The sequence below is a fragment of the Bradyrhizobium sp. ORS 278 genome, assembly GCF_000026145.1.
In the GTDB taxonomy this organism is placed as follows: domain Bacteria; phylum Pseudomonadota; class Alphaproteobacteria; order Rhizobiales; family Xanthobacteraceae; genus Bradyrhizobium.
This window is the reverse complement of sequence record NC_009445.1, coordinates 6,132,889-6,190,559: the sequence shown is the minus strand read 5'-3', so window position 1 is coordinate 6,190,559 and position 57,671 is coordinate 6,132,889. Positions and strand designations below refer to the sequence as shown.

49 protein-coding genes (2 of these 49 only partly in view) are annotated in these 57,671 nt (G+C 65.9%); 29 read left to right on the top strand and 20 right to left on the bottom strand.

Translation table 11 applies throughout. From position 1 onward, the window contains the following. The 7 genes from BRADO_RS27750 to BRADO_RS27720 all read left to right on the top strand — a co-directional run. Nucleotides 1-2,579, top strand: partial view of an autotransporter-associated beta strand repeat-containing protein gene (locus BRADO_RS27750; RefSeq protein WP_050781049.1) — the 3' end only. The gene continues 3,355 nt to the left of window position 1, outside the view; 2,579 of the gene's 5,934 nt are visible here — the last part of the coding sequence; the start codon falls outside the window, past its left edge; the stop codon is at nt 2,577-2,579. Nucleotides 2,580-2,845: 266 nt separating this feature from the next. Then, nucleotides 2,846-3,871, top strand: a complete 1,026-nt coding sequence (locus BRADO_RS27745; RefSeq protein WP_041757029.1) for a histidine kinase dimerization/phosphoacceptor domain -containing protein — start codon at nt 2,846-2,848, stop codon at nt 3,869-3,871. A gap of 134 nt (nt 3,872-4,005) precedes the next feature. Beyond that, entirely contained in the window at nt 4,006-4,308 is a 303-nt protein-coding gene (locus BRADO_RS27740; protein WP_041757770.1) for a helix-turn-helix domain-containing protein, read from the top strand. A 92-nt stretch (nt 4,309-4,400) separates the two neighbouring features. Further along, nucleotides 4,401-6,164, top strand: coding sequence for a SulP family inorganic anion transporter (locus tag BRADO_RS27735; protein WP_012029517.1), 1,764 nt, complete (start codon nt 4,401-4,403; stop codon nt 6,162-6,164). 64 nt (nt 6,165-6,228) lie between these two features. Further along, nucleotides 6,229-6,870 (top strand): YoaK family protein, encoded by a 642-nt coding sequence (locus BRADO_RS27730; RefSeq protein WP_012029516.1) that lies wholly within the window; start codon nt 6,229-6,231, stop codon nt 6,868-6,870. Nucleotides 6,871-6,901: 31 nt separating this feature from the next. Then, a complete protein-coding gene (locus BRADO_RS27725; protein WP_041757768.1) occupies nt 6,902-7,744 on the top strand; it encodes a shikimate dehydrogenase in 843 nt (280 codons plus the stop codon). Between the two features lie 142 nt (nt 7,745-7,886). Next, entirely contained in the window at nt 7,887-8,465 is a 579-nt protein-coding gene (locus BRADO_RS27720; protein ID WP_050781112.1) for a hypothetical protein, read from the top strand. Nucleotides 8,466-8,729: 264 nt separating this feature from the next. Here BRADO_RS27720 and BRADO_RS27715 read toward each other — a convergent pair whose 3' ends face one another. Beyond that, complete coding sequence (locus tag BRADO_RS27715) at nt 8,730-9,866, bottom strand: alpha-hydroxy acid oxidase (protein WP_012029513.1); 1,137 nt, start codon at nt 9,864-9,866, stop codon at nt 8,730-8,732. A 420-nt stretch (nt 9,867-10,286) separates the two neighbouring features. On the opposite strand from BRADO_RS27715, the gene glmM reads away from it, so the two are divergent. The 4 genes from glmM to BRADO_RS27695 all read left to right on the top strand — a co-directional run bounded on the left by glmM (nt 10,287) and on the right by BRADO_RS27695 (nt 14,510). After that, on the top strand, nt 10,287-11,636 hold the full coding sequence (gene glmM, locus BRADO_RS27710; RefSeq protein WP_012029512.1) for a phosphoglucosamine mutase: 1,350 nt from the start codon (nt 10,287-10,289) through the stop codon (nt 11,634-11,636). A 525-nt stretch (nt 11,637-12,161) separates the two neighbouring features. Then, nucleotides 12,162-13,004: an outer membrane protein gene (locus tag BRADO_RS27705; protein WP_244422902.1), complete on the top strand. Its 843-nt coding sequence runs from the start codon at nt 12,162-12,164 to the stop codon at nt 13,002-13,004. A 193-nt stretch (nt 13,005-13,197) separates the two neighbouring features. Continuing rightward, the gene (locus BRADO_RS27700) at nt 13,198-14,025 is read left to right on the top strand and encodes an outer membrane protein (protein ID WP_041757025.1); all 828 of its coding nucleotides are present in this window, start codon (nt 13,198-13,200) and stop codon (nt 14,023-14,025) included. 29 nt (nt 14,026-14,054) lie between these two features. Beyond that, nucleotides 14,055-14,510 carry a GNAT family N-acetyltransferase gene (locus tag BRADO_RS27695; protein WP_012029509.1) on the top strand — a complete coding sequence of 152 codons (456 nt, stop codon included), beginning with the start codon at nt 14,055-14,057 and terminating at the stop codon, nt 14,508-14,510. A gap of 6 nt (nt 14,511-14,516) precedes the next feature. Here the strand turns inward: BRADO_RS27695 and BRADO_RS27690 are convergent, their stop codons facing one another. Further along, a complete protein-coding gene (locus BRADO_RS27690; protein WP_012029508.1) occupies nt 14,517-15,368 on the bottom strand; it encodes an amidohydrolase in 852 nt (283 codons plus the stop codon). Then, nucleotides 15,365-16,348: an aldo/keto reductase gene (locus BRADO_RS27685; RefSeq protein WP_012029507.1), complete on the bottom strand. Its 984-nt coding sequence runs from the start codon at nt 16,346-16,348 to the stop codon at nt 15,365-15,367. The genes BRADO_RS27690 and BRADO_RS27685 overlap by 4 nt, the downstream gene beginning before the upstream one ends. A gap of 111 nt (nt 16,349-16,459) precedes the next feature. Here BRADO_RS27685 and BRADO_RS27680 point away from each other — a divergent pair, with 111 nt between their 5' ends. From BRADO_RS27680 to BRADO_RS27650, 7 genes are all read left to right on the top strand, one after another. Next, nucleotides 16,460-16,750, top strand: coding sequence for a hypothetical protein (locus tag BRADO_RS27680; RefSeq protein WP_012029506.1), 291 nt, complete (start codon nt 16,460-16,462; stop codon nt 16,748-16,750). A 143-nt stretch (nt 16,751-16,893) separates the two neighbouring features. Then, nucleotides 16,894-18,066, top strand: coding sequence for a phosphoserine transaminase (locus BRADO_RS27675; RefSeq protein WP_012029505.1), 1,173 nt, complete (start codon nt 16,894-16,896; stop codon nt 18,064-18,066). Between the two features lie 169 nt (nt 18,067-18,235). Continuing rightward, a complete protein-coding gene (gene serA, locus BRADO_RS27670) occupies nt 18,236-19,825 on the top strand; it encodes a phosphoglycerate dehydrogenase (RefSeq protein ID WP_012029504.1) in 1,590 nt (529 codons plus the stop codon). Nucleotides 19,826-20,024: 199 nt separating this feature from the next. Continuing rightward, nucleotides 20,025-21,689 carry a mucoidy inhibitor MuiA family protein gene (locus BRADO_RS27665; protein ID WP_012029503.1) on the top strand — a complete coding sequence of 555 codons (1,665 nt, stop codon included), beginning with the start codon at nt 20,025-20,027 and terminating at the stop codon, nt 21,687-21,689. A 587-nt stretch (nt 21,690-22,276) separates the two neighbouring features. Beyond that, the gene (locus BRADO_RS27660; RefSeq protein ID WP_012029502.1) at nt 22,277-23,866 is read left to right on the top strand and encodes an ABC transporter substrate-binding protein; all 1,590 of its coding nucleotides are present in this window, start codon (nt 22,277-22,279) and stop codon (nt 23,864-23,866) included. Nucleotides 23,867-24,026: 160 nt separating this feature from the next. Then, nucleotides 24,027-25,883 carry an ATP-dependent zinc metalloprotease FtsH gene (gene ftsH, locus BRADO_RS27655; protein ID WP_012029501.1) on the top strand — a complete coding sequence of 619 codons (1,857 nt, stop codon included), beginning with the start codon at nt 24,027-24,029 and terminating at the stop codon, nt 25,881-25,883. A gap of 116 nt (nt 25,884-25,999) precedes the next feature. Further along, complete coding sequence (locus tag BRADO_RS27650; protein ID WP_012029500.1) at nt 26,000-27,685, top strand: methyl-accepting chemotaxis protein; 1,686 nt, start codon at nt 26,000-26,002, stop codon at nt 27,683-27,685. 82 nt (nt 27,686-27,767) lie between these two features. Here the strand turns inward: BRADO_RS27650 and BRADO_RS27645 are convergent, their stop codons facing one another. The 4 genes from BRADO_RS27645 to mgtA form a co-directional block, all read right to left on the bottom strand. Then, complete coding sequence (locus BRADO_RS27645; RefSeq protein ID WP_012029499.1) at nt 27,768-29,123, bottom strand: esterase-like activity of phytase family protein; 1,356 nt, start codon at nt 29,121-29,123, stop codon at nt 27,768-27,770. A gap of 118 nt (nt 29,124-29,241) precedes the next feature. Beyond that, nucleotides 29,242-30,186, bottom strand: a complete 945-nt coding sequence (locus BRADO_RS27640) for a DMT family transporter (protein ID WP_012029498.1) — start codon at nt 30,184-30,186, stop codon at nt 29,242-29,244. A gap of 106 nt (nt 30,187-30,292) precedes the next feature. Beyond that, on the bottom strand, nt 30,293-31,222 hold the full coding sequence (locus BRADO_RS27635; RefSeq protein ID WP_012029497.1) for a DMT family transporter: 930 nt from the start codon (nt 31,220-31,222) through the stop codon (nt 30,293-30,295). 143 nt (nt 31,223-31,365) lie between these two features. Continuing rightward, nucleotides 31,366-33,921 (bottom strand): magnesium-translocating P-type ATPase, encoded by a 2,556-nt coding sequence (gene mgtA, locus BRADO_RS27630; protein WP_012029496.1) that lies wholly within the window; start codon nt 33,919-33,921, stop codon nt 31,366-31,368. Nucleotides 33,922-34,124: 203 nt separating this feature from the next. On the opposite strand from mgtA, the gene BRADO_RS27625 reads away from it, so the two are divergent. From BRADO_RS27625 to BRADO_RS27600, 6 genes are all read left to right on the top strand, one after another. Further along, entirely contained in the window at nt 34,125-35,390 is a 1,266-nt protein-coding gene (locus tag BRADO_RS27625) for an efflux RND transporter periplasmic adaptor subunit (protein WP_244422901.1), read from the top strand. Next, nucleotides 35,387-36,613, top strand: a complete 1,227-nt coding sequence (locus tag BRADO_RS27620; RefSeq protein WP_012029494.1) for an FtsX-like permease family protein — start codon at nt 35,387-35,389, stop codon at nt 36,611-36,613. The genes BRADO_RS27625 and BRADO_RS27620 overlap by 4 nt, the downstream gene beginning before the upstream one ends. Beyond that, entirely contained in the window at nt 36,606-37,289 is a 684-nt protein-coding gene (locus tag BRADO_RS27615; protein ID WP_041757023.1) for an ABC transporter ATP-binding protein, read from the top strand. Before BRADO_RS27620 ends, BRADO_RS27615 begins: the two co-directional genes overlap by 8 nt. Nucleotides 37,290-37,663: 374 nt before the next feature. After that, the gene (locus BRADO_RS27610) at nt 37,664-38,956 is read left to right on the top strand and encodes an adenylosuccinate synthase (RefSeq protein WP_012029492.1); all 1,293 of its coding nucleotides are present in this window, start codon (nt 37,664-37,666) and stop codon (nt 38,954-38,956) included. A gap of 36 nt (nt 38,957-38,992) precedes the next feature. Beyond that, nucleotides 38,993-40,633 (top strand): hypothetical protein, encoded by a 1,641-nt coding sequence (locus BRADO_RS27605; protein ID WP_012029491.1) that lies wholly within the window; start codon nt 38,993-38,995, stop codon nt 40,631-40,633. Between the two features lie 54 nt (nt 40,634-40,687). After that, entirely contained in the window at nt 40,688-41,125 is a 438-nt protein-coding gene (locus BRADO_RS27600) for a DUF5413 family protein (protein WP_012029490.1), read from the top strand. A gap of 23 nt (nt 41,126-41,148) precedes the next feature. On the opposite strand, the gene BRADO_RS36035 is transcribed toward BRADO_RS27600, so the two are convergent. Next, a complete protein-coding gene (locus BRADO_RS36035) occupies nt 41,149-41,337 on the bottom strand; it encodes a GCG_CRPN prefix-to-repeats domain-containing protein (RefSeq protein ID WP_371259372.1) in 189 nt (62 codons plus the stop codon). Between BRADO_RS36035 and BRADO_RS35920 the strand changes: the two genes are divergently transcribed. Continuing rightward, nucleotides 41,315-41,446: a hypothetical protein gene (locus BRADO_RS35920; protein WP_256374570.1), complete on the top strand. Its 132-nt coding sequence runs from the start codon at nt 41,315-41,317 to the stop codon at nt 41,444-41,446. The genes BRADO_RS36035 and BRADO_RS35920 overlap by 23 nt on opposite strands. Here BRADO_RS35920 and BRADO_RS27595 read toward each other — a convergent pair. Further along, nucleotides 41,443-41,688 (bottom strand): hypothetical protein, encoded by a 246-nt coding sequence (locus tag BRADO_RS27595; protein WP_244422900.1) that lies wholly within the window; start codon nt 41,686-41,688, stop codon nt 41,443-41,445. The two genes, BRADO_RS35920 and BRADO_RS27595, sit on opposite strands and share 4 nt — an antisense overlap. A 259-nt stretch (nt 41,689-41,947) precedes the next feature. Here BRADO_RS27595 and BRADO_RS27590 point away from each other — a divergent pair, with 259 nt between their 5' ends. Further along, the gene (locus BRADO_RS27590; RefSeq protein ID WP_012029487.1) at nt 41,948-42,907 is read left to right on the top strand and encodes an AraC family transcriptional regulator; all 960 of its coding nucleotides are present in this window, start codon (nt 41,948-41,950) and stop codon (nt 42,905-42,907) included. A gap of 60 nt (nt 42,908-42,967) precedes the next feature. Next, the gene (locus tag BRADO_RS27585) at nt 42,968-43,519 is read left to right on the top strand and encodes a DUF4112 domain-containing protein (protein WP_012029486.1); all 552 of its coding nucleotides are present in this window, start codon (nt 42,968-42,970) and stop codon (nt 43,517-43,519) included. Between the two features lie 88 nt (nt 43,520-43,607). Here BRADO_RS27585 and BRADO_RS27580 read toward each other — a convergent pair whose 3' ends face one another. The 3 genes from BRADO_RS27580 to msrA form a co-directional block, all read right to left on the bottom strand. Continuing rightward, nucleotides 43,608-43,892, bottom strand: coding sequence for a hypothetical protein (locus BRADO_RS27580; protein WP_170323255.1), 285 nt, complete (start codon nt 43,890-43,892; stop codon nt 43,608-43,610). A gap of 404 nt (nt 43,893-44,296) precedes the next feature. Further along, nucleotides 44,297-44,707, bottom strand: coding sequence for a peptide-methionine (R)-S-oxide reductase MsrB (gene msrB, locus BRADO_RS27575; RefSeq protein WP_012029485.1), 411 nt, complete (start codon nt 44,705-44,707; stop codon nt 44,297-44,299). Nucleotides 44,708-44,777: 70 nt separating this feature from the next. Then, entirely contained in the window at nt 44,778-45,494 is a 717-nt protein-coding gene (gene msrA / locus BRADO_RS27570) for a peptide-methionine (S)-S-oxide reductase MsrA (protein WP_012029484.1), read from the bottom strand. A 241-nt stretch (nt 45,495-45,735) separates the two neighbouring features. Between msrA and BRADO_RS27565 the strand changes: the two genes are divergently transcribed. After that, complete coding sequence (locus BRADO_RS27565; RefSeq protein WP_012029483.1) at nt 45,736-47,427, top strand: caspase family protein; 1,692 nt, start codon at nt 45,736-45,738, stop codon at nt 47,425-47,427. A 1,296-nt stretch (nt 47,428-48,723) separates the two neighbouring features. Here the strand turns inward: BRADO_RS27565 and BRADO_RS27560 are convergent. The 8 genes from BRADO_RS27560 to napE form a co-directional block, all read right to left on the bottom strand. Continuing rightward, nucleotides 48,724-50,070, bottom strand: coding sequence for an IS1182-like element ISBrsp2 family transposase (locus BRADO_RS27560; RefSeq protein WP_012029481.1), 1,347 nt, complete (start codon nt 50,068-50,070; stop codon nt 48,724-48,726). Between the two features lie 217 nt (nt 50,071-50,287). Continuing rightward, the gene (gene ppk2 / locus BRADO_RS27555; protein WP_012029480.1) at nt 50,288-51,445 is read right to left on the bottom strand and encodes a polyphosphate kinase 2; all 1,158 of its coding nucleotides are present in this window, start codon (nt 51,443-51,445) and stop codon (nt 50,288-50,290) included. Between the two features lie 102 nt (nt 51,446-51,547). Further along, nucleotides 51,548-52,657, bottom strand: coding sequence for an ATP-dependent RecD-like DNA helicase (locus BRADO_RS27550; protein WP_012029479.1), 1,110 nt, complete (start codon nt 52,655-52,657; stop codon nt 51,548-51,550). A 277-nt stretch (nt 52,658-52,934) separates the two neighbouring features. Beyond that, entirely contained in the window at nt 52,935-53,597 is a 663-nt protein-coding gene (locus BRADO_RS27545; RefSeq protein ID WP_012029478.1) for a NapC/NirT family cytochrome c, read from the bottom strand. Next, the gene (locus tag BRADO_RS27540; protein ID WP_041757763.1) at nt 53,594-54,064 is read right to left on the bottom strand and encodes a nitrate reductase cytochrome c-type subunit; all 471 of its coding nucleotides are present in this window, start codon (nt 54,062-54,064) and stop codon (nt 53,594-53,596) included. Before BRADO_RS27540 ends, BRADO_RS27545 begins: the two co-directional genes overlap by 4 nt. 5 nt (nt 54,065-54,069) lie before the next feature. Next, entirely contained in the window at nt 54,070-56,574 is a 2,505-nt protein-coding gene (gene napA, locus BRADO_RS27535) for a nitrate reductase catalytic subunit NapA (RefSeq protein ID WP_012029476.1), read from the bottom strand. 15 nt (nt 56,575-56,589) lie between these two features. Further along, nucleotides 56,590-56,910, bottom strand: a complete 321-nt coding sequence (locus BRADO_RS27530; protein ID WP_012029475.1) for a chaperone NapD — start codon at nt 56,908-56,910, stop codon at nt 56,590-56,592. Nucleotides 56,911-56,927: 17 nt separating this feature from the next. Further along, complete coding sequence (gene napE, locus BRADO_RS27525; RefSeq protein ID WP_012029474.1) at nt 56,928-57,113, bottom strand: periplasmic nitrate reductase, NapE protein; 186 nt, start codon at nt 57,111-57,113, stop codon at nt 56,928-56,930. Between the two features lie 389 nt (nt 57,114-57,502). On the opposite strand from napE, the gene BRADO_RS27520 reads away from it, so the two are divergent. Then, on the top strand, nt 57,503-57,671 hold the 5' end (the start) of the coding sequence (locus BRADO_RS27520; RefSeq protein WP_041757019.1) for an aliphatic sulfonate ABC transporter substrate-binding protein. 788 nt of this gene lie beyond the right edge of the window; only the first 169 of its 957 coding nucleotides appear in the window; the start codon lies at nt 57,503-57,505; its stop codon lies beyond the right edge, outside the window.

Below are 57,671 nucleotides of genomic sequence, written 5' to 3'. Positions count from 1 at the left end.
TCGCAGGCACCTCGTCGAGCGCCACCTTCACCTGGGGCCTGTCGAGCGCCGGGTTGATTGACGTTCAAGCTGGCAAGCTGGTCGGGGGCCACTACCAACACGACGTGTGGACGGGTAATCTTTCCAGCCTCAACGTCGCCGCGGGTGCGACCTTCGACGGTGTCGAAGCCAACGTGATCGTTGACCGGATCTCGGGGGCCGGCACGATCAAGTCCGGTTGGTCGGGATCCGGCTACAACGCGATCACCATCGGAGCGGCGAATGGCTCCAGCACCTTCAGTGGCGTCATTGCCGACAGTTGGTCAAGCGCCAGCATCACGAAAGCGGGGACCGGCACCATCACGCTCTCCGGTGCCAATGCGCTGACAGGCACCACCACTGTCAATGCCGGCACGCTCGCGCTCAGCCCGTCCGGCTCCTCGGCGATGGGATCCATCCTGGTCGGCGGCGGTGCTTCGGGCGCGACGCTGGTGGTGAATTCCGGATCGACCGCGCTCACAGGCGATCTCGTGGTCGGCGCCGCGTCGGCGGACAAGGCAAGCCTGGCCCAGATCAGTGCCAACCTGACTGCCAACAACGTCTACATCGGCAATGCCAATGGTGCGATCGGCACGGTCAACCAGTCGGCCGGGACGCTCACCACAACGGCCCTCAACGACCCCAACTTCGGCATCGGCTCGGCCGTTGGCGGCATGGGCACCTACAACCTGTCCGGCGGGACGGCTGTGGTGACAAACGGCATTTTCAACGTCGGTGGCTATGGCGCGGGAACGCTCAACCAGAGCGGCGGCACGATCAATGCCGGGTGGTGGGCCATCGTCGGCCGTCGCGTCGGCAGCAGCGGCGTCTACAATCTCAGCGGCGGCCAGTTCAATCAAACGGGCACGGGCTCTCAACTGATCGTCGGTGAGCAGGGGACCGGAACGCTCAATGTCTCCGGCAGCGGCATCGCCAGTCTGGCGGGCGGCCTCGGCATCAGCGGCGGCGCCGGGCCTGAAGGAATCGGCACGGTCAATCTGAATGGCGGCACCATCCTGACGCCGTCGGTCGTGAAGAACTCGGGTGCGAGCGCGTCCTTCAACTTCAATGGCGGGTGGCTGCAGGCCACGGCGAGCAGCCCATCGTTCATGACGGGATTGACGTCGACCGTGGTGCAGGCCGGCGGTGCATTCATCAACGATGGCGGCTATGCGATCACGATCGGCTCCAGTCTTGGCGGCAGCGGCGCGCTGGCCAAGTCTGGCTCGGGCACGTTGACCCTATCTGGTGCCAACACCTATACGGGTCCGACCACGGTGAACGGCGGCACCCTCGACCTGTCAGGCTCCTGGAACGTGGGCGCGGGAATTGCGACGACCAGCGTGGCCTCCGGCGCGACGCTCTCCGGCGCCGGCGTCGTGACCGCCGCGACGCTGTCGGACAGCGGCGCCGGCACCGTCAATCTCTCCGGCAACAATGCCGTGGGCACGCTGACCGCGTCGGGCACAATCGGCGCGTTGACGTTCAACGATGCGCATGCGTTGTCGCTCGGTCCGTTGTCCTCCTCCGGTCCGGTCGTGGTGACGACAGCAAGCGGGTTCGATCTCAATGTCGGCAGCGCAGCCGTCTCCAGCTCTCATCCCTCGGGCAATGCAATGCTGCTGATCAGCGGCCACGATCTCACCCTGGCCAGCGGAGCCTCGCTGAGTGGCGCCAGCCCGGTGCTGGCGGCGGCCAATGCGTTCATCAACAACGCTGGCGCGGGCGCCGTTGCCGCGACCTCGGGCCGATGGCTGATCTATTCCAGTGCGCCGGGCTCCGACAGTTTCGGCGGTCTCGACAGCGGCAATACCGCGCTTTGGAACGCGACCTATGCCAGCCGCCCGCCGGGCAGCATCGCCGCCGCCGGCAACCGCTATCTGTTCGCGACGCAGCCGGCGCTGACATTCACGCCAACCAGCCTCGCCAAGACATACGGCACCGATGCGACGTCGACGCTTGCGACGAGCTATGCCGTGTCCGGATATCAGCCCGGCGTCGCCCATGCGTTCCTCGCAGACACCGCCGCAACGGTGTTCGGCGGCAGCCCCTTGCTGACCTCCAGCGGAGCGGCCGCGACGGCCAGCGTCGCCGGCGGGCCCTACGCCGTCAACATCGCTCAGGGCTCGCTCGTCTCAGCGGCCGGCTACGCGTTCGGCTTTGGCGGTCCTGCGACACTGACGGTCGCTCCCGCGCCCGTCATGGTCCGGGCGCTCGGCGGAGCCTCCCTCTATGGCGAGACATCGTTCAATCCCGGGATCGCCGCCACGGGTCTTCAGAACGGCGACACCGTGAGCGCGCTGACAGGCCTGTCGAACAGCTTCGGCATCACGTCTCAGACGCCGGTCGGCAGCTACACGCTGTCCGTCGCGGGGACGCTGACCAATCCGAACTATGTCGTGGCCGGAATCTCGCCTGCGACCTGGTACGTCATCTCGCAGGACAAGCCGAGCACGACGCCGGGCCTTCACGCCGGCGCAGCCGAATGGGTTTGCACGGCCGCAAGCCTGGGATCGGGATCCACGCGGTCGATCTGCGGAAGCCGCGTGTCCGATCGATGATGAGGCCGGCACTGTCCGTCCGGCGTCTGACCGATGCTGTCGGCCGCACCGTCGTGCACGAACGACCGTTCGGGGGACAATGTTCACTTGTGCACCATTCGGGTTCCAATATGGTGTTATGATAACGCCATACGGTTCCCGGACCTGCTATTTCGTCATCGTCCCGAAGGCCTCGATCCGCTGCTGCCCACGTGCTCTGTTGCCGGCTCCTCGCCGGAGGGAGGCCTCGCCGGGCCGCGCCAGTCTCATCAGCTTAGCCAAGTCCCGTGATCCAGAAGCGCTTGTCAGCCCCGTTCTACTTGCGCGCCGCCGAGGCGACGGAGAAACTCCGCGGGCATGCTCTGCCTGGCTACGTGATCGCGGTGTGTGGCGCCCTGGCGGCCTTCGCGCTTCGCCTGGCTCTGGTCGACACGCTGCCGGATGGCTTCCCCTATTTGACATTCTTCCCGGCGGTCATTCTGACGACCTTCTTCTGCGGAGTCGGGCCCGGCGTCGTATCGGCGGCGCTGTGCGGCGCCATGGCATGGTACTTTTTCATGCCCGCGACTGGATACCAAAGCGCGCTCGCGATCGGCTTCTACGCCATCATCGTCGCCGTCGACATCACGCTGATCCACCTCATGCACGAAGCCGCGCGGCATCTTCGCCAGGAACGCGCGGTGTCGGAGCGCCTCTATCAGAATGAACGCGTGCTGTTTCAGGAGTTGCAGCACCGCGTCGCCAACAACATCCAGTTCATCTCCGGATTGCTGATGATGCAGAAGCGACAGGCGGCCGCAGATCCGTCGCGTGCCGCTGCGATCCTCAGCGAGGCGCAGACGCGGCTCGAGACGATCTCGCGCGTCCATCGCATGCTGCATGACCCGAGCCGCATGAACCTGGAGATCGGGCCCTACCTCCAGACGATCTGCAACGACGTGCTGCAATCGAGCGGAGCGCGCGACGTGGCCTGCGTGGTCGATTTCGCGCCCGCCGAGCTGGATCTGACGCGCCTGACCGCGCTGTCGCTGCTGGTCGTCGAGCTCGTCACCAACGCGGTGAAGCACGCCTTCGGGCCGGAGCAGGCCGGCACGATCATGGTCAGCTTGAGGCCGCTCGATGCGGCGCGCTACGGCCTCACGATTTCGGACAATGGCAAGGGCCTCAGTCCCGGTGTCGAGCCCGGCAAGGTCGACAGCCTGGGCTTGCGGATCTGCGAGGGGCTCGCGGCGCAAATGCACGGCAAGCTCACCACGAGCTCCGGCTCGGGAACGACGGTTCAGCTGGAATTTCCCAAGGTGATGCCCGCCTGACGGTGGGGCGCGACTATCGCAAGCAGTCTGGTTTGGTACCGAGGCGGTCGCTTGCCATCGGCTCTGGATGATGTATTTTACATCATTGTATTTGTCTCATGCGTCAATTATGGTGTGTGTTACGTGAGGCCATCGTGATCACGTCGTTCCAGATGCGGGCTGCGCGTGCGCTGCTCGGGATAGATCAGAAAACCTTGGCCGAGCTGGCCGGCGTGTCGCTGCCGACGATCCAGCGGATGGAAGCCTCCACAGGCAACGTTCGCGGCGTCGTGGACTCGCTGACCAAGGTCGTCGATGCGCTCAATCGTGCGGGCGTGGATCTCATCGGGGAGCATGCCCGCAGCGAGGATGGCGGGCGTGGCGTTCGCCTGAAGGAGCCCGGGCCGCCCAATCGTTTGGGTCGTCAAACTGACACTGCGCGCGATGGCGCGAGCTAGACCCATCGCGCGGCACGGCGGTTGCTGAGGCCTCCGTGCAAGGCGCATCGCAGGGCAGGGCGCCCTGCTGACGCGACGGGAGCGTGAGGGGCATGAGCATCGCAAGCGAGCACGGCGCGCAGCGGCGGGTCGGACAGCACCAGCCGACCTTCGCCGAACTCTACTCTCCCAAACTTCTCACCGTCCTGCGCGAAGGCTATGGCCTTGCCGACTTCCGCGCCGATGCGCTCGCGGGCCTGACGGTCGCGATCGTCGCGCTGCCGCTGTCGATGGCGATCGCGATCGCCTCCGGCGTCGCGCCCGGCCGCGGCCTCTACACCGCGGTCGTCGGCGGTTTCCTGATCTCGCTGCTCGGCGGCAGCCGGTTTCAGATCGGCGGCCCCGCCGGCGCCTTCATCGTGCTGGTGGCGGCGACGGTCGATCGCCAAGGCCTCGATGGCCTGCTGCTCGCGACCATGATGTCCGGCGTGATGCTGGTGATTGCCGGGTACCTGCGGCTCGGCACCTACATCAAGTTCATTCCCTATCCGGTGACGGTCGGCTTCACGGCCGGCATCGCCGTCATCATCTTCGCGAGCCAGCTGAAGGACCTGTTCGGCATCACGCTTGCGGCCAAGGAGCCCGGTGAACTGATCCCGAAGCTGCTCGCGCTTGCGCATGACGCGCCGACGGCCAACAGCTCCGCCGTGCTGCTCGCGGCATCCGCGATCCTGATCATTGTCGGGCTCAAGCGGCTGCGTCCGACGTGGCCCGGCATCCTCATCGCCGTGGCCATCGCGGGCGTCGTCACGTGGGCGTTCAATCTGCCGGTCGAAACCATCGGCACCAAATTCGGCGGCATCCCGCGCGAGCTGCCGGCGCCGGCGCTGCCGGCGTTTTCCCTCGCCAAGATTCAGGCGGTGTTCCCCGACGCGATCGCGTTTGCGCTGCTTGGTGCGATCGAGTCGCTGCTCTCGGCCGTCGTCGCCGACGGCATGACAGGGCGGCGGCATCGCTCGAATTGCGAGCTGGTCGCGCAGGGCTTCGCCAATATCGGCTCGGCGCTGTTCGGCGGCATCTGCGTGACCGGTACGATCGCGCGCACCGCCACCAATGTCCGCGCCGGTGCGCGCGGCCCGGTGTCGGGCATGCTGCACTCGCTCTTTTTGCTCGTCTTCATGCTGATCGCGGCGCCGCTGGCGAGCTACATCCCGCTGTCGGCGCTCGCGGCGGTGCTCGTCGTGGTGGCCTGGAACATGGCCGAGAAGCACGAGTTCGCCACGCTGATCCGCTCGTCATGGGGCGATGCGACCGTGCTGCTTGCGACCTTCGGGCTCACGATCTTCCGCGATCTCACCGAGGGCATCCTGGTCGGCTTCGCGCTCGGCGCGGTGCTCTTCATCAACCGCATGGCGCAGATGACCGGCGTCGAGGACGGATCGCCGCTGGTGCCCGAGGATCGCGCCGACTTCGAGGACGGCGCGCGCGTGCCCTACAATCCCAAGCTCAGCGCCGACAAGGACGTGCTCGTCTATCGCATCACCGGCGCATTCTTCTTCGGTGCCGCCTCCACCGTCGGCACGGTGCTGGATTCGATCGCCGATCGCCGCAAGGCCTTCGTGGTCGATTTCGCGGCCGTGCCGTTCCTGGACTCGACCGCGGCCAACGCCATGAGCCGGGTGGCCGCCAAGGCCAAGCGCCAGGGCATCCTTCTGTTCATCACAGGCGCCTCGCCGACGGTGCGGCGGTCGCTGCTGACCCACGGCGTGCGGCCGCCGCTGGTGCGCTATCGTGAGACCATCGAGCGCGCGGTGGCCGACATCAAGGGCAAGGATCCCGTGCGGGAGGAGATCGCCGACGGCCTGGCGGCGAGCTGACCGGCCGGCCCGGACGGCGCCTCCGGCTTGAACCGACGGGCCGCGACATGGTTGGCTGTGTCGCATGCTCGACAGCCGCCGCAACATCCTGCTCGCTTGCGCCCTCAGCGCACTCGCAGGTTATATCGACGGCATCGGCTTCCTGCATCTCGGTGGCCTGTTCGTCTCGTTCATGAGCGGCAACTCGACCCGCATGGGCGTCAGCCTCGCCGAGGGCCGCTGGTCCGAGGCCAGCAGCGCGCTCGGCCTGATCGGGCTGTTCGTCGGCGGCGCAGCTGTCGGCAGCCTGATCATGCAGAGGCGCAATCGCCACGTTCAGAGCCTGCTCCTGATGGTCGAGGGCGCGCTGCTGATCGCGGCCACTCTCTGCCATCTCGCCACTGTGCCGTTCGGCGCCGTGGCCGCGATCGTTTTGGCGATGGGGCTGGAGAATGCGGCATTCCAGATCAAGGGCAGTGGCGGGCTCGGGCTGACCTATGTCACCGGCGCTCTTGTCAAGGTCGGTCAGGCGGTGGCTGTCGCCCTGGCCGGTGGACCGCGTCTCGGCTGGCTATCCAACCTGCTGCTATGGGCGGCGCTGGTGGCCGGCTCTGTTGCGGGTGCGTTCGCCTACCTGCATCTCGGCCTCATCGCGGTGTGGGCCGGGGGCTGCGTCGCGCTGCTGATCGCCTTCGTCGCGGCGGTGGCGGCCGACCCCGAGCATTGACTCCGGCGTGAGCTTGTCCGATGTCACGGCCATGACCGCCGCCGCCAAAATCCCCGCCGCGTGCCTGATCGGCTGGCCTGCCGCGCATTCGCGCTCGCCGCTCATCCATCATCATTGGCTGCACCAGCTCGGGATTTCCGGCGGCTACACGATCGAGGCCGTGCCGCCCGAGGAGCTCGCGAACTTCGTGATGCATCTGCATCATCGCGGCTTCGTCGGCGCCAATGTCACGATTCCGCACAAGGAGCGGGTGCTCGAATTGGCCGAGCCGGATGCGCGCGCGCGCGCCGTCGGCGCCGCCAACACGCTGTGGTACGAGCGCGGGGTGTTGCGTGCGACCAACACCGACGTCGAAGGCTTCATCGGCAATCTCGACGCGGTGGCGCCGGGCTGGGATCGGACCAACGAGGCGTTGGTGCTCGGCTCCGGAGGAGCGGCGCGAGCCGTCGTATTCGGGCTTCTGGAGCGCGGCATCGGGCGCGTCCACGTCATCAACCGCACCGCCGCCCGCGCGCAAGCCTTGGCCGATCAGTTCGGCAGCCGGGTCGTCGCAGAAGGCTGGGACCGCGTCGGCGCGCTGCTGCCGGGCGCGGGTCTGTTCGTGAACACCACCGCGCTCGGCATGCACGGTCAGCCGCCGCTCGCGCTTGATGTCGACCTGTTGTCGCCGCATGCCGTTGTGGCCGACATCGTCTACGTGCCGTTGGAGACGCAACTGCTCGGCGCCGCGCGGGCGCGAGGCCTGCGCACGGCGGATGGGCTCGGCATGCTCCTGCATCAGGCCGTGCGCGGCTTCGAACTGTGGTTCGGCCGGCGTCCGCAGGTCACCCCTGAGCTGAGGGCGCTGGTGGAAGCGGATCTCACAAAGGCTTGAAGCCGGAATAAGTCTCAAAACAGAGCGTCTCACTCGTCATGCGTCCGCGCCCCGACTAAGTCACGCGGAGCTTTCGCCCAAAGCCCGGAGCTTATGCATGTTCGTCCGTACCGTTCTGATCCGCCCCGTCGTTGCACTCGCGATGGTTGCGGCGACATCCGTCTTTGCAATCTGCCAACAGGCCCCGGTCCCGACCCGCGTGCGCGGGGCGATCGAAAGCGTCGACGGCGAGACGATGACGGTGAAGGCGCGCAGCGGCGAGATCTTCAAGCTGCGCATGGCCGGCGATCTGCGCGTGTCGGGCGTGGTGAAGGCCGAGCTGTCCGACATCAAGCTCGGCTCCTTCATCGGCGCCACCACGGTGCCCGGCCCGGACGGCGCGCCGAAGGCGGTGGAGATCCATATCTTCCCCGAGGAGATGCGCGGCACCGGGGAGGGGTCGCGGTCCTGGGATCTGAAGCCGAATTCGAGCATGACCAACGCCACCGTGTCGGAGAGCTCGGTGTCGACCGACGGGCATACGCTCCTCGTCAAGTACAAGGGCGGCGAGAAGCGCGTCGACATCTCGCCGGATACGCCGATCGTCACCTTTGTCCCCGGCGACAAATCTGAGCTGAAGGCCGGCGCGAAGGTCATGGCCACCGTCAAGCAGCTTCCCGACGGCTCACTCGAAACCAGCCGCGTCAGCGTCGGCCGCGACGGCCTGACGCCGCCGATGTGAGGCACGGCCGAATTCTCTGCGCTCGGTTGCGCCCTCGCACACGGTGTCATCCCTGCGAACGCAGGGACCGATAACCCCCAGGGAGTGGTTTGGGCGCGCTGTGTATTGGCTTTTTCCAAGCACGACGGCCGCAGAGTGGATCCCGGATCGCCGTCGCGACGCGCTGGCGCGCGTCACGATTTGTCCGGACAACGGCCTTTGCGGAGTGGCGGTCCGGATCGCATCGACTGATGAGTCGGAGCTCTCTGCTCTCCGCCTCTCGAATTAATCCGCCAGCACCTTGCGATCGATCTCCGCCACGGTGTTGACGCCGCACAGGCCCATCGTTGTCAGCAGCTCGTTGCGGATGATGTCGATGGCCTTGGCGACGCCGACCTGGCCACCGGCGCCGAGGCCGTAGGCATAGGCGCGGCCGATCATGCAGGATTTGGCGCCGAGCGCCAGCGCGCGCATCACGTCCTGGCCGGAGCGGATGCCGCCATCGAACATGATCTCGATCTTGTCGCCGACCGCTTCCGCAATGCCCGGCAGAACGTGGATCGACGACGGCGCGCCGTCGAGCTGGCGGCCCCCATGGTTGGACACGACCATCGCCTGTGCGCCCGTCGCGGCGGCAAGCTTGGCGTCCTCGATGTCATGGATGCCTTTGATGATCAGCTTGCCCGGCCAGATCGAGCGGATCCAGTCGACGTCCTTCCAGTTCAGCGAGGTGTCGAACTGCGACGCGGTCCAGGCGGAGAGCTTGGTGAGATCCTCAGTGTTCTTCACATGGCCGGCAATGTTGCCGAAGGTGCGGCGCTTGCCCTGCAGCACGCCCTGCACCCAGGCGGGCTTGGTGGCGAAGTCGAACAGTTTCGACAGCGACCATTCCGGCGGCACGCTCATGCCGTTCTTGATGTCCTGGTGGCGCTGGCCGATCACCTGCAGGTCGACGGTCAGGCAGAGCGCGGTGCACTTCGCGGCGATGGCGCGCTCGATCAGCGCCTTGATGAATCCGCGGTCCTTCATCACGTAAAGCTGGAACCAGAACGGCTTCTCGACACTGGAGGCGATGTCCTCGATCGAGCAGATCGACATCGTGCTCTGGGTGAATGGAATTCCCGCGGCCTGCGCGGCGCGACAGGCGTGGATCTCGCCGTCGCCATGCTGCATACCCAGGAGGCCCACCGGCGCGAGGACCAGCGGCATCGACGAGGGCTCGCCGAGAATCGTGGTCGACAGGTCGCGCTTGGAGACGTCGACCAGAATGCGCTGCCGGAACTTGATCTTCTGCAGGTCGTCGCGGTTGGCGCGCAAGGTTTCTTCGGCGTAGGAGCCGCGGTCGGCGTAGTCGAAGAACGCCTTGGGGACGCGGCGCTTGTGCAGCAGGCGCAGATCTTCAATGCAGGTGACGTGTTTCATCGCAGTCTTCGGCTCCCCCACCGACGGTTTCGTTTCTTTGACTGACTGTCCTCTAGCATCTTTGGAGCGGCTGCCAAATCCGACATCGGCCGCCCAGCATCCGGCGCTGAGCGGCCCTTCGCCAGGTGCGATATCGGACGCTGCGTTCCGAGCGGAGAGGATGTCGATGGCGCCGTTTTCCCGTCCTGGAGATGACGCGGCGCGTCAGGCGCGCCTTGATTGTGGTCCCGTCGCCTGCCGAAAAATTAGCGTTAACAAAGGCTTATGCCGGTGGTGGCGGTTTCGTGGTAATGATTCATCACATTTTTTGAAGCCATCTTAGCTTTAAGGCGACTATAACCCGCGGGCTGACCGGACGGGGCAGGTGTCGTGATTCGCGCCCCCCTCGGTAACGCGTTGAGATGCTGTGCTGGGGGTCATATGAGCCGTAACTATTTCGGGACCGATGGGATACGTGGCCGAGCCAATGGCCTGATCACGCCGGAACTCGCGCTCAAGGTCGGTCAGGCCGCGGGTCTTCTGTTCCAGCGCGGCGAGCACCGCCATCGGGTGGTGATCGGCAAGGACACACGCCTGTCCGGCTACATGATCGAGTACGCGATGGTCGCCGGCTTCACCTCGGTCGGCATGGATGTGCTGCTGGTCGGCCCGATGCCGACGCCGGCGGTCGCAATGCTGACCAAGTCGATGCGCGCCGATCTCGGCGTGATGATCTCGGCCTCGCACAACCTGTTCGAGGACAACGGCATCAAGCTGTTCGGGCCGCAGGGATTCAAGCTGTCCGACGACGTCGAGAAGCAGATCGAGCAGCTGCTCGATGAATCGCTCGACAAGAAGCTGGCGCAGAGCGCGAGCCTCGGCCGCGCCCGCCGCATCGACGGCGTGCACGATCGCTACATCGAATTCGCCAAGCGCACCTTGCCGCGCGACCTCTCGCTCGACGGCTTGCGCGTGGTGGTCGATTGCGCCAATGGCGCGGCGTACAAGGTCGTGCCCGAGGCGCTGTGGGAGCTCGGGGCCGACGTGATCTCGATCGGCGTGGAGCCCGACGGCTTCAACATCAACAAGGAATGCGGCTCGACTTCGCCCGAGGCGCTATGTCGCAAGGTTCGCGAAATGCGCGCCGATATCGGCATCGCGCTCGACGGCGACGCCGACCGCGTGATCCTGGTCGACGAGCGCGGCCACATCGTCGACGGCGACCAGCTGCTCGCCGTGATCGCGCAGAGCTGGAAGGAAGACGGACGCCTGTCGCGTCCCGGCATCGTCGCGACCGTGATGTCCAATCTCGGTCTCGAGCGCTTCCTGCAGGGGCAGGGGCTCGAACTGGTGCGCACACCGGTCGGCGATCGCTACGTGCTCGAGCGAATGCTCGCCGACGGCTACAATCTCGGCGGCGAGCAGTCGGGCCACATCATCCTGTCGGACTACGCGACGACCGGCGACGGCTTCGTCGCGGCGCTTCAGGTGCTCGCCACGGTGCAGAAGCTGCGTCGTCCGGTCTCCGAGGTTTGCCACAAGTTCGACCCGCTGCCGCAGATCCTCAAGAACGTGCGCTACCGCAGCGGCAAGCCGCTCGACACCGACGCCGTGAAGTCGGCGATCGACACCGGCCAGAAACGCCTCAACGGCCATGGCCGCCTGCTCGTACGGTCCTCGGGCACCGAGCCTGTCATCCGGGTGATGGGCGAGGGCGATGACCGCAACCTGGTCGAGGAGGTCGTCGACGACATCGTCACCGCGGTCGGCAACGCCGCAGCGGCCGCCTGATCGTCAACGGATCGGTCAATCAGCAAGGCCCGCCATCCTTTGATGGCGGGCCTTGCTTCTTGCATGGTGCCCGGGCCAAGGTCGATCGGGTCTGCGTAGACGGTCGTGTCGATCGGACAACGAACGAGTCCGCGCTTTATTGTTGGCTCAGGCAGCTGATGATTTCGTGCAAGCGGTTTGCATCGGCCGTGCGGCTGCTTCCGCACTCTTGTCCCATTCCCGTAAGGAACGGCGAGGCAGTCCGTCGTCTGTTACGACGATGGCGCATGTCACGTTGTCAGTCGTCCAGGAAGTCGGCGAGCTGCGTGAGGCAGTCGAGATCAACTAATGAGTTCGTAATCTTCTGTTCGCTAACCAATCGTTAGGACACGTTGCACGGAGATTAACGGCTGCCACGCGCACACGAAATATCAACCCTAATTATTAGGGTTAAGCGCTGCTTAAGTATTTGGTGCCATTGTACAGCCGTCAGTTGTGATGTGGGGCCGGGTTCCGAACGCCTCACCGGCCAAAGGGACGAAGCCAATGCGTAGCGTTAAGTCTTTGATCGCCGCCGGAGCGGCCTCTATGTTTTCAACCTTGGCCTTTGCGGCCGACATGCCCATCGCGCCCCCGCCCGTCTACGCGCCGCCGCCGGCGGCTGATTTCGGCGGCTGGTACCTGCGCGGGGACATCGGGTTCAGCAATCAGAAGGTCAAAGACGTTCACTATACGCGCGAGTCGGCCTATACGCCGATGACCTCGTTTCAGCAGACCTCCGACTTCGACGCAGCCGGCATCTACGGCGTCGGCGTCGGCTATCGTTTCAACAGCTGGTTCCGCGCCGACATCACCGGGCAGTATCGCGGCAATTCGAACTTCAAGGCCACCGACCGCTTCAATGCGACCGCGGGTGGCGTGCCCTACAGCGGCATCGACAACTACACGGCTAGCAAGTCCGAATGGCTCGTGCTGGCCAATGCCTATGTCGACCTCGGCACATGGTGGTGCGTGACCCCGTTCATCGGCGCCGGCGTCGGCGGCTCGCGCGTGACGATCTCCAACTTCACCGACACCGGCATCAACAACCTGCCGTTCACGACCGCGAGCTTCGCGACCGCGCCGACGTCCTCGAAGTGGAATTTCGCCTGGGCGGCGCATGCGGGTCTCGCCTACAACGTCAACCCGAACCTCGTGCTCGAGCTGGCCTACAGCTATGTCGATCTCGGGCAGGGACAGACCGGCGTGCTGTCGACCTACACCGGAACGACAACCGGCAACTTCTTCAAGTTCAAGGACATCACCTCGCACGACCTGAAGCTCGGCGTGCGCTGGAATTTCGACAATCCTCCGCCGCCTCCGATGCCGCCGCTGATCCGCAAGGGCTGAAGCTTCTGGCGATACTGATCGCATCAACAAGGCAAAACGGCGCGGACGTCCGCGCCGTTTTTGCGTTTGGTCCGCGAGAGGACTCGCGCGCTTTGGCAAAAGAATAGGAACATAGTGCCGCGTGACAACGAATGATTAAGGTTAACGCGCGATGATCGCTTCCATGGAGTTCAGTACTGATTGGAGCGTGGCAATGCGTAGCCTGGTGGTGGTGGTTTCGGTGTGCGGCATGGTCTCGGTGGCCCAGGCCGCCGATTTGTCCGATCTGCCCATCCTGAGAGGCAGCATGACCGAAGGCCTCAACAGCTCACGAGTCAACTGGGACGGCTACTATGCCGGCGTCCAGGGCGGCTATGGATCGTCCGACGAGAACTTCAACGGCTCGACGAGCACGATGACGGCGGCCGTGCTGGCGAATACGTTGATCGAGAGCCAGATGCAGGTGTCCTCCTGGAACATGAATCTTGGCAAGCAATCCTCGCGTTCGTCGGGTTTTGGCGGCTTCGTCGGCTATAACAGCCAGTGGGATGACGTGGTGCTCGGCGTCGAGGCGAGCTATCTGCACGGCAAATTCGGCGGCATGACCTCGTCGACCCGCGCGCTCGTCAGCGGCACCGCGCTCACCGACGGCAACTACCACAGCGTGACGTCGACGCAGTCGTCGCAGATCTCGATCAAGGATATGGCAACCATTCGCGGCCGCGCCGGCTACGCGCTGGGATGCTTCCTGCCCTACGCGTTCTTCGGCCTCGCGCTCGGCAACGCCGACATCGGCCAGACCGTGACGGTTCAGGACTCGGTGAGCGCGACGCAGCTCGGCGCCTATACGGCCCTGCAGCCACTCAGCGCCAACAATATCCAGCACAATCATCTGATCTATGGCTATAGCGCGGGCCTTGGCGTCGATGTCAATCTGGTCGGCGGCCTATTCGCCCGTGCGGAGTACGAGTACATCCGCTTCACGTCGACCGTCGACACCAGCGTGAACACGGTGCGGGCCGGCCTCGGCTACAAGTTCTAATCGGGCCACTCGGAACGATGGCCGACGCGATGCCGATCACCATCCGGCCGGCGCGGCGCGACGATGTCGGCAGCATCGTCGCCATGCTCGCCGACGATCATCTCGGTCGCGCCCGCGAGCGCATCGAAGATCCGATGCCGCCGGCGTACTTCGCCGCTTTCGATGTCATTTCGAGTGCCGATCACATCACTCTCGTCGTTGCCGAGGAGGCGGGCAGGGTGGTCGGCTGCCTGCAGCTGTGCATCCTGCCTGGCTTGAGCTCGCAAGGTGCGTCGCGGGCGCTGGTCGAGGACGTCCGCGTCGCCACCGATCGCCGCAGCCGCGGCATCGGCGAGCAACTGCTGCAATGGGCGATAGCGCAGGCGCGCAGCCGCCGCTGCAATCTGATCGAGCTGATGACGCATCAGAGCCGCACCGACGCGCAACGCTTCTACGAGCGGCTGGGCTTCGCCAAGAGCCATTTCGGCATGGTGATGCGGTTCTGACGTCCGTCAGCCCGGCAACCGATAGGCCGCGACCGCGTTCGGGCCGAAAGCCTTGTCTCGGATGCCGGGGCCGAGCTGCGTCAGGCACGTCTCGAGCGCGTGCTTGATCACGCCGTAGCTGCCGGCGAGCAGGCAGACTGGCCAATCGGAACCGAAGATCAGCCGGTCCTCGCCGAAGCAGCGCGCGACATGCGCCACATAGGGCTGCAGCCGCTCGGCATCCCAATCCGTCCAGGTCGCTTCAGTCGCAAGGCCGGAGACCTTGCACCACACGTTCTTGTTGGCGGCCAGCTCCGCGATGCGATCGGCCCATAGCTGGTCGAAGCCGGCTGCGATCGGCGGCTTGGCGGCGTGGTCGAGCACGAAGCGTCCGCGCGGAAATCCGCGAACGGTCGCGATCGCCGCCGGCAGCTCGCGCGTCCGCACCAGCAGATCGTAGGTGAGCTCGTGCGCGATGACGCCGGCGAGGCCATGCTGGACATCGCTGCGCAACAGCCAGTCCGCATCGGCCTCGTCATGCACCTGATGGCGGATGCCGACGAGCTTGTCGCCGCCCGGCAGACCGCGCAGCCTAACGAGCGTGCTGCCAATCGCGGAATCGGTGAGGTCCGCCCAGCCGACGACGCCGGCAATGAAGGGTGTCGCAGCCGCCGTGCGCAGGAACTCTTCCGTTTCGTCCAGTGACGAGCGGGTCTGCACCAGGATGCTCGCCTGAAGCCCATTGCCTGCGAGCAGCGGCGCGAGGTCTGCGGGACCGAACGGACGCCGGATCGGCGCCAACGCGTCGCCAGCCATCCACGGATAGTCGGCGCGCGCGGGGTCCCAGAAGTGCTGATGCGCGTCGATCGTCCGGCTCATGCGGCATCTCCCGGCAGCGGCGCGCGCGCATCGATGAGCTTGCTGTCGCGCAGCGCGCGCCAGAAGGCGGCGGGGATCGGGACCTGCGCCAAGGCGATGTTGTCCGCCGCCTCCTGTGCATTGCGGGCGCCCTGCAGGCCAACGGTGACGGCGGGATGGGCGAGGCAGAACTGGATCGCGGCGGCCTTGAGCTCGGTGCCGTGCTGCTTGCAGAGTGCGTCGAGCCGACGAGCGCGGGCGACCAGGGCGGCGTCGGCATCCTCGTAGTTGAACTTCGGCTGGCCATGCGGATTGGCCAGGATGCCGCTGTTGTAGATGCCGCCGAGCAGGATCGCCATGTGCTGTTTCCGACAGATCGGGAACAGGCCGTTCAACGCGCCCTGATCGAGCAGCGTGTAGCGTCCGGCGAGCAGGAAGCAGTCGACCGGCGCGGCCTCGGCAAACCGCATCAGCATCTCCGACTGGTTCATGCCGGCCCCGATCGCCTTGATGCTGCCGTCGTCGCGCAGCCGCTGCAACGCGCGGAAGGCGCCGGTCACCGCCGTGTCATAGTGATCGTCGGGATCGTGCACGAGCAGCACGTCGATGCGGTCGACGCCGAGCCGCACCAGGCTCTCCTCGACGGACCGCATCACGCCATCATAGGAATAGTCGAACTGCGGCCGCAGCGGCGGCGCGCCCTTGTAGTGCGGATCGTCCGGTGCCGTCGGGTCCGGCCGCAGCAGCCGGCCGACCTTGGTCGAGATGACGTAGCTGTCGCGCGGTTGCCGGCGCAGGAATGCGCCCAGCCGCTGTTCGGCGAGGCCGAAGCCGTAGAGCGGGGCGGTATCGAAGAAGCGCACGCCGCGTTCCCAGGCGGCCGCGATCGTCGCCTCCGCATCGTCATCGCTGACTGGCTCGAACAGGCCGCCCAGTGGGGCGGTGCCCAGGCCCAGGCGGGTGACGTCGAGTGAGCTCCTCCCGAGACGGACGCGTTGCATTGTTCTATCCTTGTTGTTGGGCGCGTGCAGGTCGCGTCATTGTGCATGAGCGGATGCAGCGACACAACGTTGGAGCGTTGTGCGACACGGCAACGGAGAGCATGGGAAATGATGTCGACGATCAATCCAGTGACGGCGCTCGGCGTCGTGCTCGCCACCGCGGCGACCGATGCGGTCTATGTCATGTTCACGTCGGCTGTGGTTTCGCGCCGACGGTTGTCCGCCGCGAACTGGAGCGCGATCTGGTACACGCTGTCGTCCTTCGCGGTGATCAGCTACACGGAAAACTGGATCTATGTCGGCTTTGCAGCGATCGGCTCGTGGATCGGCGCTTACGCATCGATGACGTTCCTGCATCGTCCGCCGGGCGGTCAGGCGCCGATCGGAGCTGCGCCAGAATGAGTGTGGCTTGCATGCCAGCCACGTCTGCGTGATCCGCTCGGTGCCATCGCGCGAAGTTCCTTGACGCGGAACGGGCGTTCGCCTAATCACGCCGGCGGGACACCTCCCCCCAACGGGAGGCTTACTATCTGGAAGGATAGACGATGACTGCAGCGAAGCCCTCGCAGCGGCCCGCCGTGCCGCATTTCTCCTCCGGCCCCTGCGCCAAGCGCCCCGGATGGACCGCCGAAAATCTCAAGGACGCTCCCCTCGGCCGCTCGCATCGCGCGAAGGTCGGCAAAGCCAAGCTGAAGCAGGCCATCGAGCTGACGCGCGACGTGCTCGAAGTGCCGGCCGACTACAAGATCGGCATCGTGCCGGCGTCCGACACCGGCGCCGTCGAGATGGCGTTGTGGTCGCTGCTCGGCGCGCGGCCCGTCACGACCATCGCCTGGGAATCCTTCGGCGAAGGCTGGGTGAGCGACATCGTCAAGGAGCTCAAGCTCAAGGACGTCACCAAGCTGCACGCCGGCTATGGCGAGATCCCGGACCTGTCAAAGGTCGATCAGGCGAGCGACGTCGTCTTCACCTGGAACGGCACCACCTCGGGCGTGCGCGTTCCGAATGCCGACTGGATCAGCGCGAGACGCGAAGGCCTGACGATCTGCGACGCAACGTCGGCCGCATTCGCGCAGCCGTTGGACTGGCCGAAGCTCGATGTCGTCACCTTCTCCTGGCAGAAGGCGCTCGGCGGCGAGGCCGCGCATGGCATGCTCATTCTGTCGCCGCGCGCGGTGGAGCGTCTCGAGACCTACAAGCCGGCCTGGCCGCTGCCGAAGATCTTCCGCCTTACCAAGGGCGGCAAGCTCAATGCCGGCATCTTCGAGGGCGAGACCATCAACACGCCGTCGATGCTGTGCGTCGAGGACTATCTGGATGCGCTGAACTGGGGCAAGTCGATCGGCGGCCTCAAGGCGCTGATCGCGCGCGCCGACGCCAACACCAAGGTGCTAGCCGACTGGAAGGCGCGCACGCCGTGGATCGATTTCCTCGCCAAGGATCCGGCGATCCGCTCCAACACCTCGGTGTGCCTGAAGGTCGTCGATCCCGCGATCACATCGCTGACGGCCGATGCCCAGGCCGAATTCGCCAAGAAGCTGGTGGCGCTGGTCGAGAAGGAGAACGCCGGCTTCGACTTCGCGCATTACCGCGACGCGCCGGCCGGCCTGCGCATCTGGTGCGGCGCCACGGTGGAAGCGAGCGACGTCGCGCTGCTGACGCAGTGGATCGACTGGGCGTTCGCGGAAGCCAAGGCCGCGCTGCCGAAGGCGGCCTGAGCCTCATCGAAGCTTCGTAGGGTGGGCAAAGGCGCGCAGCGTCGTGCCCACCGACTATTTCACCTGACGCGAGAGGGCGGTGGGCACGCTTCGCTTTGCCCACCCTACAGCTTTCCCTATGCCGGCGCGTTGCGCCGTCCCTCACAAGAGGGCGTGAAGGACCATCGTCATGACCAAGCCCAAAGTTCTCATTTCCGACGCTCTCTCCCCGGCCGCCGTGCAGATCTTTCGGGATCGCGGCGTCGAGGTCGACTTCCAGCCCAACCTAGGCAAGGACAAGGATAAGCTCGCCGACATCATCGGCGACTATGACGGCCTCGCCATTCGCTCCGCGACGAAGGCGACCGCGAAGATCATCGAGCGCGCCAAGCGGCTCAAGGTGATCGGCCGCGCCGGCATCGGCGTCGACAATGTCGAGATTCCCGCGGCGACCGCCAAGGGCATCATCGTGATGAACACGCCGTTCGGCAACTCGATCACGACCGCCGAGCATGCGATCACCATGATGCTGTCGCTGGCGCGCGAAATCCCGCAGGCGGATGCCTCGACGCAGGCCGGCAAGTGGGAGAAAAACCGCTTCATGGGCGTCGAGATCACCGGCAAGACGCTGGGCGTCGTCGGCTGCGGCAATATCGGCTCGATCGTCTGCGACCGCGCGCAAGGACTGCGCATGAAGGTGATCGGCTTCGATCCGTTCCTGACCGAGGAGCGCGCCCGTGACCTCGGCGTCGAGAAGGTCGAGCTCGACGAGTTGCTCAAGCGCGCCGACTTCATCACCTTGCACACGCCGCTGACCGACAAGACCCGCAACATCATCGATGCCCAGGCGATCGCCAAGATGAAACAGGGCGTGCGCATCATCAATTGCGCGCGCGGCGGCCTGATCGACGAGGCGGCGCTGCTCGAGGCGCTAAACTCCAAGCAGGTTGCGGGTGCCGCCCTCGACGTGTTCGCCGAGGAGCCGGCGACCAGCAATCCGCTGTTCGGTCATCCCGGCGTGATCTGCACGCCGCATCTCGGCGCCTCCACGACCGAAGCGCAGGAGAACGTCGCGTTGCAGATCGCCGAGCAGATGTCGGACTATCTGCTGACGGGCGCGATCTCGAACGCCATCAACTTTCCCTCGATCACGGCGGAAGAGGCGCCGAAGCTGAAACCTTTCATCGCGCTGGCCGAGAAGCTCGGCTCGTTCGCGGGCCAGCTGACCGAGAGCAGCATCACCAAGGTCCAGATCACCTATGAGGGCCAGGTCGCGGAGATGAAGACCAAGGCGCTGACCTCCGCCGTGCTGGCGGGGCTGCTGCGGCCGATGCTGGGCGAGGTCAACGTGGTGTCCGCGCCGGTCATCGCCAAGGAGCGCGGCATGATCGTCGACGAGGTGCTGCGCGCGGGCGAGAGCGACTACGAGAGCCTGATCTCGGTCGCGGTCACCACCGGGCAGCAGGAACGCGCGGTGTCCGGCACGGTCTATGCCGACGGCAAGCCGCGGCTGGTCGACATCAAGGGCATCCGCGTCGACGCCGAGTTCGGCAAATCGATGATTTACGTGACGAACGAGGACAAGCCGGGTTTCATCGGCAAGTTCGCGAGCCTGCTCGGCGACGCCAAGATCAACATCGCGACCTTCCACCTCGGCCGCGTCGCGCCGGGAAGCGACGCAATCGCGCTGGTCGAGGTCGACGGCGCCGTGCCGGCCGAACTGCTTGCGAAGATCCAGGCGCTGCCCCAGGTCAAGCAGGCCAAGGCGCTGGCGTTCTGATCGCAAGATCCCACAGGTCGACCAAAAAAGGCAGCACGGCACCGCGCCGCGCTGCCTTTTTTGATTTTGCGTGGCATTCGACGGATCGCGCTTAGCGCGGTCTCAATTGAACCTGCCTTTGTTTGCTCGCGTCTAACGCCCGTTGAAGGGCCGGCTGATCCGGTCGCGAGGGCGCTGGGCTGCGGAGAAAATGATGACCATGCGAAACAAGGGCGTGTTGGCCACGGCTGTCGTTGTCAGCGCCGCGCTGGCGGCTGGGCCGGGCGTTGCCGCGAATCTCGATGCGACCTCCACCGTCGATGCTGTGACGGTCTATCCCGACGGCGCGACGGTCACGCGCGTGATCGCGCTCGACCTGCCGGCCGGCGAGAGCACGGCCATCGCCAAGGATTTTCCGATCGGCTTTGATGCCGCCTCGCTGCGTGTCGAAGGCGAGGCTGGCGCGAAGCTCGCCATCGGCACCGTTGATGCCAAGCCGCCGCGCGCAGCGCCGCCGGTCAACCTGCCCGAGATAGACTCGCGCATCGAGGCGCTGCAGGACGAGCACGCCAATCTCGACGGCGCCATCGCTGCCGCCCAGGCGCGCAAGAAGTTCGCGGAGCGATTTGCCGAGGCGTCGCCGGCAGGACTCGGCGAGAAGGGCGAGGCTCGGCCGATTGCGGAGTGGCGCAATGCATTTGCGGCCGTGGCGGAGGAGATCGGCCAGGCCGATGCGGCGATCCGCGACGCCGAGCGCAAGCAGCGCGACATCGATCGCGAGATCGCGCGGCTGCAGGCCGATCGCGCCGCCAAACCGCCGAGCAGGACGGAGGTTCAGATCGAGCTGTCGGCAGCGACAGCGACCAAGGCGACATTGCGGGTGACCTATGCGGTCCGCAATGCCCGCTGGGTACCGCTCTATGACGCGCGCCTCGATACGTCGGCAAAGGACCGTAAGCCGGCGATGGAGCTGGTGCGGCGCGCGGAGATCCAGCAGGCGACCGGCGAGGACTGGTCCGATGTCGCGCTCTCCGTTTCGACGGTGCGCACCGGCCGTGGCGGCAGCGCCCCCGAATTGCGGACGGTGATCGCGCAGTATCCGCCGCCGCCGGCTCCGCCGATCGCACAATTCGGGACGTTGGCCGACAGGGCGCCGAGAATGCGGGCTATGGAGCAGCAGGCAGCTCTCCCTGCTGCGCCGGAGGCGGCCAAACGAGCGGAGGAGCGCGAGACCGCGGTCGAGATCGGTGCCTATCAGACGGCTTTCCGCCTTCCCGGGCGTGTCAGCATCGCCACCGATGACGGCGCCAAGAGCCTGCGCATCTCGACGACGACGATCGCGCCTGAGCTGATCATTCGCTCCGTGCCGGTCGCTGATCCCACGGCCTATCTGGAGGCCGGCTTCACGCAAGGAGACGATGCGCCGCTGCTGCCGGGCAAGGTCTCGATCTACCGTGACGGCATGTTCGTCGGCTCCAGCCGGCTGGCGACGGCGGGCAAGGACGAGATGGTTCGCATCGGCTTCGGCGCCGACGACAAGGTCAAGGTCGAGCGCAGCGTGATCAAGCGCAACGAAGGCTCGGCCGGTCTCATCGTAACCACGGCGAAAATCGACGAGCGCGCGTTCAAGACGACGGTTCGCAATGCGCACGATTTTCCGGTCAAGGTCGCCATCCAGGATCAGCTTCCGGTCAGCGAGAATGAGGAAATCGTCGTCGAGATGCTGCCCGCGACCACGCCGCCGACCGCGACCAATGTGCGCGAGCGGCGCGGTGTGACCGAGTGGGTCGTCGATGCGAAGCCCGGCGAGACGAAGGAGATCTCGTTCGCCTGGCGGGTCCGCTGGCCGAAGGACAAGGCCATCGTGATGCAGCCTTCGGGCTGACGCGGCAGCTTCAGCTGTCGTGATGTTGCGAATCGTCAGGACGCTGTTCTGTGACCGCGTCCTGACGGCGCAGGAATCAGGGTAAGAGCGAGCGACTGCCCTTTGTTGCGAGCCGCGATCATCGGCGGATGACGCCGCATGTCCCGTCCTGCTCATCATCATGATGGCGTCTCAACTTGAGATCAGTCGCCATTCGTGTCCGAGGTCTCGGATTTCGGTACTATCAATCCGTATCAGCGCTGTTGCGGCCTGATTGCGTTTCGCTTGCCCTGATCTGAACTCAAAGCCGTCGTAGATGCCAAGCGTGTCGCGTCTTTGCCTCAGACGCGGACGCAGGTAGCGAATGATGGCGTTCGGCAAGTAGAGACTGCAAAACTCGGAAGAACATGCTCTCAACGATCAGTCCGCCGGAATAGGCGGCCGCGTCAGCATGATCGTTGCGAACGTAAAGCTGATTCTTTCCCGATGTTTCAAGCACTCCAGATCGTCGTGACGATATCCGGATCACCGCACCGGCAGGCCCTATCGGCCGGCCTCACCCTTGCGTCCCGTCTGCGCGCATCGACCGGCGGACAGGAACGGAGGTCATGATCTATCCGATGCAACACTCGTCCTTCGCCTCATGCCTCACGCGGCGTTCGTACCGCGTGACGGTTCTTGCCGCCGTCATGCTGGCCGCAAGCGCCAGCGGGGCCTTGTCGGCCGATCATGTGAGCATGGTCCGGGAGCTCGCTGGCCGCGTGGGTCCGATCCTCGGTTCGTCGCAGGCCTGCTCGAGCATTCCGCCGCGTCGCGTCCAGGCGATCCTCGGCAAGTTTCAGGAAGCGATCCGCGAGGCCTCGACCAATCCGAACGATCGCAACGAGCTCGCGCGGGAATTCGAACGAAACATCGCGGACGGCCGCGCCGCGGTCAACGCCGGACGCGCCGATTGCCGGCTGGTGGAGCGCCAGCTCGCCGAACTCGAGCGCAGCGTCGGCGCGCCGCCGCCGAGCACGCCGGCACCCGCGTCGCCTCCCGCGACCACCGGCGCGATCAGGCCGGCAGCAGCCGGCAATGTGCGCGGCGTGACCGATCAGGAAATCCGCTTCGGCATGGTGATTCCCTACACCGGCAGCGCCAAGGAGAACGGGCAGAGCTACAAGCGCGGCATCGAGGTCGCGTTCGCGCGGGCCAACGCCGCCGGCGGCGTCCACGGTCGCATGCTCAAGCTGATCGCCGCCGACGACGGTTTCGAGCCGGCGCGGACGCCGGACGCGATGAAGCTGTTATGGGACAAGGAGCAGGTGTTCGGCTTCGTCGGCAATCTCGGCACGCCGACCGCCGCGGTGGCCGTGCCGTTCGCGCTCGAGCGCCGCGCGCTGTTCTTCGCGCCGTTCACCGGCGGCACCCTGGTGCGACGCGATCCGCCGGATCGCTATGTCTTCAACTACCGGCCGAGCTTCGTCGAGGAGGCCGATGCCGCGGTGCGCTATCTGCTGAAGATGCGCAAGATCAGGCCGAACCAGATCGCGGTGTTCGGACAGAACGATGATCTCGGCGAGCAGGGCTTCGCTGGTGTCGCCAGGGCCTACCGCGCAGCCGGCCTCAACGACAAGGCGATCGTACGCCTAGTCTATGCCCGCAACTCGATCGACATGGACGAGGCGGTGGCCCAGCTCAAGGCGCAGAAGGTGCCGATCAAGGCGATCGTGATGGTCGGGACGACGCGTCCGGCGGCGAAGTTCATCGAGAAGACGCGCGATCTGTATCCCGGCATGATCTACACCAACATGTCGATCGTCGGCGCCACCGCGCTGGCGCAGGAATTGATGCTGCTGGGACCGCGCTTCACCGAGAACGTCATCGTGACGCAGGCCGTGCCCGCCGTGTCGGGCTATTCGAGCACCGTGCTCGACTTCAAGGCGGCGCTTGCCGAGGTGGCTCCCGGCGAGGTGCCGGACTACATCTCGCTCGAAGGCTACATTGCCGCCAACCTGCTGATCGACGCGCTGAAGCGCTGCGGGCCGCAGCTCGACACCGAGCGCCTGGTCGAGACATTGGAGAACACGCGCAATCTCGACATGGGGCTGGGCGCCTCGCTCAGCCTGAGCCGCGGCGATCATCAGGCGCTGCACAAGCTCTGGGGCACACAGCTCGACAAGTCCGGATCGTATCAGCCCATCGATCTTGAATGACCCGCGTAGGACCATACCCGGCCGTGCCGAACCCGCGCCGGTGCATCGGCCAGACTTGATCCAGGACAAGCGCCCTGCGGAGGGCGCTTGCTAAACGCTCGTGCAACTCCCCGCGGAGGCGGTGTCGATCCGTCGCCGAGAACGTTGACGAGTACTCGACATGGAATCCGATCCGAACACCCGCAAGCAGGCCATCGCCGTCGGCTACATCTTCCTGGCGGGCGTCGGCATGCTGCTGCTGCAATGGCTGCTGACCACCTACAACACCGTCGAGACGATTCCCTACAGCCAGTTCGAGCAGCTGGTGGAGCAGGGCAAGATCGCCGAGGTCTCGGTCAGCCAGGACACCATCCAGGGCAAGTTCAAGGACAAGCAGTCCGACGGCAAGACTGCCTTCGTCACCGCGCGGGTCGATCCGCCGCTCGCCGAGAAGCTGGCGGCGAAGGGCATCACCGTGACCGGCGTCCCGTCCGGAGGCGTGATCCAGACGCTGCTGTCCTGGGTCGTGCCGGCGCTGATGTTCTATCTGATCTGGGTGTTCCTCGGCCGCAAGGTCATGGATCGCCAGGGGTTCGGCGGCCTGATGTCGATCGGCAAGTCGCGCGCCAAGGTCTATGTCGAGACCGATACGAAGGTGACCTTCGCCGACGTCGCAGGGGTCGACGAGGCCAAGTTCGAGCTGCAGGAGGTCGTGCAGTTCCTCAAGGACCCGAAGAGCTATGGCCGGCTCGGCGCCCACGTGCCGAAGGGCATCCTGCTGGTCGGCCCTCCCGGCACCGGCAAGACGCTGCTCGCGCGCGCTGTGGCCGGCGAAGCGGGCGTGGCGTTCTTCTCGATCTCTGGATCGGAATTCGTCGAGATGTTCGTCGGCGTCGGTGCTGCGCGGGTGCGCGATCTGTTCGAGCAGGCGCGCAAGGCCGCGCCCTGCATCATCTTCATCGATGAGCTCGATGCGCTCGGGCGCAGCCGCTCCGCCGGCGCTCAGCTCGGCGGCTATGACGAGAAGGAGCAGACGCTCAATCAGCTGCTCGCCGAGCTCGACGGCTTCGATCCGAGCTCCGGCGTCATCCTGCTCGCGGCGACCAACCGGCCGGAAATTCTCGACCCCGCACTGCTGCGCGCCGGCCGTTTCGACCGCCAGGTGCTGGTCGACCGGCCCGACCGGAGCGGGCGGCTCGCGATCCTCAAGGTGCACATCCGCAAGATTACGATCGCCGACGGCGTCGACCTCGACAAGGTGGCGGCCCTGACTGCCGGATTCACCGGCGCCGATCTCGCCAATCTCATCAATGAGGCGGCCATCGCAGCGACCCGCCGCAAGGGGCATGACGTCACTTTCGAGGACTTCACGGTCGCGATCGAGCGGATCGTCGCCGGCATCGAAAAGAAGAGCCGCGTGCTCAGTCCGGCCGAGCGGCGCCGCGTCGCCTATCACGAGATGGGGCACGCGCTGGTGGCGGCCAACCTCGTCGGCGTCGATCCGGTGCAGAAGGTCTCGATCATTCCGCGCGGCGTCGGCGCGCTCGGCTATACGATGCAGCGGCCGACCGAGGACCGCTTCCTGCTCTCGATCAGCGAGCTGAAAAACCGGATCGCGGTCCTGATGGGCGGGCGCGCCTCCGAGCAGCTCATCTTCGACGGCGACGTCTCGACCGGCGCGGCCGACGATCTGCAGCGCGCGACCGAGATCGCGATCGAGATGGTCACCAAATACGGCATGGATGCCAAGGTCGGCCAGCGCACCTATGCGCCGCGGCCGCAGGTCTCGTTCCTGCAGCCGCAGGACCAGATCGTCTCGGCGGCCGAGGACACCGGACGCGAGATCGATCTCGCGGTGCGCGACCTCATCGCCGAGGGCGGCGCGCGTGCGCGCGCGATCCTCGACGGCCATCGCGAGGATCTCGAGCGCGGCGTCGCGCTGCTGATCGCCAAGGAGACGCTGACCGCCGAGGAGTTCGCGCCGTTGCGGCCCGCCGCCGCGCCTGTCCCGGCGCCGCATGTCGCGGTGCCGGGCTGATCCGGATTAATACGGGCGAGATTCGCAACCGAACTCTAACCATCCCCGCATCATTTGATCTGCAGCTTAAATTGTGAGGTCGATGACATCGATCGCGGATCGAGCGGAGTTCTCGCGTGCTGTTGAATAACCTGAAGATCGCCCCCAAGCTTGCCATCGTTGTGGGTGTTGCGCTGCTCGGACTCGGCGCGGCCGGTACGCTAGCGAGCAATCTGATGGAGCGCGAGATGCTGAATGCGCGCGTCGATCAGGCCAAGGCGATCGTCGAAGCGGCGCGCAACATGGCCGCAGGTCTCTGGAAGGAGGTAGAGGCTGGCAAGATGAGCAAGGAGGCGGCACTTGCAGAATTGAGCCGCCGCGGCAATTCGATGACCTACGATGGCGGCACTGGCTATCTGTTCGGCACCAACTACGAAGGCATCACGGTCCTCGCGCCTGATCCCAAACAGATCGGGTCCAATCGAATGGATGTGCTGACCAACGGCCGCAAGCTGTCCCAGGAGCTGATGGACGGCGTCAAGGCGAAGGGCGAGATCCTTCTGACCTATGAATTCGTGCGGCCCGGACAGGACGTGCTCAGCCGCAAGATCAGCTATGCGGTCGCTGTTCCCGGCTTCAACATGTATCTCGGCACCGGCAGCTATATCGACGACATCGATACCAAGCTGAGGCCATTGAAATGGCTGCTGGGAATCTCGATTTTCGGCATCGCCGTGGTCGCAGGCGGCATCGCCTGGCTGATCGGCCGCAGCATCAGTCGCCCACTCGTACAACTGAGCAGCCGAATGCGCGACATTGCCGACGGCCAGCTCGAGGGCGAGATCCCCGGGGTCGGCCGCGGTGACGAGATCGGCGGCATGGCCGCCACGGTTCAGATCTTCAAGGACAATGCGCTGCGGGTGCGCGAGCTTGAGCAGGCGGAGGCCGCGAACAAGCAGCGCGCCGAGGCGGAGCGGCGCGCCGCCATGCAGAACCTCGCGGCCGACTTCGAGCGCAGCGTCAACGGCATCGTCCGCTCGGTGGCTTCGGCCGCGGAGGGCATGCAGCACACCGCGGAATCGATGACCTCGACGGCGAGCGATGCGAGCTCGCGCGCCTCCACCGTCAGCGCGGCCACGCAGAGCGCGAACGACAATGTCGGCACCGTGGCCTCCGCAGCCGAGCAGCTGTCGAGCTCGGTCAGCGAGATTTCCCGCCAGGTCGCCCGCTCCAGCGAGGTCGCCAGCAAGGCGGTCGGCGATGCCGAGCGTACCAATGCCACCGTGCAGGTGCTATCGTCCGGCGCCGAGAAGATCGGCGAGGTCGTCAAGCTGATCCACTCGATCGCGGCGCAGACCAATCTGCTGGCGCTGAACGCGACCATCGAGGCGGCCCGCGCGGGAGAATCCGGCAAGGGCTTTGCCGTCGTCGCCTCTGAGGTCAAGGCGCTCGCCAACCAGACCGCCAAGGCCACCGAGGAGATCTCGGCCCAGGTCGCCGCGATGCAGACCTCGACGCAGGATGCGGTCGCCGCCATCACCGGTATCACACAGACCATCGCGCAGATGAGCGAGATCACCAATTCGATCTCGACCTCGATCGCGCAGCAGGGCGACGCGACGCGCGAGATCGCCCGCAACATTCAGTCCGTCGCAGCGGGCTCGAACGAGATCAGCGCCCATATCGGCGGCGTCACCAAGGCCGCGGAGGCCACCGGCATGGCGGCCTCCGAGGTGCTGGCCAGCGCCCGCGAGCTCGACAGCCAGTCCGGCCTGCTGCAGCAGGCGGTCGACGGCTTCATGGCCAAGGTGCGCGCGGCCTGATCAAAACCGGCGCTGGCGTCGCAGCGCCAGCGCCGTTGGTCCGGAGGGCGGCGGGTTACTTGCCTTCTGTACTTGCCTTCCGTTACTTGGCTTTGAGGAAGTCACCCACTTCGAGCAGCACGAACTCGTTGTCGTCGGCCTTGTTGGGATCGCGGCTCGACGAGAACGGCAGGTTGTTGTCGTTGCCTACGATGATGTGGGTATCGTCGACGCGGTCGACGTTCTCGATCGTGAAGAACGGGAAGGTGAGCACGCCGTCATTGAGCGGCTTGCGCGCCTTCTTGTCCGGATCCCTGATCTTCATCAGATCGATATAGGCGATCTTGCGGACCGGCTTGCCGACATTGGCCTCGGACAGCTCGATCTTGTAGACGCGCTTGAACTTGGCGACATCCGGAAAACAATTGTCGCCTCGGGTGCCCTGCGGACAGGCCTTGTCGCTGGTGCCTTCGCCATTGTCGCGCTCGATGATCAGGCCCCGGGCCGGATCGATCATGTTGAAGTCGCCGATGGCGTTGCCGTTCTGCTCGAACACATACTGCCAGTAGCGGCCGGTGAACTTCTCGGCGGTGACGTCGAATTCGAGGATGCGCGAGGCTTCCTTGCCGTCGACCCGCTCCCAATCCTTCTTGTCGGCGTCCCACAGCGGCCCTTCGAGCAGGCCGTAGATGAACTTGCCGTCGGAGGACGAGGCGAAGCCCTCGAAGCCCTTCGAGCGGCGCAGGTTGACGTTCGTGTAGGTCGCTCCGGGCGCGCCCGGCGACTGCACGGCCCAATGGTCGGGCGAGCGCACCGGCTTGCCGTCGGCCACCGTCTCGAACACCGCGAGCACCTTGCCGGTCTTGTCGGCCTTGATGATGTAGGGTCCGAACTCGTCGCCGATCCAGATGTTGTCACCGATCAATTGGAAACCTTCGGTGTCGAAATCCGATCCGGTCAGATAGCGCTTGGCGGTGTCCTCGTGCACGATGCGGAACGGCACCTTCTTGTCGGGATCATGCAGGAAGATGGTCTCGAGGCGCTCGACCTTGCCGCTGGTCCAGTCGATCTTGTAATGGTTCAGATAAAGCATGGAGTCGGGGGAATTGGAACGCGCGCCCATGCCGTTGTCGGTGAGGACCCAGAAGGTGCCGTCGGCCATCTTCTTGATGCCGGAGTGACCTTGCAGCGGCTGTCCCTTGAACGGCAGCGAGACGCCGGTCGGGCGCTCGAAGGACTTGCCCATCACGCTGCCGATCGTATCGACACGCTTGCCGGTTGTGTACTTGCCGGACGTCTTGAGATCATCCGGCGCATCCGCCGGGGCGTCGATGAAGGATTCGGCGGGCAACACGGCGTGACCCGCCAGCGTCGCCGGGAATTCGCCCTCGCCTTGCGCGAGCGCCGCGCCGGCGCCGAGCGCGAGGACCGCGACGGTGGTAAGCAGATATCGGTGCATGGGAAGCCTCCTGAGCTTGAACCACGCGCGTTGTGGACAGGGCGTCTGACGCGACGCTGACACTTCGATGACAGTCGGATGATGGCGAACTGCTCAGAAAGGGCGTCTTGCCGCAGGCTCACGGCTTCGGCGTCGGATGCGGCTGCCGGAGCGGGACGCGCGACGCGATGATCACGCCGGCGATCACAAGCGCGTAGCCCGCGAGGTGGAACGGCTTGAGCTCCTCGCCGAGCAGGAGGATCGCCAGCACCGAGCCGAACAACGGCACCAGGTGCAGGAAGGGAGCGGCCCGGTTCGGTCCGATCAGGCTGATGCCGCGGTTGAAGGACAGATAAGCCAGCGTCGAGGCGAACACCACGACGTAGCCGAGCGTCAGGATCGACAAGAGATCGAGCTGCAGCACAAAGCCGGACGTGTATTCCCAGGCCGCCAGCGGCAGCAGCAGCAGGGCGCCCAGGGCGGTGCAGGACGAGATCAGCGACAGCTGATGCACGGCTGGCCGCCGTGTCATGACAGCGGAGTAGATGCCGAACACCAGCAGCGCGCCGGCGAACATCAGGTCGCCGCGGTTGAACTGGATCGCGGCCAACGCGCCGAGGTCGCCGCGCAGCAGGATCACCAGCACGCCGGTCAGGGACATCGCGATGCCGGCGAACTGCGCCGCCGTCAGCCGTACGCCGAACAGCACGAGCGACCACAACGCCACGAAGAGCGGAGCCGACGATTGGATCAGCAGGCCGTTGAGGGCCTGGGTATACTGCATCGCCCAATAGGACAGCGCGTTGTTGATGGCGAAGCCGGTCAGCGCCAGGACGAGCAGCAGCGGCCAGCTCGCGAGCAAAGTGCGCCAGTCGCGCACGAGATGTGCCCGCGCGAACGGCCATAGCATCAGAAAGGTTCCGATCCAGCGGATGCAGGACAAGGTCAGCGGCGGCACGTGGCCGGCGACATAGCGCGCCAGCACGATGTTGCCGGCCCAGAACAGCGAGGCCAGCGTCAGCAGCAGATAAGGCTGGTTGTTGAGCCAGGCCAGCGGCGTGGTGGAATGTGATACGGTGGGCACGGGAGGCTCGGGCGTCAGGCCATCCATGGTGAGACAAATCGCCTCGCGGTACAATGAATAGCGACGAATTGGAGCCATGCAGCGCCGCTGTTTCGCGGCATCCCCCTCACGTCGCCTGCTTGCGCGAGGCGGCGTAGACGCCGGCCAGCACCAGGGCGAAGCCGATCACGTGGAAGAGTTGCGGCTGCTCGCCGAGGAAGACGAACGCCATGATCGAGCCGAACACCGGCACCACATGAAAGAACGGCGCGGCGCGGTTGGCGCCGATCAGCAGCACGCCGCGATTGAAGCAGAGATAGGCGATGGTCGAGGGGAAGATCGCGACGTAGAGCAGCGACAGCAGGTTCTGGGTGTCGAACGCCATCACCGGGCGCGTGTTGAGCTCCCAGATCAACAGCGGGATCAGGCTTGCGGCACCACAGCCGAAGGTGAATGCGACCATCGATAGGCCGTGGATCTGCGGCCGCTTGATCGTCAGCACCGAGTAGAAGCCGAACACCGCCATAGCCAGCAGGAAAATCAGGTCGCCCTTGTTGAAGCTGATGTCGGCGATCGCTGCCGGGTGACCGCGGGTGAGGATCAGCAACACGCCGATCATCGACAGCACGATGCCGACCGCCTGCGCGAACGTCAGATGCACGCGCAGCAGCAGCATCGACCAGAGCGCGACGATCAGCGGGCCGCCGGATTGTAGCAGCAGCGTGTTGAGCGCCTGGGTGTATTCCAGCGACCAGTATTGCAGCGTGTTGAAGGCGCCGATGCCGGTGACCGACAGCGCGACCATGATGCCGAGCTTGGAGCGGATCGCCGGCCAGTCCTGGCGAAGCTGCTTCCAGGCTAGCGGCAGAATGATCAGGAACGCCAGCGACCAGCGCAGGAACGACAGCGTCACCGGGGGAATGTGTCCGGCGGCAAGGCGGCCGACGATCGCGTTGCCGGCCCAGCACAGCGCGGTGATGCTGAGCAGCACGTAGGGTTGGTTGGCGACCCAGGCGCGCGCGGGCGCTGGGGACACCGTGGGATCGGCGGCAGACATGCGACGGTGTTGGTCCCGGTTCTTGCGCCGCGGTATCCGGCCCGGTCATCCCGGCCGCTGGTCCTCCCCGGCCATTCGGAGAGACACTAATTGCGGCTGCCTATCAAGAGGGCAGATGCATCGCGACTATGCAGCGGCAGCGGTCATGACCCGCGTTGGTGCCGCCGCGGGGGTCGCCCGGTGCTGGATTGCACGGCGATGGATTTGAGAGCTTCCGCGCAGACCAGATAGGTGACAACGAGGACCGCGATCGCGGCCAACATCGTGACCGGCGGCGCGACGAAGCCGAACCATGCGCCCGCCGGCGTGAACGGCACGACGATCGCAACACAAAGCGCGATCAGCGATGACGCCGTCAACATCGGATCGGCCCGGTTGCTCCAGGGCCGTCCGTTGGTCCGGATGATGAAGATGACGAGGATCTGCGTCGCCATGGATTCGAGGAACCAGGCGGTACGGAACTCGTCCGGGCTGGCGTGGAACAGAAAGAGCAGCGCGCCGAACGTCAGAAAGTCGAACAGCGATGACAGCGGGCCCATGATCGCGGCGAAACGCAACAGGCGCTTCATGTCCCAGCGCTGCGGCCATGCCGTCGCTTGCGGACTGACGCGGTCGAAGGGAATGCCGAGCTCGGAGAGATCATAGAGCAGATTGTTCAGCAGGATCTGCGTCGGTAGCATCGGCAGGAACGGCAGCATGATCGAGGCCACCGCCATCGACAGCATGTTGCCGAAATTCGAGCTCGCGCCCATGCGCACATATTTGAGGATGTTCGCAAAGGTCCGCCGTCCTTCCTCGACGCCGTCCGCGACGACCTCGAGATCACTGGCCAACAGGATCATGTCCGCCGCGGATTGCGCCACGCCAGTGGCGCCGTCGACCGAGAGACCGATATCGGCCACCTTCAGCGCCGGCGCATCGTTGATGCCGTCCCCAAGAAAGCCGACGACCTCGCCCGACGCCTGCAGCGCCTTCACGATCCGCGATTTCTGATCCGGCGCGAGCCTGCCGAACGCGTCGGCGGTTCGCACCTGCACCGCGAGCGCATCGTCGCTAAGCTCGGCGATGTCGTTGCCGGACAGCACGCGGTCTGCCTTCAGCCCCACCAGACCTGCCAGGCGTCTGACGACCACGGGATCGTCGCCCGAGAGGATCTTCAGTGCGATGCCTGCTCGGGCGAGCTGAGCGATCGCGGCCGCCGCCGTGGGCTTCGGCGGATCGGCGAAGGCGCACAGACCCTCGAAGATCAACTCCTGCTCGTCCTCGGTCTCGACCTCGCGCGGCGCGCCGCTCCAGGGTTTTGAAGCGATCGCGACGGTGCGCAGTCCCTCGCGGGCAAGCGAGTGAACGCGCTCGCGCATCTCGGCGCGGCCGTCGTCGGCGAGGGCGGTGATAGCGCCGCCCAGTCGTTGCTGGCTGCAGAGCTCGATCACGGCGTCCGGCGCACCCTTTACGATCAGCACTTGATCCGCGCCGCGCACCGCCAGTACCGAGCCGAGCCGTCGCGAGAAGTCGAAGGTCTGCTGGCCACCCAAGGTCCATCCCGCCGCCGCATGGTTGGCGCCCGCGACCAGCGCCGTATCCAGCGAGCCGCGATCGCCGCCGAGCGCGGCGGCGATGGCCCCAAGCTCGGCGGGACGCGGATGGTCGCTGCCATCAGGCGCGATGCTGCGGGCGAGCGTGATCTCCGCCGAGGTCAGCGTGCCCGTCTTGTCGGTGCACAGCACCGACATCGCGCCAAGATCGTGAATGGCCGCGAGCCGCTTCACGATCACCTTGCGCTTGGCCATGCGCAGCGCGCCGCGGGAAAGCGTCACCGTCGTGATCATCGGCAGCAGCTCGGGCGTCAGCCCGACGGCGAGCGCGACCGAGAACAACAGCGAATCGAGCACGTCACGGCCGAACACCACGCGAAAGGCGAGCACGATGAGCACGAGCGCCAGCGTGAGCCGCGCGATGACGAGACCGAATTCATGCAGGTCGCGCTCGAACGGCGTGCGCCCCTGCGCTTCGGCCAGCGCCGAGGCGGCTGCGCCGAACATCGTGTTCGGCCCGGTATTGACGACCAGCGCGACGGCTTCGCCGGTCTGTGCGACCGAGCCGCGGAACAGCGCGTTCGAGCTGTCGTTCTCGTCGGCGGCAGGGCCAGCCTGCTTCGTCACCGGATAGGGCTCGCCGGTGAGCGCGGCCTCGCCGGCCGTGAAGGCCTTGCTATCGATGATCAGCGCATCGGCCGGCACGATGTCGCCGGCGCGGACGCGCAGGAGGTCGCCGGGCACAACGGCGTCGACCTCGACCTCCCGATAGGCGCCGTCGCGTTTGACCTCGGCCTTCAGCGCCACCGACCGCCGCAGTTCCTCGGCAGCCCTGACAGCGTGTCCTTCTTGCACCGTATCGAGCCCGATCGACAGCGTCAGGATCAGCACGATGATCGCACCGCCGATCACGTCTCCGGTCACCATCGAGATGATGCCCGCGACGAGCAGGATGAGTGACAGGGGCTCGAGCAGGCGCCGCATGACGGCGCGCAGCGGACCGACCACGTGGGATGGCGTGTCGGCGTTGCGGCCGTAGCTCAGCAACCGCTGCGTCGCGTCGGCCTCGTTCAAGCCATCGAGGCCGCAGCTGAGCCGTTGGGCGGCTTGTACTGGAGAAAGGCGCCAGAACTGGTGCAGGCTGGAGGTCGTTTCAGTGCTCACGGGCGCCCGTTCATGTTCGTGGACAAAGCTTCATGGCGATCTCGCCTGATTTGCATGAACGATCGCGCCGCGGTTGACCTAGCGCAACATCCTGATGCGCGCATGACCTAGGCTGCTCGAGAACACGCCGTGGGGCGGACGGCTGAGGATTCACGAGGACGACATCCCGCCCGGTGCGCCGGGCGCCATCTGTAATGACGGACATGGTCGATCAAGCCGCAGCCCTCCCGCGCCAGAGCAGCAAATCCTCTTCGAAGGTCTGGTCCGCGCTTGTCGCGCATCGCTGGTTCATTCTCGCGGTGATCCTGCTGCTCGGCCTCGGCGGCTGGCAGAGCGTGCGTGTCATGCTCGGCCCGGCGGTCGTGGTCGATCAGGTGCGGAGCGGTGATCTCGTCGAGACGGTGGTCGCCAGCGGCCATGTCGAGACGCCGTTTCGCGTCGAGATCGGCAGCCAGATCACCGGCACGGTCGATGAGGTCCTTGTGCTCGAAGGCCAGCGCGTGACCAGGGGCCAGCCGCTGATCTCGCTGGAGTCGCGCGAGCTCAAGGCCGCGGTGGTCCAGGCGCAGGGCCAGGTGGCGCAGGCCGAAGCGCGGATGCGCCAGCTCGCCGAATTGACCCTCCCGTCGGCTAAGGAGGCGCTGCGCCAGGCCCAGGCGACGCTGCTCAACGCGCAGCAGACCTACGACCGGACATCGCTGCTGACGGCCAACGGCTATGCCACGCGGGCCTCGCTCGACGAGGCGCAGAAGACGCTCGACATCGCGCTGGCGCAGGAGCGCGCGGCCGAATTCCAGGTCTTCACCGCGAGCCCCGGCGGCAGCGACTACGTCATGGCGGAGACGCAGCTGAATCAGGCGCGCGCCACGCTCGACACGGCGCAGTCGCGGCTCGGCTATGCGACGATCTCGGCGCCGCGCGACGGCGTGCTGATCACGCGCAATGTCGAGAAGGGCACCGTGGCGCAGCCCGGCAAGGCGCTGCTCGTTCTCGCGCCCGCCGGCGATGTCCAGCTCGTGCTGCAGATCGATGAGCGCAATCTCGGCAAGCTGGCGCTGGGGCAGACGGCGCTGGCCTCGGCCGATGCCTATCCGGACAAGCGTTTTCCCGCCGTGCTCAGCTACATCAATCCCGGCGTTGATCTCTCGCGCGCCTCGGTGCAGGTCAAACTGATCGTCAAGGACCCGCCGGACTATCTGCGCCAGGACATGACGGTGTCGGTCGACATCGAGGTCGCGTCCCGCAAGGATACGCTGGAGCTGCCCGTCCGCTCGGTTCATGATCTCACCTCCGGGCAGCCCTGGGTGCTCGGCGAGAAGGACGGCCGCGCGGTCAAGCGCCCGGTGCGCGCCGGCATCCGTGGCAACAGCCATGTCGAGATCGTCGATGGCCTGAGTGCCGGCGACATCGCGGTGCCCGCCAGCTCCGGCCTCGTCACTGGCCAGCGCTTCCGTCCGGTGCTGCCGTGAACCGCTGGCTGCCGTTCGAATGGGTCGCGGCGGTGCGCTTCCTGCGCGAGGGCCGGCTGCAGACCCTGTTCATCATCGGCGGCATCGCGATCGGCGTCGCCGTGATCGTGTTCATGTCGGCGATGCTCGCAGGGCTGGAAGCCAACTTCATCAAGCGCGTGCTGACGTCGCAGCCGCAAATCCAGTTGCTGACGCCGGACCAGGTCGCGCGGCCGCTGCGCAACGGCAATCGCGTGATCGAGGACGCCACCGTGCAGCGGCCGAGCCAGCGCGTGATCTCGATCGACCAATGGCCGAAGATCCGCGCCCAGATGCTGGCGATGCCGGAGATCACCGCGGTGTCGCCGACCATCTCGGGCTCGGCGCTCGCCATTCGCGGCGACGCCAGCCGCGCCGTGACACTGTCCGGCATTGAGCCGGAGAGCTATTTCGCCATCGTGCGCGTGCCGGACTATATCGTTGCCGGCGAGCCGCGGCTGAGCAGCGAGGACATCATCATCGGCATCGAGCTGGCCAAGGATCTCGGTGCCGTCGTCGGCGACAAGCTCAACGTCCAGGCCGCTTCCGGCGCCAATCGCGTGCTGACCGTGACCGGCCTGGTCGACCTCGGCAACAAGGGCGTCAACCAGCGCGCCGCCTACGTCGCGCTGCGCACCGCGCAGTCGCTGCTCGGCATGATCGGCGGCGTCACCACCATCGACATCACCGTGCAGGACATCTACGCAGCGGAAGACATCGCGCAGCGCATCCAGGCCGCCAACCTCGTCAAGGCCGACAGCTGGATCAAGACCAATGCGCAGTTCTTCGTGGCCGTGCGCGCGCAGGAGACTTCGAACACGCTGATCCGCGTATTCGTCGCAATGTCGGTCGCCTTCGGCATCGCTGCCGTGCTCATCGTCTCCGTCATCCAGCGCTCGAAGGAGATCGGCATTCTCCGGGCGATGGGCACCTCGCGCGGCCAGATCCTGCGCGTGTTCCTGCTGCAAGGCGGGCTGCTCGGCTTCATCGGCTCGCTGTTCGGCGCCGCGCTCGGCGCCGGCGCGCTGATCTACTGGCATGCGGTGCAGCGCCAGGCGGATGGATCGGAGTTGTTCCCGCTCATTCTCGAGCGCCGCCTGTTCGTCATCACGGCCCTGCTCGCGACGGTCACGGGATTGCTCGCGGCGACCGCGCCGGCGTTGCGCGCGGCCAAGCTCGATCCGGTGGTGGCGATCCGTGGCTGAGGTGATCCTGCGGCTGGAGAAGGTCTGCAAGGCCTACAATGTCGGTCTCCCGACCGAGACCGAGGTGCTGCACGACATCGATCTCGAGGTCGATCGCGGCGAGTTCGTCGCGCTGATCGGTCCGTCCGGATCGGGCAAGAGCACCTTGCTCAACATCGTCGGTCTGCTCGACCGGCCGACCTCCGGCCGGCTCACGATCAAGGGCCAGGATATCGCATCGCTCGGCGATACCGAGCTCACGCACCTGCGCGGGCACACCATCGGATTCATCTTCCAGTCTCATCTGTTGATCTCCGCCTTCACGGCCAAGGAGAACGTGATGATGCCGCTCCTGGTTGACCGCGGCTTTCCGAGCGCGGAGATCGAGGCGCAGGCGGGCAAGCTGCTCGACCAGGTCGGCCTGGCGAAATTTGCCAACCATCTTGCGAGCAACATGTCGGGCGGCCAGCAGCAGCGCGTCGCGGTCGCGCGCGCGCTGGCGATGAATCCCGATCTGGTGCTGGCGGACGAGCCGACCGGGAATCTCGACAGCAAATCCGCGGAGGCGGTGTTCGAGCTGATGCGGGACGTCAATCGGACGGTCGGCACCAGCTTCCTGCTCGTGACCCACAACCTCGATCTGGCGCGGCGTTGCGATCGCATCATTGAGGTTGTCGACGGCCGCATCCAGACCTGAGCCAGTGTCCATGGTGCGCGGGACCGCCGAGATCATGGCCGCCACCGTAGATTCGCCGCCGTTCCGGTGCTCAATGCGCGCACCCGGGAGCCAGCGCCGTCAGAAGCGCCGGCCGGGTCGTCCGATCCGCAGCCGGGGCGGCATGAAATTTTGGGGCTTATCAAAGGCTTGGTGGCGCCGTTGTGTGCCCCGAGGGCCCGTTCTTGCTTGCCTAGCCCGGCGGCTTCCTTTATCCGGTGGGTCGCCTCGCAAGCGAGCGGTCCCGGCCGCGATTTGGGCTGGGCGCATGGTTGGCCAGGCTGGCCCCTCATCGGAAGCGATATCGACCGAGCCGATCGTGCTGTTTTGGATCTTGGCAGAGGAAAGAGCTGCGAATGGCTAACGTGGTCGTCGTCGGCGCCCAATGGGGCGACGAGGGGAAGGGCAAGATCGTCGATTGGCTCTCGGAGCAGGCCGACATCGTCGTGCGCTTCCAGGGCGGTCACAACGCCGGTCATACGCTCGTCATCAACGGCGCGACCTATAAGCTGGCGCTGCTCCCGTCCGGCGTGCTGCGCTCCGGCAAGCTGTCGGTGATCGGCAATGGCGTGGTGTTCGATCCGCAGGCGTTCCTCGACGAGGTCGGCAAGCTGCAGGCGCAGGGCCTGATCATCAGCCCGGACAATCTGCGCGTTGCCGAGAACGTCACGCTGATCCTGCCGCTGCATCGTGAGCTCGATGCGCTGAGGGAATCGTCCAACACCGGGACTGCCATCGGCACGACCCGCCGCGGCATCGGTCCGGCCTATGAGGACAAGGTCGGCCGCCGCGCGATCCGGCTGATGGATCTCGCCGATCTCGATACGCTGCCGCACAAGATCGATCGCCTGCTCGCTCATCACAACGCGCTGCGCCGGGGGCTCGGGCTGGAGCTGATCGACGGCGCCGAGATCCTGCGCGAATTGACGGCGGTGGCGCCAAAGCTGTTGCCGTATGCGGAGACGGTTTGGCGGCTGCTCGACATCAAGCGCCGCGAGGGCAAGCGCCTGCTGTTCGAGGGCGCCCAGGGCGCGCTGCTCGACGTCGATCACGGCACCTATCCTTATGTGACCTCGTCCAACACGGTTGCGGCGCAAGCCGCGACCGGTGCCGGCCTGGGCCCGGGCGCGATCGGCTACGTGCTCGGCCTGTGCAAGGCCTATACGACTCGCGTCGGCCAGGGACCTTTTCCCACCGAGCAGGATAACGAGACCGGCCGCAAGATCGGCGAGCGCGGCCGTGAGTTCGGAACGAATACCGGCCGGCCGCGTCGTTGCGGCTGGTTCGACGCCGTCCTGGTCCGCCAGGCGGTGCGGACCTGTGGCATTAACGGTCTTGCGCTGACCAAGCTGGACATTCTCGACGGTTTCGACACCATCGAGGTCTGCACCGGCTACAGGCTGGACGGCAAGGAGATCGATCATTTCCCGGCAGGCGAAGGTGCCCAGGCCCGGGTCGAGCCGATCTACGAGACCATCGAAGGCTGGAAGCAGCCGACGGCGAACGCGCGCTCCTGGGCCGATCTGCCGGCCCAGGCCATCAAATACGTCCGGCGCATCGAGGAACTGGTGGGTTGCCCAATTGCGCTGCTTTCCACCAGTCCCGAACGCGAGGATACTATCCTGGTCCAGAATCCCTTCGAGGCGTGAGGGGACCCGACAGCGCAGCCCGCGAATTGAGTTGATATGGCCGACTACTACCCGCTGATAGCCCGCGCCATTGCCGGATTGGACCCCAACGCTCCCGGCGAAAGCCGGCGCGCGCTTTACGAGCGGGCTCGGGCGGCGCTGATCGCGCAGCTGCGCAGCGTCCAGCCGCCGCTCAGCGAATCCGAGATCACCCGCGAGCGGCTGTCGCTCGAGGAGGCGGTACGCAAGGTCGAGGCGGAAGCGGCTCAGCGCGCCCGCGAGGCGCAGCGGGCCTCCAGCGGTGCAGCCCGTCCCGGCGATGCGCTCCGGCGGGCCGGCGCGCGCAACCCGGAGGCTCCGGCGGCTCCCGCAGCTGAGCCCGGCGCGACGCCCGAGCCGGCCACAGCCCCAGTTCCGCGACCCCGGCCAGCACCGGCACCGGCTGCACGGAACGATCGTCCGCCTCTCGGCCCCGAGCCGGCGGATTCCAAGCCGGTGCGTCCTGTCCGCCCCGAGGCGCCGCCCCCCGCTGCCGCTCCCACGACGCCATTGCGGCCCCAGCCAACCCCCGCCGGTATCTCCGACGTGCCGCCGGTGCGCGAGCGTCCGGCTGCCCCGCGCCGCGCGCCCGATGCCAATGGTTCGGCCGCCGCGACGCCCTCGATGCGCGGTTTCCGCGATATCACCGCTGACGTCGATGATCTCGGCAAGGCCACGGCGCAGGCCAACCGCGCCGCGCGCAAGACCTACGCCAACGTTCCGGCGACGGATCTCGATCGCCTCGAGGACGATGACGACCGTCCGCCGCTGCCTGCCGAGCCGGCCTATTCCTACGACGAATCGGTTCAGGAGGCGGAGCGCTACGCGGTGCCGGCCACCGCATCGGCCCGTTCGCGGGCGGGCGGCGAGCGCGAGGCCAAGAAGAAGTCCGAGCGCAGCGGTTCGACTTTCCCGTTCAAGGCGGCCATCGCCGCCGGCATCGTGCTGATCCTGGTCGGCGCGGGCATCCTCTGGGGCCGTCCGCTGGTCGGCGCCGTCAGCGGACTGTTCAAATCGAACTCGACAGTCGAGGCGCCGAAGGACACTGCCGCGCCGCTTAGCAAGCCCAAGATCACGGACCGTGTCGGCCAGTCGCCATCGTCGGACCAGATCGCGCCGGTGGCGCAGAAAGTCGTGCTCTACGACGAGGATCCGGCCGACCCGAAGGGCAAGCAATATCTCGGCTCGGTGGTCTGGCGCACCGAGCAGATCAAGGCCACGGGCACACAGAAGGCCGACATCGCCGTGCGCGCCGACATCGAAATCCCGGATCGCAAGTTCAAGATGACGATGTCGTTCCGCCGCAACACCGATACCTCCCTGCCGGCGAGCCACACGGCCGAGCTGACCTTCATCCTGCCGCAGAATTTCGACGGCGGCGGCGTCGGCAACGTGCCGGGCATCCTGATGAAGTCCAACGAGCAGGCGCGCGGCACGCCGCTGGCGGGTCTCGCCGTGAAGGTCACCGACGGCTTCTTCCTGGTCGGCCTGTCCAACGTCGACGCCGACCGGACGCGCAACGTGCAGCTTCTCAAGGAGCGCTCCTGGTTCGACGTTCCGCTGGTCTACAGCAATCAGCGCCGCGCGATCATCGCGATCGAGAAGGGAGCGCCCGGCGAGCGGGCGTTCAACGACGCCTTCGCGGTGTGGGGTGACTGACCGGACGGCAGGTGCCTCGCGCGGTCGGCGGATGAGCGGGGCAGGAGGTTGGGCATGAAGCGTTATCTGATCTTCGTCGCAATCGGCCCCGCGCTGGGCGGCTTCGCGCTGCTTCTGGTGACCACCTACCTGTCCGGCTACTGGGCCAACACCGACGCGGGCGAGGTCGCCAAGCTGTTCAAGGTGTTCGTCACCTCGCTGCAATACTCCTATCTGTTCGGCTTCCTGCCGGCGCTGATGATGTGCGCCATCGACGATATCCTGTTCCACGTCCGGCGGATCGGGCCGGTGCTGCGGATGCTGATCGTGGGTGGCATCGCTTTCCTGCTCGCCGGCTTCAACTATGCCTCGCACGGCTCCGAATATGGCGTCCTGCAGTGGATCCTGTATGGGCTGGTCGGCTTCATCCCGGCGACGGTGTCGTCCTGGCTGGTTCACCGGTTCGTCGAGGAGCCGCTGCCGGCGGCGGTCGCTGAGCCGCCGGCCGCGTAACGCAATCGGGCAAGCCGATCGGTCTATTTCCCATTGCCACGGCAGCCGCCGCCGGGCCCGATGTGATAGCCCCGCGGACAGGCGTGAGCCGCGGGGTTTGCCCAGTTGCGCCGGCAGCCCCCAAAGGGGCCCCGATGGAAGCCGCGGCCGCATCCGCCAGCGACCTGAATGATGTGAGCGGACGATCCGGTGTCGATCACCGCCAGCGGCATCGCCGATGCGCTGGCGGTGAGGGCGCCCAGGATCAGGCTTGCCGACAGGAGCGAGCTGGAAAGGATTGTTCGCATCGCTGATCTCCTTGGTCTGATCGTGAACGGCTAGCCGCCAGCCGCAAAGGCGATGCCGGCGCGAACCTCGGCGATCGCCTGGTCGATCAGCCCGATCGCGCGCTCGCGGTGGCCGCCTTTGTTCGGGGTGGCCTGCACCAGCTCGGCCCGCGCGGATTGCAGCAGCGTGATGCTCTCGGTCATGTGCGGCTGCGCGCCGAGGGCGTAGCCGATCCCGATGCCGGCCGTGAGGGCGGCGCCGAGGCCGAGTTTGCGGGCAGCGGAAGACATGGTCATCTCGATCTCTCCTCGCACTGATAGCTATCGATTGGGTTGGATGGAGGCCGCATGCATGCTGGCGTGCGTCCGTCGGCATCCGTAGTTGAACCTCCGGCCGTCGTCTTGGACTCATCAGCATCGAGGGCTGCATGATTTGGACTGGTCGGCGCTCTGACCCCGGCTTTGCCGGCCCTTGATCTTTCAGCGGCCGTTCATCCCGCCGCTGCCACATTGATCGCGTTGCTTTTGGCTTTTCATTTTTCCGGATCAGATTTCGATGACCATCGTCAGGAAAATGCTGTCTACCGACATGCTGCCGAAGGCGCTCGACGACAGGCAGCGCTTCTTGTGCTTTGCGGAATTGTTCGAGCATTTCTCCAACACCGGTGAGCTCGATCCCGCCGAGGACGTGCCGTTTCGCGCTGCGATGAACGCCATCCACATCGGCACGACGCTTCTCGGCCGCTGCGACGGCACTTTTACGCGGGTGAGGCGCGAACGGCGCCAAGTGCTCGCCACCAATGACGATCGCTATTGTCTGGCGCGCAACGCGGGCCACCGCGAGGCGATGGTCGTTCATCGGGGCCGCGAGTTCGTTCTGCGCCCCGGCGCGATGGTGCTGCTCAAGCTCGACGAGCCGTTCTTCAGCGCCGATGGTGCGAGCCACAAGCGCTTCGTCAACGTGCATCTGCCGATGGTGACGCTGCGCTCGATGGTGCCCGGTGTCGACGATCTGGTCGGCCGGGAGTTGGAGCCGGGCGGCGCGCTGTCGCTGGCGATGGACTACAGCGAGCTGCTGCTCGCGCGTCCGACTGCGGCCGACGAGGCGGGCACAGCCGTTGCGCAGCATCTGCTCGATCTGGTCGCGCTCGGCCTCGGCGTGCGCGGCGAGGTGATGCATAAGGCCCGGCGCGGTGGCCTGCGCAGCGTTCGCCTGAGTGGCGTGCTCGCGATCCTGAACGAGCGCTTCGCCGAGCCGGATTTCTCGGCGCAGAAGCTGGCGACGGCCGCGGGACTGTCGGAGCGCTATGTCAACGATCTGCTCTACGAGGCCGGGGCGAGCTTCTCCGCCCGGCTCAACGAGCTCCGGCTGCGCAGGGCAATGGACCTGCTCGCCGACGGCGAGCGCCGCGTCAGCGATATCGCCTTTGCCTGCGGCTTCAACGACCTGTCCTATTTCAACCGCTGCTTCCGCCGCCGCTTCGGGCTGACCCCCACTGCAGCGCGGGGACGTTAACGGCCCGGCGGCGGTTCGACGCAACTTGTGGCCTGCCTCGCGCGTTGCCATCTCATGGCCATGCAAAACCAGAGCTCCAATTCCCCCCGCCGGACAGCCGGACGTGCCCAGCAGGCGCATTTCGACGCCAAGGAGGCGCGCGGGCCGATCATCGACCAGGACGGACGGGAAATCCCGCAAGGGCCGTTCCGGTCCTCGTTCAACGCCGCCTTCGTCGGCCCCGGCGGCGTGCGCTTCGACTTTCAGGGCGCCAACCCGTTCGGCAATCTGACGCGCGAGCAGCGGATCGCCCGGCTCGAGGCGGTGGCGAAGCTGCTCGACGTCGCCTTCGTCGTGCCCGGCACCAATATCCGCTACGGCCTCGACGGCATCATCGGCCTGATCCCGGTGGTTGGCGACCTGATCGCGACTGCGCTGTCGCTGTGGCTGGTACGCGAGGCCCGCGCGCTCGGTGCGCCCTGGCACGTCATCACCCGCATGCTCGGCAATGTCGCGGTCGAGGGTGTGGTCGGCATGGTGCCGGTGGCCGGCGATGCCTTCGACGTGCTGTTCCGCGCCAACATGCGTAACGCCAAGATCCTGCGGCGGTGGCTGGATACCCAGCCTCGGTGAGAACGCGCGAAAGCGGATAAAGGGACCCCCAGAAAAAAACTGCCCCGCGCTGGGCGGGGCAGGGTGTCGTCGGATGATGTGGCTGCCGTCAGGCGGCATCGGCGTCGGGCGCCTTGTCCACCGCGCGGCGCGGCAGCGGGAACGCCTCGCTCTCATACAGGGTGCGGATGCCGTTCTGGTCGAACCGGGCCTCCTCGACCTGCAGATAGGCGCCATTCAGCGAGTCCGCCGGCAACTCCTCCATGGCGAAGCGCACGGCTTCGGCCGCGGTGCCGAACCGCCGATAGGCGAAGCCCGCCCGCTTCTTCTTGCGAATGGCGGCGGGAAACAGTTCGGCAGAGGTGTTGAAGTTGAACGGACGCATTGGACGCATGGTCTGAGACCTCTTCTTGTCGGCTAAGAGCGCTGACGCGAGCTTTCGAACGATCAAGCTTGGCAATGACGCCAGCGATTGCGGGTGTGGAGGGCGGTCATCTTGCCGCTCCAGGCGGCCCAGCCCTGCATGTCAGTTACGGACCCTAATATAGGCCGATTTGACAGAAATGCGAATCCCGCCCGGTCACATCGTAAATCCGGGTTGCCCAGAGCTCGTTTCAAATATCCCATATTTTCAATAACTTAATTGCTCTGCAACTTGTGAATGCAGGGGAGCCGCATGCGCTCAGCGAAAATCTGGCGTGCTGTGGCTGATTTTGACCCGTCGCGCCCCTCCTTCAGGGCCATGCAGGCCCTCCGATACCATCAACGGAACGGTACCGGAGGGCGAGCGGAAGTGGCTCAGCGCGGCTTCAGTTTCAGTGCCGCCGAGTTGATGCAGTAGCGCAGACCGGTCGGTCCGGGCCCGTCCGGGAAGACGTGGCCGAGATGGCCCGAGCATTTCGAGCACAGCACCTCGGTGCGAACCATGCCATGGGTATAGTCGGTCTCCTCGTCGATGTGGCTCTCGGCCGCCGGCTGGGTGAAGCTCGGCCAGCCGCAGCCGGAATCGAACTTGGCATCGGACTCGAACAGCGTCTGGCCGCAGCCGGCGCAGACATAGGTGCCCGCGCGGTGCTCGTGCTCATATTCGCCCGAAAACGGGCGCTCGGTCGCCTTTTCGCGCAGCACGGCGTACTGCATCGGCGTCAGGTCCTTGCGCCACTCGGCCTCGCTCTTGACGACCTTGTCGCTGGTTTTCGTGTCGCTCATCTCTTCGTTCCTCCGGCGGACCCAAAGTGATCCACCCCTGTCGTTGTGCTGATCGGGCAGGAGGCGGCGCTCAATTCGTCGCCTTGGCGTCCCTGACCAGCGTCGGCTTGTCGATGTAGTTCTCGGCGAAGATCTTCTTCAGATTGTCGATCTTCGGCAGGTCGTTGTAGGCAATATAGGGCTGGTTCGGGTGCAGCGTCAGGTAGTCCTGGTGATAGTCCTCAGCCGGGTAGAACGCCTCGAGCTTGCCGACCTTGGTGACGATCGGCTTGCCGAACACCTTGGCCTTGTCGAGCTGGGCGATATAGGCCTCGGCGACCTTCTTCTGCGTCTCGGACGTCGTGAAGATCGCGGAGCGATATTGCGTGCCGGTGTCGGGGCCCTGGCGGTTCAGCTGCGTCGGGTCATGCACCACGGAGAAGAAGATCTGCAGGATCTTGCCGTAGGAAACCTTCTTCGGGTCGAACTTGATCTGCACCGACTCGGCATGTCCCGTGCTGCCGGTCGACACTGTGCGATAGTCGGCCGTCGCCTTGGTGCCGCCGGCATAGCCTGACACCGCGCTGATCACGCCGGCGGTGTGCTGGTAGACGCCCTGGACGCCCCAGAAGCAGCCGCCGGCGACAACCGCGGTTTCGAGACCGTCACTGGCCGGCTGGTCCTGCGCCGGCGGCGGGATCACGACCGCCTCTTCGGCGGCATGCAGCGGCTGCCAGGCCAGGATCCCGGCCACCGCGAGGGCGCCGAGCACGGCTGTCTTGATGAAATGGGAGCGGGTGAGGCGCATGTTCGATCCTCGGTCTGGTTGTCTGTCTCGTTTTGCCGGCCGAAAGACTGGCCCGGCCGATCCTGTGTCGCAAGATACGTTGCATCCCCGGCGGCGTTACGGGGCCGGCCACACGACTGCGTGAACGCCGGTCGCTCCCCGCGGCGGGCACCAGTGCCCGGCCCGCTGGCCCTGCTCGAACCGGAGCGCTATTCGTTCGACCAATCGACGTCCACAGCTCCGATCGAGATCCGCCGCCCCGATGTCCCGCCTTGCCTCGCTGCTGCTCCTGCTTGTTTTCGCCGCGCCGGTTGCCGCCGGCCCGCTCCTGTCCGACGACCTCGTCAACTGCCGCAACCGATCGGCGGACGGCAATAGCCCCGCCCCGCCGCGGCTGGATGCCTGCGAGCGGCTGCTCGCCAGCGGCAACCTGACCGGCAAGGACCTTGCCGCCGCACTCGAAGTGCGCGGCAACGCCGCGATCAGCAGGCGCGACTACGACAAGGCGATCAGCGCCCTGACCGGTGCGATCGCCGCCGATCCGGACAATGCCGGTCTCTACGACCGGCGCGGCGTCGCCTATTGGCGCAAGGGCCAGGATGACCTCGCCATCGCCGATTATGCGGTGGCGTTGCAGAAGCGGTCGAACTATGCCGCTCCCTACAACAACCGCGGCGTGATCTTCTTGCGACGCGGCGCGCTGCAGAGCGCGCTCGATGATTTCAACGCCGCGGTCCGGATATCGCCCACGATGTATGTCGCCAGGGCCAACCGCGGCCGGGTGCGGGCGATGATGAAGGATTTCGAGGGCGCGTTGGCCGACTTCGCCGAGGCCGACAAGATCGATCCCGAATCGACCCAGGCGGCGACCTATCGCTGCGACGCGTTCAACGCGATGGGCAAGTTCGACGACGCCATCGCCAACTGCAACGCCGTGCTCGCCAGCCTGTCCAAATCGCAATACGCGCTGAACAGCCGCGCCGAGGCCTTCATCGCCAAGGGCGATCTTGGCGCCGCGCTGAAGGACCTGAACACCGTGCTGGCGCTCAACCCCAACAATGTCCGCGCCCATGCCGATCGCGGCCAGCTGTTCGAGCGCCGGCGTGATCTCGCCCAGGCGCGCGCCGACTACCGTTCGGCGGCGTTCGCGCTGACGCCGTTCGACGAGATCGACGTGGTGAACGCGCGCAAGCTGGCACAGGACCGGCTCGCGGCGCTGAGCCCGCAGGGCCCGGGCGCCGCCGCAACGGTGCGTCGGGTTGCCCTGGTGGTCGGCAATGGCGACTACAAATCCGTGCCCGCGCTGCCGAACCCGCCGCGCGACGCCAAGCTGATCGCCGACACCTTGCGCGGCCTCGGCTTCCAGTCGGTCACGCTCGCCAACGACCTGTCGCGCGACAAGTTCTTCGAGGCGCTGCGCAGCTTCGAGGCCGAGGCCGAGAAGGCCGACTGGGCGGTGGTCTACTACGCCGGCCACGGCTTCGAGATCGGCGGCGTCAACTATCTGGTTCCGGTCGATGCAAGGCTTGCGGCCGACAAGGACGCGGAGACGGAGGCGGTCGCGCTGGAGCAGGTGCTGGCCGCGGTCGGCGCCGCGCGCAAGCTGCGTCTCGTCATTCTCGATGCCTGCCGGGACAATCCGTTCGCGCCGACGATGAAGCAGACGCTGGCGCTGAAGCTCGTCGACAAGGGCTTCTCCAACATCGAGCCGGGCGCCGGCATGATGGTGGTCTACGCCGCCAAGCACGGCGCCACCGCGCTCGACGGCAACGGCACCAACAGCCCGTTCGCGACCGCGCTGGCCAAGGACATCAAGGAGCCCAGGGTCGAGATCCGCAAACTGTTCGACATCGTCCGCGACGACGTCTGGGCGGCCACACAGCATCAGCAGCAGCCCTTCACCTACGGCTCGCCGCCGGGCCGCGAGGATTTCTTCTTCGTGGCGGCGAAGTGAGCGATGTGCGGTTGCTGCATATTGCATCCGGCGCAATTGAGACGGGTGATACCTGCGCCATCCTCCACTGTCGTCCCGGGCTTGACCCGGGACCCATACTCCGCGGCGGGAGTGGTGGAATCGAGATGGCTGACGTTCGCGCGCCACAGCAACGCTGGTGGTTATGGGTCCCGGCGTTCGCCGGGACGACGCTGTTAGTTGCGGCGCGACCGTGCCAGACATGATTGCTGTTCAGACGTGACTACTCATTCTCGCGACCTGTCAGCCCGAGTGATGCTTGATCCTCGTCCCTCCAGACATCGGAGGGCGCAGGGAAGGCCGGGTGCCGACCGGCACCCGTGGTCCGCGTGCAGCAAATAAGCACGCGGCAGAACCACAGGTTCAGCCGGACCATCCCGGCCTTCCCTGCGCGATGGTGTTAACGCTTATACGTGCTCTCCCCGGGGACCGGCTGTCTTGCCCCCGTCACGGGCGGATCATCACCGCCCGCTTGGCCTCGGCGTCGGGAGGCCAGGACCACACGCTTTCGCCGTCCGCGCCATGCCGTTCGTCCGCGGGCCTTCGCCCGCTGCACCACGCCGCGTCCACCGCATCCCCGGCCCCACGTTCGTGACGATCGCGAAGCGCCCCTCCTGGCGGGCCGGGATGCGCGGAAAGGTGCCAGTGATTTGCCCGACGATGCAACGCCCGTCGGGATGCGACAAAGTAACCCGACGGGCAAAAGGGAATTGCAGCGTGCGGCGCTGAACGACCTGAAATGGTTTGTAGACGACCGCTGTATCTGCGTCACTCGCTGCTCATGACTGCGCCCTCTCCCCGTGCGGGAGAGGGCATGCACGACCTATCCACGCATGGGGTTGGGTGAGGGGTATGTTCCCACAAGCTCGGCTCGCGGAGGCATACCCCTCACCCAACCGCCTATGCCGCGCTGTCCTCCATGCCCTCTCCCGCAAGGGGAGAGGGCATGGTCATGCGCAGCGCGACAGGATCGGTCATGCACGCTCGTAGCCGACAGGAACTAATCAGTTCATTGATATCGAACCCGTCTTCGCCCTCCCGAGCGCAGCGAAGCAATCCAGAGTCCCGCCCACCACTCTGGATTGCTTCGCTGCGCTCGCAATGACGCCGTGGCTGGGATCGGGCGACGCCGTTCAAGCCGAATCGTAGAGCTTGTGAGCCAATTTGAGTTCAGGGCTGAGTTTGCGACGAGGGGGCTGTCGCCGCGGGGATAGCCGTTGTGTGCGGCTCTGTGCGGCGGATTGTCCCGGAGGATCCCTCGGATGCCGCTATCGGCGGCTATGATGCTGCTTTTTGACAGGCGATGAGGTGCAATCCTTGCAGAAGGTTGTTGGTGAACGCGTACCAGCTCACGACGGCGCGAACCTTGTCGATGCCGCGTACCGTCACTTGCCGGAGGTCCCAGTTGCGCCAGCGGGCGTGGATGCATTCGCACAGCGAGCGGAGCTGATACTGAGCCTTGCCGGCTTCGCTCGCCATGCGCGCTCGCCAGGCCGCCACACCAGGGCCATCGGTATCTCGGGGCCGATAAGGATCAACACCGCTTTTTTGCGAGCGCGGCGGACAGTAGATCTCGATGTTCTGGCCATGCGCCCATTCGATGTCGTCGCCACGGCAGTATCCGCCATCGACGAGGTAGCGCCTGGGCAGGCGTTGCAGCTTGTCGCGCAGCCGCTCCAGCATCGGTCGCATCAGGCCGCCGTCTGATCCGTTGTTGTCGATGTCGATTGCGACCACGATCATCGCGGCAGCAGCACTGACGACCTGCACGTTGTAGGCGGGACGGAAGCCGGCATCGGCCATCTTCATCCGCCGCGCCTGCGGATCGGTGGTGGAGGCCCGAGGCTCCTTCGGCTTCTTGCCGTTGCCGCCTTTTTCCTCGAGCTTCTGGCGCTTGCGCTTGATCTCCTCCAGCGCCGCCTGCGCCGCTTCGACCTTCTGTTTATGCTCGCGTGCGGCGCGCTCACGCGCCGCGCGGATGCGCCGGTTGCTGGCTTCTGGATCTGCATCGACTTCCCGCTTGAGCTCTTCCACCACCTCCGTTGCTTCCGCCAGCTTCTGCTGCAGCCTCGCTTCGCGCCGGAACGAGCTGGCCCCCGCATTGGCGCGGATCCGCACCCCGTCCTGTGCCAGCGTATCGAGATCGACCAGCCCGGCCTCGCTCAACGCCGCCAGATGTTCGCTCATCAGGCGGTCGAGCACATCGGCACAGCCGACGCGGAAGTCCGACAGCGTGTGATAGTTCAGCGATACCCCGCCACACAGCCAGCGATAGGCATCATGGCTCTCGCACAGGCGATCCAGCGCCCGAGCACTGCCGACGCCGTCGCTGGTGGCATAGAGCCAGAGCGCCAGCAAAAGGCGTGGCGACGGTGCCGGATGACCAGGCCTGTTCTCCCGCGCCTTCACTCGGTCTTCCAACTCGCTCAGGTCGAGCGTCTCGACATAGGTCCAGATCATCCGCGCCGGATGATCCTGCCCGATCAGGCTGTCGATATCGACCGCGCGCAGCTCGACCTGGTTGCGCTCCGGAACCCGCAGACGAGGCGCACCCTTCGGAAGCTCCCGCGCTTTGGGACCCGACTGCTCCGGCAATCCATCGAAAAGCTCGTCCTTAGCCATCATGACCTCCAGCAAACCGCTCCGCTTAGAGAATCATAGTCAGCGAGAACAGGCATCGAAAGATTCACAGCCTCGTAGGGTGGGCAAAGCGGCCGCCGCAGGCGGCTGCGTGCCCACCGCCGGGCGGTGTGCTCGCGTCGAGATGGTGGGCACGGCGCCATTGCGATTGTCCGGGTGGATTGGACGGGTTCGCGCCTTTGCCCACCCTACGAAATCAGCGTCAGCTCGCATGCTCCTCGCGTTCGTGGATGACGCTGGCGCGGCCGACGATCAGGTCGTCGACATGGCCGATGCGGGAGACGTCCTTGCCGGCATAGGGCAGGGAGTGCAGCACGCAGCGCATCGCGTTCAGCCGGGCGCGCTTCTTGTCGTCGGACTTGATCACGGTCCACGGACAGTCGGCGGTGTCGGTGGAGAAGAACATCGCTTCCTTGGCGCGGGTGTAGTCGTCCCATTTGTCGAGCGATGCGGTGTCGATCGGCGACAGCTTCCACTGCTTCAAGGGATGCGCCTCGCGCTCCTTGAAGCGGCGGCGCTGCTCGTCGCGGCTGACCGAGAACCAGAACTTGATGAGATGGATGCCGCTGCGCACGAGGTTGCGCTCGAACTCCGGCACCTGGCGCAGGAACTCGTCATACTCGGCTTGCGAGCAGAAGCCCATCACGCGCTCGACGCCGGCGCGGTTGTACCAGGAGCGGTCGAACAGCACGATCTCGCCGGCGGTCGGCAGATGCTCGACGTAGCGCTGGAAGTACCATTGGCCGCGCTCGACATCGCTCGGCTTGTCCAGCGCCACGACGCGGGCGCCGCGCGGGTTGAGATGCTCCATGAAGCGCTTGATGGTGCCGCCCTTGCCGGCGGCGTCACGGCCCTCGAACAGCAGCACCAGGCGCTGGCGCGCGTCCTTCATCCAGTTCTGCAGCTTGAGCAGCTCGGTCTGCAAGATGAATTTCTGCTCCTCATAGTCCTTGCGGTACATGCGGTGCTTGTAGGGGTAGCCGCCCTGGCGCCAATTGTCGGCAAGCTCGTCCGAGGTATGGCGCTTCTCGCGCTTGATCTCGCGGCCGTCGATCAACGCCTTCATCAGCTTGGCGTCGTCTGGTGCGGCGCCGTCGAGCATGGCCTTGACCGGAGCGCTATTCGCGTCGAGCCGCGGCGGTCCGTTCAGCACGGTCTCGAAGGCCGACAACTCGGTGATCTGCGCCGCCTGCATCGATTCGTCGATAAGCGACTGCGCGATCGGATCGAGCTTCGCGGCGGATTGCTTTCGTACGACTCGCGCCGTGGCGCTCGCGTGCCCGCCATTGGCCGCCTTGCTCTTGGTCTTCTTGGTATTTGCCATGCGATTCCGCCCCGCCTGCTGGTAATGTACAGACATGTGAATCGTTTTTTATCCGCCAAGCGCAGTGCGGCAGCTTGACCTGGATCAACGGGTCGCAGGCTTTGCGGGAACAGGGCGGGCAGGGCGATACCGCCAAGGTTAAACGACGATGGACAACCGCTTCGCAGCGCGCGTGATGCCGGTGTAGAGCCAGCGGGCGCGGGCTTCCTGGAAGGCAAAGCTTTCGTCGAACAGCACGACGTCGTCCCATTGCGAGCCCTGCGACTTGTGCACGGTCAGCACATAGCCGTAGTCGAACTCGTCATACGGCTTGCGCTGCTCCCAGGGGATGTCCTCGATGCCGCCGGCGAAGCATTCGCCGCGCACCGAGACCTTGGTGACCTTGCGGCCGAAATCCTCTTCGGGTGCCACCCGCATCGTCACGATCTTCGACTTCGAGGTCGCGCGCGACTTCACCCGCCACAGGCCGCCATTGAACAGGCCCTTCTTGCGGTTGTTGCGCAGGCAGACCAGCTTGTCGCCGGCGACCGGCAGCGGCTCCTCGATGTCGAGGCGCTGGCGGAAGCGGTTGTTGTAGGCGCGGCGGGTGGCGTTGCGGCCGACCAGCACCTGGTCGGCCTCCATCACACGCGACGGATCGAGCTCGCGGCGCTCGACCACCTCGCTCTCGCCGTAGCGGCCGATGTCCAGCGTGTTGCCCTCGCGCACGTCCATCGACATCCGCACGATCGGATCGTCCTGCGCCTGGCGATGCACCTCGGTCAACATCACGTCGGGCTCGCTGTCGGTGAAGAAGCCGCCGCCCTTGACCGGCGGCAGCTGCGCGGGATCGCCGAGCACCAGCAGCGGGCAATCGAAGGAGAGCAGGTCACGGCCGAGATCGGCGTCGACCATCGAGCATTCGTCGATGATGATCAGCTTGGCCTTGGAGGCCGGCGCATCGTCCCACAATTCGAAATTCGGCTGCTCCTCGCCGCTCTCCTGGGCGCGATAGATCAGCGAGTGGATGGTGGAGGCGTTGTCGCAGCCCTTGCTACGCATCACCAGCGCCGCCTTGCCGGTGAACGCGGCGAACTTGACCTCGCCGTCGACGCCCTCGGCGATGTGGCGGGCGAGCGTGGTCTTGCCGGTGCCGGCATAGCCGAACAGCCGGAACACCTGCGGCGTGCCGTTCCGGCCGGGCTTTTCTTTCAGCCAGTCACCGACGGCCTTGAGGGCGGAATCCTGATGCGGGGAGAAGGTGGTCATGGCTCACGGAAAAGGAGCCGCGGGGCGACTCGGGACATTCCGTGAACCTAAGGGCTGTTTCGGCGAGATCAAGCTGGAATGGGTGCAGAGGCGATTCTGACGAAAGAGCCGAGACAGCGCCTCATGCGCGGTCCGCCCCCCTCCCCCTTGCGGGGAGGGGTCGGGGGTGGGGGTCCCAGCAAAGACTGCCCGTGTGGACCCCCACCCCCAACCCCTCCCCGCAAGGGGGAGGGGAGTTGACCTCGCGTGTGGCGAAAGTTCGCCAACTCAGAAGAACCTACTGCCAGCCCGGGACGCCGCGCATGTCCGGAAGGTGGTGCGCGATGCCCTTGTGGCAGTCGATGCAGGTCTTCTCGCCGGTGAAGAGGAAGCGCTGGTGGGCTTCGACGGCGCGGGGCGACTGCTTGGTGATGTCCATCGACTGCGCGCTGTGGCAGTTGCGGCATTCCAGCGAGTCGTTCGCCTTGAAGCGTGCCCATTCGTGCAGTGCCAGCTCCAGCCGTCGACCAGTGAACTTCTCGCGGGTGTCGATCGAGCCGAACAGGTGGCCCCAGACCTCCTTCGACGCCTGCATCTTGCGCGCGATCTTGTCGGTCCAATTGTGCGGCACGTGGCAGTCCGGGCAGGAGGCGCGGACGCCGGAGCGATTGGAGAAGTGCACGGTGGTCTTCAACTCGGCGAACACGTTGTCCTTCATCTCGTGACAGCCGGTGCAGAATTTCTCGGTGTTGGTGATCTCCAGCGCGGTGTTGAAGCCGCCCCAGAAGATCACACCGGCGACGAAGCCGGCGAGCACCAGCACGCCGAGCCCGAAGATCGAGCTCGGCTTGAGCAGCACGTCGATCAGATCGAGCACGAATTGCCAGGTGCGTCTGACGAGGCCGAGGCGTTTCTCGGGGACCGGCGCTCCCGTCCCCCGCGGGATGTCGGCGCTGCTCATCGCTTGGCACCCGGCTTGTCGTGCGACAGCACCGTGTCGATGTCGACGAAATCGTTGCTGACCGGCGGGGTGGCGACACTTTGCGACACATGGCACTGCGTGCAGAAGTAGCGCCGCGGCGACACCGAGGCCAGGAACTGGCCGTCACGGTCCATGAAGTGGGTGATCGACAGCATCGGTGCCTTCGATTCCGCAGTGCGCGCACGCGCATGGCAGGACAGGCATTTGTTGCCCTGCATGTCAACCTGATAGCCGTCGATGGAGTGCGGGATCACCGGCGGCTGCTCCGGATAGTTGCGCACCTCTCTCTCTGCGGTGTTCTTGGTCGGCTGCATCGGCGGTGCCGGGCCTTCGTCATTGAGCGGTGTCGGGCCGCGCAGCGACGACGAGACGCTCTGGGCGAGCAGGGCGCTCGAGCCGGCCGCCAGGCTGGCCGCGAGCAGCATCATCGCAAGTTTCTTGATCATGTCGGTCACACCCGCTCGATGCGCACGGCGCATTTCTTGTAGTCGGTCTGCAGCGAGATCGGATCGGTGGCGTCGAGCGTCACCTTGTTGATCAGCTTGGATTCGTCGAACCACGGCACGAATACGAGCCCGCGTGGCGGCTTGTCACGGCCGCGCGTTTCGACGCGGGCGCGGATGAAGCCGCGCCGCGAGGCGACTTTCACTTCATCGCCGCGCCGCAAGTTTGCCTCCTGCGCATCGTCGGGATGCATGAAGCAGACGGCTTCGGGGAAGGCCTTGTAGAGCTCGGGCACGCGGCGCGTCATCGTGCCGGAATGCCAGTGCTCGACGACGCGGCCGGTCGACAGCCAGAACGGATAATCCTTGTCGGGCGATTCCGCCGGCGGCTCGTATGGCAGGGCGAAGATGCGGGCCTTGCCGTCCGGGAAACCGTAAAACTGCACGCCGGTGCCGGCCTTCACGTAGGGGTCGGAGCCTTCGCGGAAACGCCAGCGCGTCTCCTTGCCGTCGACCACGGGCCAGCGCAGGCCGCGCTCTTTGTGATAGGCCTCGAACGGCGCGAGGTCGTGGCCGTGGCCGCGGCCGAACGAAGCGTATTCCTCGAACAGGCCCTTGTGGACGTAGAAGCCGAACGCCTTGGATTCGTCGTTGGCGTAGCCCGGCTCGATCTGGTCGAGCGGGAATTTGTCGACTTGGCCGTTCTTGTAGAGCACGTCGAACAGCGTCTTGCCGCGCACGTCGGGCTTCTTCGCGATCAGCTCCTCGGGCCAGACGTCCTCGATCTTGAAGCGCTTGGAAAACTCCATCAGCTGCCACAGGTCGGAGCGGGCCTCGCCCGGCGCGGACACCAGCTGATGCCAGAACTGGGTGCGGCGCTCGGCATTGCCATAGGCACCTTCCTTCTCCACCCACATCGCGGTCGGCAGGATGAGATCGGCGGCGAGCGCGGTGACCGATGGATAGGCGTCGGAGACGACGATGAAATTGTCGGGGTTGCGGAAGCCTGGATAGGTCTCTTCGTTGGCGTTGGGGCCGGCCTGGAGGTTGTTGTTGACCTGCACCCAATAGGCGTTGAGCAGGCCGTCCTTCAGCATCCGGCTCTGCAGCACGGCGTGATAGCCGGGCTTGTCGGGGATCGTGCCCTCCGGCAGCTGCCAGATGTGCTCGGCCTTGGTGCGATGCTCCTTGTTGGTGACGACCATGTCGGCGGGCAGCCGGTGCGAGAAGGTGCCGACCTCGCGCGCGGTGCCGCAGGCCGAGGGCTGGCCGGTCAGCGAGAACGGACTGTTGCCGGCCTCGGCGATCTTCCCCGTCAGCAGGTGGATGTTGTAGACGAGGTTGTTGCACCAGACGCCGCGGGTGTGCTGGTTGAAGCCCATGGTCCAGAACGAGACCACCTTGGTCTTCGGATCGGCATAGAGCTCGGCCAGCGCCTGCAGCCGGTTCAACGGCACGCCGGACATGTCGGCGGCCTTCTCCAGCGTGTAGTCGGACACGAACTTCGCATACTCGTCGAATGAGATGTCGGTGGCGTCGTTGGCCTTGGCCGCGCCGGTCGCCTTCTTCTGCAGCGGATGCTCGGGCCGCAGGCCGTAGCCGATGTCGGTCTGTCCCTTCTTGAACACGGTGTGCGCCGACACGAAGTCCTTGTTGACGCGGCCTGTGGAGATGATGTGGTTGGCGATGGCGTTGAGGATGTAGAGGTCGGTCTGCGGCTTGAACACCATGCCGACATCGGCGAGGTCGAACGAGCGGTGCTCGAAGGTCGAGAGCACGGCGACCTTGACATGCGGCGCCGAGAGCCGTCGGTCGGTCACGCGGGTCCACAGGATCGGATGCATCTCCGCCATGTTGGAGCCCCACAGCACGAAGGCATCGGTGGCCTCGATGTCGTCGTAGCAGCCGGCCGGCTCGTCGATGCCGAAGGTGCGCATCATGCCGGCGACGGCCGACGCCATGCAGTGCCGCGCATTGGGGTCGATGTTGTTGGTGCGGAAGCCGGCCTTGAACAGTTTTGATGCGGCATAGCCTTCCCAGATCGTCCACTGGCCCGAGCCGAACATGCCGACGCCGGAGGGGCCGCGCTTCTTCAACGCGTCCTTGAACTTCAGCGCCATGACGTCGAAAGCTTCGTCCCATGACACGGGTGTGAACTCGCCGTTCTTGTCGTATTGGCCGCCTGTCTTGCGCAGCATCGGATGCGTCAGGCGGTCATGGCCGTACATGATCTTCGACAGGAAGTAGCCCTTGACGCAGTTGAGGCCGCGATTGACCTCGGCCTTGATGTCGCCGTGGGTGGCGACGACGCGGTTGTCCTTGGTGGCAACCATCACGCTGCAGCCGGTGCCGCAGAAGCGGCAGGCGGCCTTGTCCCATTTCAACTCGGTCGCTTCGCGCTCGGTGACGAGGTTCGCGGCACGCGCGACTGTGGGCATGCCGGCGGCGGCCGCGGCAATGGCGGCGGCTTCCAGCTTCAGCAACTGGCGGCGATCGATCTTCGGTTCGGTCATGATGATCTCGGTTGATTAGCCGGCGTCGATGGCGTGGAAGACGAGGCAGGCGGAGTGCACGTGCGGCAGCAGCCCGATGCGGTTCATGGTGGCGCCGAGCGCGCCGGCATCGGGCGCATCGACGACGACGATCAGCTTGCCGCGCGCATCGCGGGCGTGGATCTCGCAGCCGTCGAGCGCCGCGATGTCATTTGCGACGCGGTCGAGCTGATCGGGGCGGGTCTGCACGATGATGCTGGCGATCTCACCGGCGGGCGGCGTGACCACAGGCTCGGCGGTCAGCACGCGGCCGGTGATCAGCGCGCGGCGGTCGAGCGGAGTGCGGTGGGAGAGCATGGACGTTGTCCTTCCGGTCAGTGCGCGGCGGGCGGGCCGGGAGGACCGGCCATCATCTGGTAGACCCACACCGCGAGGCCATAGGAGCCGACGGTCGCGACGGCGAGCGTGGGCATGATCACGGCGGTGAGAAACAGGAAGGCAAAAATTTCCATGCGTCTGCGACGCGCGCGCGCGTTCGCATCGCTGGCGACGAGCGACATGAGAGAATTCTCTGCTATGTGAGCGGGGGGAGGGTGTGCGGCATCCGGGCCGCGCCTGTTGCTACGCTAGCGAACCCAGCGGAACTGGCGTTGACGTGGATCAAGGCGGCGATTGCGCGCCTGCTTGCCGGTCGGCCGCGCCGGATTCGTCCGCCATCGCGCTGCGAGCATGGTTGATGGGGCGTGAAGATGCGTGATTGCGTCGCGGTGCTTTGGAGAAATTCTCGCTGCGTTCCGCCGTCGGATTGAAACAAACATCCCCTGTTCGTGCGTCCTCACAGCATCGACATCGCTATTTTTCCGGAGTCCTCGACAGCCGTTTGGCTCGCCACCATCATTGCCTCTCGCATTGCATCAACGTGGATGCACAGTCTTGATTGGAGAGGGCAATGAAGCGTCGTGATTTTCTGAAACTGTCTCTGGCATCGGCCGCGGTGATCAGCTGCGCGGCGCCGCTGCATGCCGAGGGCAAGCCGAAGGAGATCCGCATCGGCACCCAGAAGGGTGGCTTCTTCCCGGCGGTCAGAGCCCGCGGGACCATCGAGAACGCGTTCAAGG

Coding starts and splice junctions, on each gene's coding strand:
- BRADO_RS27735 (WP_012029517.1), top strand. CDS start 4,401: ATGAGCATCGCAAGCGAGCACGGCGCGCAGCGGCGGGTCGGACAGCAC.
- BRADO_RS27730 (WP_012029516.1), top strand. CDS start 6,229: ATGCTCGACAGCCGCCGCAACATCCTGCTCGCTTGCGCCCTCAGCGCA.
- BRADO_RS27725 (WP_041757768.1), top strand. CDS start 6,902: ATGACCGCCGCCGCCAAAATCCCCGCCGCGTGCCTGATCGGCTGGCCT.
- BRADO_RS27720 (WP_050781112.1), top strand. CDS start 7,887: ATGGTTGCGGCGACATCCGTCTTTGCAATCTGCCAACAGGCCCCGGTC.
- BRADO_RS27715 (WP_012029513.1), bottom strand. CDS start 9,866: ATGAAACACGTCACCTGCATTGAAGATCTGCGCCTGCTGCACAAGCGC.
- glmM (WP_012029512.1), top strand. CDS start 10,287: ATGAGCCGTAACTATTTCGGGACCGATGGGATACGTGGCCGAGCCAAT.
- BRADO_RS27705 (WP_244422902.1), top strand. CDS start 12,162: ATGCGTAGCGTTAAGTCTTTGATCGCCGCCGGAGCGGCCTCTATGTTT.
- BRADO_RS27700 (WP_041757025.1), top strand. CDS start 13,198: ATGCGTAGCCTGGTGGTGGTGGTTTCGGTGTGCGGCATGGTCTCGGTG.
- BRADO_RS27695 (WP_012029509.1), top strand. CDS start 14,055: ATGCCGATCACCATCCGGCCGGCGCGGCGCGACGATGTCGGCAGCATC.
- BRADO_RS27690 (WP_012029508.1), bottom strand. CDS start 15,368: ATGAGCCGGACGATCGACGCGCATCAGCACTTCTGGGACCCCGCGCGC.
- BRADO_RS27685 (WP_012029507.1), bottom strand. CDS start 16,348: ATGCAACGCGTCCGTCTCGGGAGGAGCTCACTCGACGTCACCCGCCTG.
- BRADO_RS27680 (WP_012029506.1), top strand. CDS start 16,460: ATGTCGACGATCAATCCAGTGACGGCGCTCGGCGTCGTGCTCGCCACC.
- BRADO_RS27675 (WP_012029505.1), top strand. CDS start 16,894: ATGACTGCAGCGAAGCCCTCGCAGCGGCCCGCCGTGCCGCATTTCTCC.
- serA (WP_012029504.1), top strand. CDS start 18,236: ATGACCAAGCCCAAAGTTCTCATTTCCGACGCTCTCTCCCCGGCCGCC.
- BRADO_RS27665 (WP_012029503.1), top strand. CDS start 20,025: ATGCGAAACAAGGGCGTGTTGGCCACGGCTGTCGTTGTCAGCGCCGCG.
- BRADO_RS27660 (WP_012029502.1), top strand. CDS start 22,277: ATGATCTATCCGATGCAACACTCGTCCTTCGCCTCATGCCTCACGCGG.
- ftsH (WP_012029501.1), top strand. CDS start 24,027: ATGGAATCCGATCCGAACACCCGCAAGCAGGCCATCGCCGTCGGCTAC.
- BRADO_RS27645 (WP_012029499.1), bottom strand. CDS start 29,123: ATGCACCGATATCTGCTTACCACCGTCGCGGTCCTCGCGCTCGGCGCC.
- BRADO_RS27635 (WP_012029497.1), bottom strand. CDS start 31,222: ATGTCTGCCGCCGATCCCACGGTGTCCCCAGCGCCCGCGCGCGCCTGG.
- BRADO_RS27625 (WP_244422901.1), top strand. CDS start 34,125: ATGGTCGATCAAGCCGCAGCCCTCCCGCGCCAGAGCAGCAAATCCTCT.
- BRADO_RS27610 (WP_012029492.1), top strand. CDS start 37,664: ATGGCTAACGTGGTCGTCGTCGGCGCCCAATGGGGCGACGAGGGGAAG.
- BRADO_RS27605 (WP_012029491.1), top strand. CDS start 38,993: ATGGCCGACTACTACCCGCTGATAGCCCGCGCCATTGCCGGATTGGAC.
- BRADO_RS27600 (WP_012029490.1), top strand. CDS start 40,688: ATGAAGCGTTATCTGATCTTCGTCGCAATCGGCCCCGCGCTGGGCGGC.
- BRADO_RS36035 (WP_371259372.1), bottom strand. CDS start 41,337: ATGCCGCTGGCGGTGATCGACACCGGATCGTCCGCTCACATCATTCAG.
- BRADO_RS27595 (WP_244422900.1), bottom strand. CDS start 41,688: ATGACCATGTCTTCCGCTGCCCGCAAACTCGGCCTCGGCGCCGCCCTC.
- BRADO_RS27590 (WP_012029487.1), top strand. CDS start 41,948: ATGACCATCGTCAGGAAAATGCTGTCTACCGACATGCTGCCGAAGGCG.
- BRADO_RS27585 (WP_012029486.1), top strand. CDS start 42,968: ATGCAAAACCAGAGCTCCAATTCCCCCCGCCGGACAGCCGGACGTGCC.
- BRADO_RS27580 (WP_170323255.1), bottom strand. CDS start 43,892: ATGCGTCCAATGCGTCCGTTCAACTTCAACACCTCTGCCGAACTGTTT.
- msrB (WP_012029485.1), bottom strand. CDS start 44,707: ATGAGCGACACGAAAACCAGCGACAAGGTCGTCAAGAGCGAGGCCGAG.
- msrA (WP_012029484.1), bottom strand. CDS start 45,494: ATGCGCCTCACCCGCTCCCATTTCATCAAGACAGCCGTGCTCGGCGCC.
- BRADO_RS27565 (WP_012029483.1), top strand. CDS start 45,736: ATGTCCCGCCTTGCCTCGCTGCTGCTCCTGCTTGTTTTCGCCGCGCCG.
- BRADO_RS27560 (WP_012029481.1), bottom strand. CDS start 50,070: ATGATGGCTAAGGACGAGCTTTTCGATGGATTGCCGGAGCAGTCGGGT.
- ppk2 (WP_012029480.1), bottom strand. CDS start 51,445: ATGTCTGTACATTACCAGCAGGCGGGGCGGAATCGCATGGCAAATACC.
- BRADO_RS27550 (WP_012029479.1), bottom strand. CDS start 52,657: ATGACCACCTTCTCCCCGCATCAGGATTCCGCCCTCAAGGCCGTCGGT.
- BRADO_RS27545 (WP_012029478.1), bottom strand. CDS start 53,597: ATGAGCAGCGCCGACATCCCGCGGGGGACGGGAGCGCCGGTCCCCGAG.
- BRADO_RS27540 (WP_041757763.1), bottom strand. CDS start 54,064: ATGATCAAGAAACTTGCGATGATGCTGCTCGCGGCCAGCCTGGCGGCC.
- napA (WP_012029476.1), bottom strand. CDS start 56,574: ATGACCGAACCGAAGATCGATCGCCGCCAGTTGCTGAAGCTGGAAGCC.
- BRADO_RS27530 (WP_012029475.1), bottom strand. CDS start 56,910: ATGCTCTCCCACCGCACTCCGCTCGACCGCCGCGCGCTGATCACCGGC.
- napE (WP_012029474.1), bottom strand. CDS start 57,113: ATGTCGCTCGTCGCCAGCGATGCGAACGCGCGCGCGCGTCGCAGACGC.